The organism is Allobosea sp. AK1 (genome assembly GCF_006714945.1).
Taxonomy (GTDB): Bacteria; Pseudomonadota; Alphaproteobacteria; order Rhizobiales; family Beijerinckiaceae; genus Allobosea; species Allobosea robiniae.
The window spans coordinates 1,888,364-1,943,491 of the sequence record NZ_VFMG01000001.1 but is presented as its reverse complement, the minus strand read 5'-3'; the positions used below and the strand labels follow the sequence as shown (position 1 = coordinate 1,943,491).

Below are 55,128 nucleotides of genomic sequence, written 5' to 3'. Positions count from 1 at the left end.
GGGTAGGTCCCCCCGCCGATTTCGTCGCGCAGTAGATCCGCAAGGACCGCATGTCCGCCGGTGGTCCTGGTGCCCTCAGACATGTCCTGCTTCTTCTCGCACGCAAAATCCCCGCTCGCTCCGTGAAATAGCTTGCTCCGGCGCCGAATCATAGCCCCCGGAGCGAACTGCACACTGTTCTTCGAATGAAATGGCAGGGGCTATGCCCGCCGGCCGCGCAGCCGGCCACGGCAAGGCAGCGCCGATCGAAAGTCGAAGGCATTCCAGGTGCCCGGAGATGCCGGTGCGCTTCCTCTGGCCGCCGTCGGGAAATCGTTGCGGGTTCGCCGCTTTCGGGTTGACGTCCGGAAGCTCCGCACTATCATTCGAATAAAATGATGAATGGCGATGACGCCTGAGAAATCCGGGGAGGAGAATGCGATGGATCGTCGCGAATGCATCATCGGGCTTGCCGCCGTCGGCCTCTCCGCGACGCAGGCCTTCGGGAGCACGTTTCCGACCCGGTCCCCGATCCTGTCCAATGGCTATCCTGCCGGCGGCTCGACGGATGTCGCCTCGCGATTGATCATCGAGGGTATGGCAAAGGAGCTGGACGGATATCGAATGGTCGTCGAAAACCGGCCGGGCGCCAGCGGAACCGTCGCCGCGACATGGCTGACGCGCCAGCAGCCGGACGGCTATAGCCTGCTTCTGTCGGAGTCATCCTCGTTCGCGATCTGGCCGGCGATGCATGAGACCGGCGTCAAATATGATCCGGTCCAGGATTTCGACTGGATTGCGACCGTCTGTACGGCTCCCATGGTCCTGATCGTTTCGCCGAACTTTCCGGCGAAGACAGTGAAAGAGGCCATCGAGCTTCTCCGTACGCCGGCATCCGCGGAGCTGAATTATTCCAGCTCGGGCGTCGGCTCGATCCCTCATATCGGCGCCGAATTGCTGCGAACCCTTGCCGGCCCCGCCAACCAGTCGCGCCATGTACCGTATCGTGGTGGTGCGCCGGCGGTGCTGAGCGTGTCGACCGGCGAGACGGCCTGGGGCGTGGCCTCGCTGGGGTCGGCAACGGGACTTCTGAACGGCGGTGCCCTGAGGGGGCTTGCCGTGACGAGCCCTAACCGGTTTCCGCTGTTCCCGGACATCCCGACTTTCAGGGAGCTCGGGATGCCGGAGATGGAGTTGAACATCTACTACCTGATCCAGGGGCCGGCGCGCCTGCCGCCCGAGGTGCTGGCCAAGCTGAACAAGGCCGGGGCCGCCTCGCTGAACCAGCCGGTCACGCGGGAACGGTTCCTCAAAGCCGGGATGCAGGCGTGGGACGGCCCCAACACTCCCGAAAGCACCCGCGAGATCGTCATGGCGGAAAATGCAAGGTTTCGCTCGATCAGCCAGCGCACCGGCCTGAAGATCGTCACCTGAAGCGCGGCACATGCACTTTGATCGAGCCCTCAACGGAACTTCACGATGACGCTGGCAATCATCCTCAGAAGCCATGGAGGGCCGGACCAGCTGAAGCTGGAGCAGGTCGACCTGCCGAATCCCGGCCCTGGCGAATTGCGGATCAGACAGAGCGCCATAGGCGTCAATTTTCACGACGTGTATGTTCGCTCGGGTCTGTATCGCACGCTCGCGCTACCCGGCATTCCGGGCATTGAGGCCAGCGGCATCGTCGAAAAAACCGGCTCAGGGGTCCGGGATTTTCGTCCAGGCGACAGGATTTGCTATGTCACGGGCAGTTACGGAGCTTATGCCGCGCATCGAAACCTGCCCGAGAACCTTGCGCTCAAGCTGCCTGACACCATCGATGATGAGATCGCTGCCGCGACGATCCTGAAGGGGCTGACTGCCTGCATGTTGCTTCGCAGGGAGTATGCGGTCGGTCCGGGGGATCATATTCTCGTGCATGCTGCTGCCGGGGGCGTTGGCCAGCTGCTTTGCCGCTGGGCCGATCACCTTGGTGCCGTCGTCATCGGAACGGTCGGAGATCCGCGCAAGGAAGCGGTCGCGCGTGCGGCGGGGGCTGCGCATGTGTTCTCGAGCTCCGATCAGGAGCTGGTCGGCAAGGTGATGGACATCACCAAGGGCGAGGGCGTCGCCGTGGCCTACGACTCGGTCGGGCGCGACAGTTTCCAGTCCTCGCTGTCCGCGTTGTCATATTTCGGGAAGCTGGTGAATTTCGGGCAGAGTTCCGGCCCGGTGCCGCCGTTCGAGGTTTCGCAACTCGCCGCGCGCTCGAATTCACTATCCCGGCCGATCATCTTTCATCACCTGCGCAACCCATCCGCGTTGAGGGAGATGGCGGCCGAAGTCTTTGCGCTGATCGGCGAAGGCATTCTCAAGGCGGATATCGGCTTGCGCCTCCCACTGGCGGAAGCCGCCGAGGCGCATGCCAGGCTGGAAGGCCGGCGCACCGTCGGCTCCACCATCCTGTTGCCCTAGGTTCCTCGCACCGTGCCTGGATCCTCATCGAACCGCGTCGTCATCAACGTCGTCACGTCGGATCTCGGAGATTCCGTAAGCCGCGTGCTCGCGGACGTTCAGCGCTTCGGCTGGGCGTTGAACGAGATTGCGGCTTCCGCTTCGTCGGCAGACACTGCCGAGTTCAAGCTGGCTGTGTCGGCCCCTTCGGATATCCAGCTGGCTCATATCGAAGACCGCCTGGCGCGGCATCCAACGGTCGCGGCCGTGCAGGCGCGATGGGCTTCCGGCTGAACAGTCCTGGGCTTTTTTGGACGCTCTCACTCACAAGCCGGGATTTGTGCCTGTTTCATATCGCGTGGCTCAAGGCTGATCTCTCGGGATCGCGTGCATTTCGGCCAAGGGGACGCTCTTGGTCACGACATATGTGTAATAGCGCTCGATCCCGATCGCCGGCTCGAGCAGCCGGTCGATCAGGCGCTGATAGGCGTCGATATCAGGTGTGACCACCCGCATGATGTAGTCGATGCCGCCGCCGGTCGCGTCGCAGGCGACAATGGCTGGTTCCCTCGCCACGGCCTCTTCGAAGCGGCGGAAATCCGCCTGCTGATGGCTCTTCAGGCTGATCTCGACGATCACCGTGGTTCGCGGGGCATCGGGCTTCAGATCGACGATTGCGGAATAGCCCTTGATCACGCCGGCCTCCTCCATCCGGCGCAGCCGCTCCCAGCAGGCAGCCGGCGACAACGCCACCGTTTCGGCGAGCTTGAGCTTGGTCATGCGGCCGTCGCGCTGCAGGGCCGCGACGATCTTGAGATCGATGGGATCGAGCTTCATCTTCTGGGACCGCGGGTGCATAATGTCATGAATGCCTCTTTATAAGAACGAGACAATATCATGTTCCGTCAAGCCGAACGGCCTTCCGGCAACAGGCTTTCTCCCATCGTCGAGAAGGCCGTCGAATGGCGCCCGGTCCTGACGAAGCAGAAGGGCGCGACCAAGCATGCTGCGCTGACCGAGCGCATTATCGCCGATATCGACGCCGGCATCCTGAAGCCGATGGACCGGATGCCGACGCATCGCGACCTCGCCCATGCGCTCGGCATCTCCGTCCAGACCGTCAGCCTCAGCTACAAGGAGGCCGAGCGCCTCGGCTATCTCAGCGGCGAGGTCGGGCGCGGAACCTTCGTCAAGAGCCGCGTCACCGAACAGGCGGGCCGGCTGATGCTCGACCGCAGCCCCACCGAGGTCGTCGACCTCTCGATCGTGCGCGGGGTTTATCTCGATGCCCATGAGGTGGCCTCGCGCCAGGCGCTGTCAGCCTTGGCCGAGGGCGACAGCAGCGCCTTCATGCGGCCGTGCCGGCCGATCGCGGGGCTCGACCACCATCGTGAAGCGGCGCGCCTCTGGCTCGGGCCGCTCGGCGTCGAGACCTCGGTCGAGCGCATCCTGATCACCAATGGCGCCGCCCATGCGCTCTTCCTCGCGCTCGCCTGTGTGGTCCGTGCCGGCGACCTGGTGCTGACCGAGAACCTGACCGATCACGGTGTCATCGGCCTCGCCAACGTCCTCGGCTTCAGCCTCAAGGGCCTGCCGACCGACGAGGAAGGCATCCGCCCCGATGCGTTCGAGGCGGCGTGCCGCGCTGGCGGTGTGCGGGCGCTCGTGCTCATCCCGACGCTCAACAATCCGACCAGCCATGTTGCCGGCCCCGAGCGACGCCGTGCCATCGCCGAAATCGCGCAGCGCCATGGCGTCTTCGTCGTCGAGGACGAGGTCTACAAGCCGCTGATCGCCGAGCCGCTGCCGTCGATCACCGCGATGTTGCCGGATCTCGGCTTCTTCCTCACCAGCTTTACCAAGACGGTGCTGACCGGACTGCGCGTCGGCTACCTGGTCGTGCCGCCTCAATACTCGATCCGTGCCGCCTCGATCCTGCGCGTGACCAGCTGGAGCGGCACTTATCTGCCGGCCGAGATCGCGACGCGCTGGGTCCAGGACGGTACCGCGCAAAGGCTGCTCACCGTCCAGCGCGAGGAAGCGACGGCACGCCAGCGCATCGTCGCGGAGACGCTCGGAAGCCATGTCGCCTCGAGCCATCCGCTCTCGCTCTGCTCCTGGCTCAAGGTTCCCGCGCACTGGACCGAGGACAGCCTGGTGCGCTCGCTCGCCGACCGGCGCATCGCCGTGACGCCGTCCGATCCGTTCGTGGCTGGCGCGGGCCATGGCGGCGGCCTTCGCATCTGCCTGGGCGGGCGGATGAGCCATGAATTGCTGGCGCGGACGCTGACGACGGTGCGCCAGACCTTCGAGCAGCTGCCGCCGGTCTTCGATATCGGCGCTATCGGCTGAGAGCGGCGCCCGAGGGCTCTGTCCATGTCATTGCGGCCTGCGGTGCAGGTTTGGCATAATTGGATCATGACAATATAATAATTGACATGAAATTTTCTCCCTCGCAGCATGACAAGCGAGGGAGACATGCCGGTGACAAAACCGCGTCTTTTCACTGCCGAGGCAGATCGACTGGCAACGCCGCCGGCCGCACTCGCGCTGCCCGAGGTCGAAGCCGCCAAGGCGCGGATCGCTGGCCGGGTCGAGCGCACACCGCTTGTAACTTCGCCTTCCCTCAGTCGTCTCTGCGGCCAGCCCGTCCATCTCAAGCTCGAAACCCGCCAGCCGATCGGCGCCTTCAAGCTGCGCGGTGCGATGAATGCAGTGCTGGCGCTGACCGAAGACCAGCGCCAGCGCGGGCTGGTGACCGCGTCGACCGGCAATCATGGCCGCGCCGTCGCCTATACCGCCCGCGAACTTGGCCTTGCCGCCACGATCTGCATGTCGGCGCTCGTGCCCGCGAACAAGATCGAGGCGATCCGCTCGCTGGGCGCCGAAATCCGTATCGTCGGCCGCTCGCAGGACGATGCGCAGGCCGAGGTCGAGCGGCTGGTCGCCGAGCACGGGCTCACCCAGATCCCGCCCTTCGACCATCCTGACGTCGTCGCCGGGCAGGGCACGATTGGGCTCGAACTGATCGAGGACCTGCCGGAGCTCGCCTGCGTGCTGATCCCGCTCTCGGGCGGCGGGCTGGCGGCTGGCATCGCCGTCGCGGTCAAGGCGTTGCAGCCTTCCGTCAGGATCGTCGGCATCTCGATGGAGCGTGGCGCCGCGATGGCTGCGGCGATTGCGGCCGGCCGGCCCGTCGAGGTCGTCGAAGAGCCAACGCTGGCGGATTCGCTCGGGGGCGGCATCGGCCTGTCCAACCGCGTCACCTTCGCCTTGTGCCGTGACCTCGTCGACGAGGTCGTGCTGCTGAGCGAGGCCGAGATCGCCGCCGGCATCCGCCATGCCGCGCTCGTGGAGGGCGAGATCGTCGAGGGCGCCGGCGCTGTCGGCATCGCCGCTTTGCTCGCCGGCAAGGTCAAACCGCAGGGGCCGACGGCACTCATCGTTTCCGGCCGCAACATTGACGAGGCGGTGCACCGGCGCATCGTCTCCGGAGCCGCCGCATGAGCCGTATGCTCGTCCTCACCGAAGCGGAGCTGCGCCGCATCGTCGGGCTCGATCCGAGCACCGTCGACTGTGTCGAGGCGGCCTTCGCAGCGCTCGCGACCAAGCCGGTCGCGATGCCGCCGATCCTGCGGCTCGACATTCCCGAGCACCGCGGCGAGGTCGATGTAAAGACGGCCTATGTGCCGGGCCTCGACGGCTTCGCGATCAAGGTCAGCCCCGGCTTCTTCGACAATCCCAGGCTCGGCCTGCCCAGCCTCAACGGGCTGATGATTCTGTTCAGCGCCCGCACCGGGTTGGTCGAGGCGCTCCTTCTGGACAATGGCTATCTCACCGATGTCAGGACGGCCGCGGCCGGGGCCGTCGCGGCGCGCCACCTTGCCCGGCCGGATGCCGCGGTCGCTGCGATCTTCGGTGCCGGCATGCAGGCAAGACTCCAGATCGAAGCGCTGGCGCTGGTGCGGCCGATCCGCGAGGCGCGGATTTGGGCCCGCGATGCGCAGAAGGCGAACAAGGCCGCGGCCGAGCTCTCCCGCAAGCTCGGCTTCATGGTCGCTGCCGTGGCCGATCCCCGGGCCGCGGTGCGAGGCGCCGATATCATCGTCACCACGACGCCGGCCGAGCGACCGATCCTGATGGCGGACTGGATCGAGCCCGGCCAGCACATCACGGCAATGGGCTCCGACAGCGAGCACAAGAACGAGATCGACCCCGCCGTTCTCGCCCGCGCCACCTATGTCGCCGACCGACTCGACCAGACCCGGCGGCTCGGCGAGCTTGCCCATGCGATCCGCGCCGGTTCCGCCAGCGCCGATCAGGCTTTCGCCGAACTCGGCGAGGTCATCGCCGGCCAACGCCCCGGCCGGACACGCACCGACGAAATCATCCTGGCGGACCTGACCGGCACCGGCGTGCAGGACACCGCAATCGCCAATCTCGCCGCCGCCCGCGCCCGCACTGCCGGCGCCGGGCAGACCATCGACACCAAAGCCGAAGCGGGAGACGCCGCGTGACCGTGACCCTGAACTTCACCCGCGAGGAATATGCCGAGCGCCTCGCCAAGACCCGCGCTGCGATGGAGCGCGCCGGGGTCGAGCTGCTGATCGTCACCGACCCCTCCAACATGCATTGGCTCACCGGCTATGACGGCTGGTCGTTCTACGTCCATCAATGCGTGCTGGTGCCGCCGACGGGCGAGCCGATCTGGTATGGCCGCAAGCAGGATGCGAACGGCGCCAAGCGCACCGCCTATATCGGCCATGACAGCATCATCGGCTATCCCGACCACTATGTGCAGTCGACCGAGCGTCACCCGATGGATCTGCTCGCGCAGATCATCGCCGAGCGTGGCTGGGGCGGGCTCCGGGTCGCGGTCGAGATGGACAATTACTATTTCTCGGCGGCGGCTTTCGCCTCCCTGCAGAAGCACTTGCCGAACGCGCGCTTCAAGGATGCCGGCGGGCTGGTGAACTGGCAGCGTGCGGTCAAGAGCGCGACCGAACTCGACTACATGCGCAAGGCCGGCCGCATCGTCGAATTGATGCACCAGCGCATCGTCGAGGTCGTCGAACCCGGCATGCGCAAATGTGATCTCGTCGCCGAGATCTACGATGCCGGCATTCGCGGCACGGCCGAATTCGGCGGCGATTATCCCGCGATCGTGCCGCTGTTGCCCTCGGGCGCCGATGCCTCGGCCCCGCATCTGACCTGGGACGACAAGCCGATGCGCCTGGGGGAGGGCACCTTCTTCGAGATCGCCGGCGCCTACAAGCGTTACCACTGCCCGCTCTCGCGCACCGTCTTCCTTGGCAAGCCGACGCAGGCTTTTCTCGACGCCGAGAAAGCGACGCTCGAAGGCATGGAAGCCGGCCTCACCGCGGCAAAGCCCGGCAATACCTGCGAGGACATCGCCAACGCCTTCTTCGCCGTGCTGAAGCGGTACGGGATCATCAAGGACAACCGTACCGGTTATCCGATCGGCCTGTCCTATCCGCCGGATTGGGGCGAGCGCACCATGAGCCTGAGGCCCGGCGACCGGACCGAGCTCAGGCCCGGCATGACCTTTCATTTCATGACCGGCCTCTGGCTCGAGGATATGGGCCTCGAGATCACCGAAAGCATCGCGATCACGGAGCGCGGCGTCGAATGCCTGTCGAACGTGCCGCGCCAGCTCTTCGTCAAGGAGTGATGCGATGCTGACCGCTTCGCCCCGCCCCTCGCCGGTGACGCCGACGATCGACCTCTCGGCGCCGGGTGTGCAGCATGGCCACTTGCGCCTGCCCTATAGCCGCGACGACAGCGCCTGGGGCTCGGTGATGATCCCGATCTGCGTCGTCGCGAACGGGGAGGGGCCGACCGCGCTGCTGACCGGGGCGAACCATGGCGACGAATATGAGGGGCCGGCAGCGCTGTTCGAGCTGGCACGCTCGCTCGATCCAGCCGAGGTCTCGGGCCGGGTGATTATCTTGCCAGCGTTGAACTACCCGGCCTTCCGCGCGGGCACGCGGACCTCGCCGATCGACAAGGGCAATATGAATCGCAGCTTTCCGGGTCGCCCGGATGGCAATGTCACCGAGAAGATCGCGGACTACGTCACGCGCCATCTCGTGCCGCTCGCCGATATCGTCCTCGACTTCCACTCCGGCGGAAAGACGCTCGACTTCCTGCCTTACGCCGCCGCGCACGAGCTGCCGGACAAGGCGCAGGAGGCACGCTGCTTTGCGGCGGTCGCGGCCTTCTCCGCGCCCTACTCGATGAAGATGCTGGAGATCGACGCCGTCGGCATGCTCGACACTACCGTTGAGGAGATGGGCAAGGTCTTCGTCACGACCGAGCTCGGCGGCGCCGGGACGGCGAGCGCGACGAGCATCGGCATCGCCCGGCGCGGCGCGGGCAACCTGCTCAGGCACGCAGGCATCCTTGCCGGAACGCCCGAGACGGCGCCGACCCGCTGGCTCGACATGCCTTCGGCCGATTGCTTCACCTTCGCCGGGGATGATGGGCTGATCGTTTTCGAGCACGACCTCGGCGCGTCGGTGCGCGCCGGCGACGTCATCGCCCGGGTCTACCCCGTCGGGAAGACCGGGCTCGCGCCGGCCGAGTACCGGGCCGCCATGGACGGCGTGCTCGCCGCGCGTCACGTCCCCGGGCTGATCAAGGCCGGCGACTGCCTCTCCGTCCTCGCCGTGCTGAGGGAGGTGCCCTGACCCGTTCGGCCGGGCGACCGGTCCAAGCCAATCCGCCGGCGCGAAGACGCCAGCCAAGCCGAAGCAATCGGCACGCGGAGAAACATCAACCAGAGGAGAATTGCACATGCCGTTTCTGAAGATCGCGGGTCTCTCCGCCATTGCTCTCGCCACCGGCCTCGCCGCCGCCGGCGCCACCACGCTCAAGGACGTCAAGGACCAGGGCTATATCCGCGTCGCGACCGCCAATGAGGTGCCCTATTCCTACATGAAGGATGACGGCACCTCGGCCGGCATCGGTCCGGACGTCGCCAATGCCGTGCTGAAGAAGCTCGGCATCGCCGAGGCCAACTGGTCGGTCACGCCGTTCGGCACGCTGATCCCCGGCCTCAAGGCCAAGCGCTTCGACTTCGTCGCGGCCGAGCAGAATATCTCGCCGGAGCGCTGCAAGCAGGTCTCCTTCACCGAGCCGAACTCGTCCTATGGCGAGGGCCTGCTGGTGAAGAAGGGCAACCCGAAGAAGCTGACGACCTATGCCGACATTGCCAAGGACCCCTCGCTGAAGGTCGCGGTCGTCTCCGGCGCCAACAATATCGACTTCCTACGCGCCGTCGGCGTCAAGGACAGCCAGGTGATCTTCATCACGGCCAATGCCGACGCGCTCGCCACCGTCCAGAGCCGCGCCGACGCCTATGCCGCGACCGAACTCACTGTCGCCTCGCTCGCCAAGGGCCAGGCCAATGTCGAGCAGGTCGCGCCCTTCACCGACCCGGTGGTGAACGGCAAGCCTGTCCGCAATTTCGGCGGCTTCGCCTTCCGGCCTGAGGACAAGGAGCTGCGCGACGCCTTCAACGCCGCGCTGGTCGAGTTCCGCAAGACCGACGACTACAAGAAGATCCTGGGCACCTACGGACTGTCGGAAGCCAGCATCAAGGCGGCGGCGGATCGCAAGGTCGCGGACCTCTGCGCCGGCAAGTGAGGCGTTAGCCGACATCATTCCGCCCGCCCGATGGCGGGCGGAACTCCACGCCTGTTCAACGTTGTCGCGGAGCCTGCCGGATGGAGTGGTTGTCCTATCTGCCTGCATTGTCGCGCGGTGCCCTGATCACCGCCGGGATCACCGTGTCGGCGATCGCGATCGGCGCGGTCGCGGCCTTCGCGGCCGGGATTGCCCGCGTCGAGGGCGGGCGCGTGCTGTCGATGGTCGCGCTCTGCTACACCGAGCTCTTCCGCGGGACGTCGCTGCTCGTCCAGCTGTTCTGGTTCTATTACGCCCTGCCGCTGGTCGGAATCAGCTTCGAGCCGGTCGCCACCGGCATCCTGGTGCTCTCGCTCCATGTCGGTGCCTACGGCTCCGAGATCGTTCGCGGTGCGCTGCAATCGGTCTCCGTCCAGCAGCACGAGGCGGCGCGGGCGCTGAATTTCGGCCGGACCCAGACGCTGATCCACATCACGTTGCCGCAGGCCCTGGTCGAGATGATGCCGGCCTTCGGGAACCTCGCCATCGAGACGCTGAAGCTGTCCTCGCTGGTCTCGCTGATCTCGATCGCCGACCTGACCTTCCGGGCGCAGTCGATCCGCAACCTCACCCTCGACAGTGCCGGCGTCTACAGCCTGACGCTGGTCGGCTATTTCGCGATGTCCTTGGTGCTGATGCTGATCATGCGGCTGATCGAACGGCTCGTCCGGCGCGGCGCGGCCTTCCCGCGCGCGGCGCATTCGTGAGGCAACCGAGATGATGTACGGCTTCGAATGGGATACGACGACGCCGCTGAGTTACGCGTCCTCGATCCTGCCGATCATCCTGATCGGGCTCACCGTGACGCTGCAGGCTGCCGCGGCGGGCTTTGCGATCGCGCTGGTGCTCGGCCTCGTCTTCGCGCTGCTGCGCCGCAGCCGGTACACGGCGGTGTCCTGGACGACGGCCATCGTCGTCGAGTTCCTGCGCGATACCCCGCTGCTGGTGCAGCTCTTCTTCCTGTATTACGTGCTCCCGGAATACGGCATCACGCTGCCGGCCTTCCTCACCGGGGCGCTCGCGCTCGGGCTGCAATATTCTGCCTATACCTCCGAGGTCTATCGCGGCGGCATCGAGGCGGTGCCGCGCGGGCAGTGGGAGGCGGCGACCGCGCTGAACCTCACCCGGCTGCAGACCTATCGCGACATCGTCGTTCCGCAGATCGTGCCGCGCATCCTGCCGGCGATGGGCAATTATCTTGTCGCGATGATCAAGGAGACGCCGGTGCTCTCGATCGTCACCGTGCTCGAGATGATGGGGCTCGCCAACATGATCGGCGAGCGCACCTTCGAGTACCTCGTGCCGCTGACGCTGGTCGGCCTGATCTTCCTCCTCCTCACGCTGATCTGCTCGGCCGGCCTGCACCGGCTGCAGAAGGCGCTGCCGAAAGCAGGGATCCCGCTGCGATGACCGAGACCTCCAAGGTTGCCATCGACCCACAGCCGCCCATCATCGAGTTCGCCGACGTCACAAAGCGTTTCGGCGCGCTGACCGTGCTCGACGATTTCAACTTCAGCGTCGCCCGCGGCGAGAAGGTCACGCTGATCGGCCCGTCGGGCTCGGGCAAGTCGACGGTGCTGCGCATCCTGATGACGCTGGAGCCGTTCCAGGAGGGCCGGCTGACGCTCGCCGGCATGCCCTATCACGAGCCGAATTCCGGCGGACCGTTCAAGGCTTCGGACGGGCATCTGCGCCAGATCCGCAGCCATGTCGGCATGGTCTTCCAGAGCTTCAACCTGTTCCCGCACATGACCGTGCTGCGCAATGTCGTCGAGGCACCGTTGCGCGTGCTCGGCCTGCCGCGCGGCGAGGCCGAATGTCGGGCCGTCGACCTGCTCGCCATGGTCGGGCTCGCCGACAAGAAGGACCATTACCCGGCTCAGCTCTCCGGCGGCCAGCAGCAGCGCGTCGCCATCGCCCGCGCGCTCGCCATGCGCCCGCGCGTGCTGCTCTTCGACGAGCCGACCTCGGCACTCGACCCGCAGCTCGTCGGCGAGGTGCTCTCGGTCATTCGTGGCCTCGCCAGCGAGCACGACCTCACCATGCTGCTCGTCACCCACGAGATGCGCTTCGCCCGCGAGGTCTCCGATCGGGTCTGTTTCTTCGACAAGGGCCGGATCTGCGAGCAAGGCGAGCCGGAACGCATCTTCAGCGCGCCGGAGCAGCCGCGCACCCGGGAATTCCTGGCCTCGGTGCTGGGCTGAGGTCGCGCCGAGGATCTATCGGTACCACCGTCAACTTCCGAGATTGTCTCGGCGCGCGGCCGGCACTTCGAAGACAGCCTCGCCACTCTTCCGCCTAGCCTCGTCATCAATCGAGGGAGGATGGTCATGAACGCAATGACGAGCACGGCAAGGCGAGAGGCTACGCTCGCCAAGCCGGCCGAGCATCCCGGCCTGGCACGCCTGGCCGATCGCCGCTTGCTGCGGCAGCTATCCTATATCGGCGGGCGCTGGACGGCGGCGCGAGACGGCGAGACTTTCCCCGTGACCGATCCCGCGACCGGCGCCCTTGTCGCGCAGGTCGCAGCGCTCGGCGCCGCTGAGGCGACGCAGGCGATCGATGCCGCGCAGGCGGCTTTCCCGGCCTGGAAAGCGCTGCTGCCGCAGGAGCGCGCCGCGCTGCTCCGGCGCTGGCATGGGGCGATGCTGGCGACGGCCGAGGACCTTGCCCTGCTGATGACGCTGGAACAGGGCAAGCCGCTGGCGGAATCGCGCGGCGAGATCGCCTATGCCGCCGATTTCATCGCCTACTACGCCGAGGAAGCGCTGCGGGTGAACGCCGAGGGCGTCACCAGCCATCTGCCGGGCGCGCAGATGTCGCTGTCGCGTGAGCCGGTCGGCGTCGCAGCTCTGCTCACGCCCTGGAACTTCCCCTCCGCCATGCTGACGCGCAAAGCCGCGGCTGCGCTCGCTGCCGGCTGCACCGTGGTCGCCCATCCTTCGTCGCATACGCCGCTCTCGGCGCTGGCGCTGGCCGAGCTCGCCGACCGTGTCGGATTTCCGGCCGGGGTCTTCAACATCGTCACGGGCGAGGCCGCGCCGATCGCCGAGACCTATTGTGCTGACACAAGGGTGCGTGCCGTCAGCTTCACCGGCTCGACCGAGATCGGCCGGATCGTTGCGCGCAATGCGGCTGCGACCGTTAAGCGCGTGGTGATGGAGCTCGGTGGCCATGCTCCGCTGATCGTCTTCGACGACGCCGACCTCGACCGTGCCGTCGCGATCGCCATCGACGCCAAATTCGCGACCTCGGGCCAGGATTGCCTCGCCGCCAACCGGATCTATGTGCAGCGCGGCCTCTATGAGCGCTTCTGCACCGCCTTCACCAAGAAGGTCATGGCGCTGCGGGTTGGCTCCGGCCTGGAGGATGGCATCGAGGTCGGCCCGCTGATGCACGTTGCTGCCAAGCGCAAGGCGGAAGACCAGATCGTGGATGCACTGGTGCACGGTGCAAGGCGATTGACGCCGGAGCGTGCCATGCCCGGCCCGCTATTCCTGACGCCGACCGTGCTCGCCGATGTGCCGGAAGAGGCGCTGATCATGCGCGAGGAAACATTCGCGCCGGTCGCAGCCATCGCTCCCTTCGATGGCGAGGACGAGGTCATCGCCCGCGCCAACGACACCGAGTACGGCCTCGTCGCCTATGTCGTGACCCGCGACGGTGCGCGAGCTGCGCGCCTCGCCAGGGCGCTCGACTACGGCATGGTCGCGGTCAACCGCGTCAAGATCACCGGCGCGCCGATCCCCTTCGGCGGAATGAAGCAGTCCGGCCTCGGCCGCGAAGGCTCGCGCCACGGCCTCGAGGCCTTTACCGACCTCAAATATGTCTGCCTCGATCTGAACTGAGGCGTCGTTTCCCGCTTTCGCGAAGGATTATCGTCATGCTCGACCAACCCGCCCGCACCGACAACGAACTGGACGCCTGGGACCGCGACCACTTCTTTCATCCCTCGACGCATATGGGCCAGCATGCCCGCGGCGAGACGCCGAATCGTATCATCGCCGGCGGCGAAGGCGTCTATATCGTCGATCGTGACGGCAAGCGCAGTCTCGATGCCTTCGCAGGCCTCTACTGCGTCAATGTCGGCTATGGCCGGAAATCCATCACCGACGCGATCGCCGAGCAGGCGGCGAAGCTGCCCTATTACCACGCCTATGTCGGCCATGGCTCGGAACCCTCGATCCGGCTCGCCAAAATGGTGGTCGAGCGCGCGCCCAAGGGCATGAGCCGGGTCTTCTTCGGCCTCTCGGGTTCGGACGCCAACGAGACCAATCTCAAGCTGGTCTGGTACTACAACAACGTGCTGAAGCGGCCGGAGAAGAAGAAGATCATCTCGCGCTGGCGCGGCTATCACGGCTCGGGCGTGATGACCGGCAGCCTCACGGGTCTTGCCGCCTTCCACAACCTCTTCGACCTGCCGAAGGCGCCGGTCCTGCACACCGAAGCGCCGTACTACTACCGTCGCGAGGATCGCAGCATGAGCGAGGAGCAGTTCTCGCAGCATTGCGCCGACAAGCTGGAGGAGCTGATCCAGGCCGAGGGACCTGAGACGATCGCCGCCTTCATCGGCGAGCCGGTGCTCGGCACCGGCGGCATCGTGCCGCCGCCCGTCGGCTACTGGGCGAAGATCCAGGCGGTGCTCAAGAAGCACGACATCCTGCTGATCGCGGACGAGGTCGTCACCGGTTTCGGGCGTCTCGGCAGCATGTTCGGCTCCGACCATTACGGCATCGAGCCCGATCTCATCACCATCGCCAAGGGACTGACCTCGGCCTATGCGCCGCTTTCCGGCGTCATCGTCTCGGAGAAGCTCTGGCGCGTGCTGGAGCAGGGCTCGGACGAATACGGCCCGATCGGCCATGGCTGGACCTATTCCTCACACCCGCTCTGCGCGGCAGCCGGCGTCGCCAATCTCGAGCTGGTCGATGAGCTCGACCTCGTGCGCAATGCCGGCGAGGTCGGTGCCTATTTCAACGCGGCGCTGAAGGAGGCCGTCGGCAGCCATGCCCATGTCGGCGAGGTTCGCGGCGAGGGCCTGCTGGCGGCGGTCGAGTTCGTCCGCGACCGGGATGATCGCGTCTTCTTCGACGCCTCGCAGAAGGTCGGTCCGCGCATCGCTGCCGCCCTGCTGGAACAGGGCGTCATCGCCCGCGCCATGCCGCAGGGCGACATCCTCGGCTTCGCGCCACCGCTATGCCTGACGAAGCAGGAGGCCGATCAGGTTGTCGATGCAACGCAGCGAGCCGTGGAAGCGGTTGTCAAAGCGCTGTAGCGCCACGAGCAAAACCTGGCCTGGATGCCGGAACGGGCCGGTGCCTGGCGATCGGCCATGTCGGGTGGCCGTCTCTCGGAATGATGGTGGCCGAACGATCTCCGATCGTTCGGCCACCAGTATCATGAGGGGAACAGCTACTGGAGCACGATGCCAGAAGCGATGTCTCGCTCAAAGGAGCAGCGCGTGCATCGTCGACGGTATCAAGATCGTCGGCGCGCTGGATTGGACTTGAGACTGCTCCGCCCCCAGCTTTCGATCACGTCGGTAGCGAAAGCTTCGGTCGACCAAGCGCGAAAACATCACCCCGGCGACACGTCGTTATCGACCGCGTCGAGGTCGATGGCGGTGTCGTTCGCGTATTGGTGATGAAGTGTTTCCGGAAGGGACCGCCGCCGGGCTATCGCCCGCGGTCAACGATGTTCACAGATATGTATGGAAATGGCGCGCCATTCAGGATAAAACTGCCAACACTTATGTAGTTGAGATAGCATTGTAATTTAGCCCGCCCGGAACTGCCCGGCGTTGCCTTGGATCATCCGTTTGCGGACTTGGCCCATTCCCGACTCTGGCCAGGTCCGCTTTTGGGCAGACCGGTAAGCTGGGCTGGCGCGACACACGCGGGACCAAGAGCTATCGGTATTGGGCATTGGCCCGCAGTTACAGATAGACACACCTAAACACTGCCTTCAGTTGCGATTTGCCCGTTATCCCCTTCACGAGAGCCCATATGGCCCGGAACGCCGACCGGAATCGCAATCAACAGCGGACGATGGTGATTGTTGGCAAAAGCCTTACGAATTGCGAGCATGCTGCTCCTGCATTCATTTTTTGATATTTCATGGCTTCTGATATCGCTCCCGAAGACAGAGTGATCTAGCTAGGAACGGGACTAGCTGCGCTTCCTGAACGCTTACTTCTGGCCCATGCGCGCGGTGAGGTTTTGTTCATCTGCGGCGCGGGAGTTTCGAAGCCTGCTGGACTTCCCGACTTCCGACATCTCGTCCTCGACGTCTACGGCGAGCTCCGATTTGATCCTCTGGGCTTCGGGCTTCTTCGTGGACGACGACGGAGCTGAATTCGACCCCGTCGAGCGGCTCTTCAAGGCGCGCCTTGCGCGATCTCAGCATGTCGAGACAGATCCGGCCGATGGTGGTGGTCAACCAGCCCCCCAAATTGGCAATCTTTCCCGCTTCCACCTTGGAAAGGCGCAGCCAGGTTTCCTGGACCGCGTCCTATGCATCGCTCAACGAACCGAGTATCCGGCAGGCCACCGCACGCAGATGGGGGCGATTGACCTCGAACTGCTCCAGCGAAATTTTTTTCGCTTCCATCCGTCACATCTCCTCCACCCGTTTCGTCATGGGCATGACGAACGAGACCTCGCGGATGTGACAAAGATCGATTCCGGAGGTGGCGTCGTCGGGTTCAAGGCCGGTGCCAGCGCCGGGGTCAGAAGGAATTGAAGATGTTCAGCAAAGTGATGTTTGCCACCTTGTTTGTGTCAGACCAGGACAAGGCGCTCGACTACTACACCAACAACTTCGGCTTCGAGAAGATGGCCGACAATCCGGGGCCAGAGGGTCGTTTCCTGTTGATGAGCTACAAAGGTCAGGGATGGCCGATCCTGTTGTGGCCTGGTGTGGGAGGCCGCACGGAGTCCGAGACGGATACGACGGGCACGGTCTTTCTGCAATCGGACGACCTCCGGAAGGATTTCGCCGAGCTCAAGGCGCGTGGCGTTGCGTTCGTCGAGCCGGAGCCCGAGGACTATACTTGGGGCGTGCGGGTTACCGCCTTGGATCCCGACGGCAATCGCATTGCTCTCCGGCAGCAAGGAAGCGCACGGCAGCTGAGGAAATAGCGAGCCGCAGAACGGTGCGGCCGGCAAAGATGATCATGCCGGCTGCGCCGAAAAGCTAAACGCATTTGGTTGGTAGCGAGGCTCTCTCCGACCGCGAGGTCGTTTAGCGCCATTTCCGGACATTGAGCCGCCGCCAGGAAGCGGACCTTGGCGGCACTGGCGTAAAACGTCTGCTTGCGACCGAGGCTGCGTGAAAACTCTCCGGATTGTAAACCGCGCCGCGTCTCCCGGAGGCCATTTCGTTTCAGTCATGCCGCCATGGCTGGTTCGCACAGCATGGCGTAGGGGCGTTCCTCTGCCTCGGCCGGCGGGATGTTGCCCATAGGCTCCAGCAGCCGGCGATTGTTGAACCGGTCCACCCAGGTCAGCCTGGCGAACTCGACGGCCTCGAGGCTCCGCCAGCACTCAACCGAGGAACTGGCCGCCGTCGCTCATGCGATGAACACGCGACCTCGCAAAACGCTCGGATGGAAAACACCGAGCGAGCGGCTCGATCAGTTCCTCGCTCAGCAGTATGATGTCCGTGTTACGACGACCGGTTGAATCCGCCTTGCGAACCTAGATTCGAATGGTGCACGAGGCTGCCGCGATGAACGGGGCGTCGCTCGTGCAGGGCCTCGTCCAGAGCACCGAGCACGAAGCTCGCATTGGCCATCCGCGGCACCTTGCGCACGCCATGGACCTGGAAGTTCTCTTCAAAACCCGTTGGCTTTGTATGCGACGCGGTGCGATTGACAACCGGGCAGGGCGGCCTTCAACGCCCGTCGGATCCAGCAGTTCAACCCAAACGACTACGAGATTTGCCCGTCTTTCGCGGCGTCCCGCGCGCAGCCTGTATCAACCGAACGGAAGAGCTGCGTGGATTTGCTCTGGATGAGCGGATGCAGATCGCGGCTCATCTCCTTGAACGCATCGTCGGCGTAGAGCGCCTTGCGGCGTGTGTCGCGCTCCTGCCAATCGGCATAGCCGAAGATCTGAACGACCTGTTCGATGGGGCCGGTCTCGGAGGTGTAGAAGCCGATGCAGGCGCCAAGGTGCTTCGCTTGCAGGGCAAAGCCGATGCGCTCGAACGCCGCGAGATAGGTCGCCATCGTGCCCGAACGGAAGGTGTAGGTCCGCATTTCGACGATCATGATCTGGAAGACTCCATATGGGGAGGCGTGAATTGACAGCAGCCGATGCTGGTCGAGAACGCTATTCGGGGTCGTCGAGCGCGCCGGTTGGCTGAAAGCCGGCCTCCTGCTCCAGGCCGAACCAGACTTCCCAGGACCAGGAGCTCTTCAGGGTCTCGACCTGCGGAAAGATCTCGACCGACATTATGTGAGGGAGCTGCCGCGGCATCTCGTTGCGGACGAAATCGTGCAGTGAGTGCGTCGTCGTGTGCAGGGTCTGCAGGATGATGTCTGCGCCGCCGAACGTGATGGTAACGAAGCGCACCGAAGGGAACTCGGCGAGGCGGCGCGCATACTCGTCGACATGCGCCGGCGGTACCTTCAGCAGAATATGCGCGACGACGTCGAAGCCAAGCGCGATGAAGTTGCCCACCGCCGCGATGTGGATCAGGCCCGAATCGGTCAGCCGGCTGACGCGCTGGCGCACGGTCGCTTCGGAAATGCCGAGATCGCGCCCGATCTCCCGATAGGGTTGGCGCCCATTCTTGGAGAGGGCCGAGATGATGGCCTTGTCGAGCCCGTCGAGCTTGATGCCGTTCAATGCGTTCCCCATAGCTGCCTACGCAATGACCAAATGAATGCCTATCAAAATGACGCGATGCGATAAAAAATGCAATTTGTTTCCTTGACTGCGTATTTTTGCGGGCATAGCAATATCGCATTGCGTATCACGAGATCCGCCAATGCGTCATGTCGCGAGGCGGGCAAAAGGGGAGCGGAGACGATCATGGCATTCAAGACCTTGATGCTTGCGACGAGTCTGGCGGCCGCGACAATCTCGGGCGCCTCCGCTCAAAGCGAAAGAAACGCAAAGGTTTCCTTCTTCATGTTCGCCGGATCCGGCTCCGATGTCGTGCCGAAGGAGGTGATCGCTGATTATCTGAAGGCCAATCCGAAGGTTTCGATCGACATCGTCGAGACGACTAACGCCATTATCTATCCGAAGATGGTGACGGCGCGGCGCACGACGCCAGATCAGCCGCTGGTCCATTGCGGTTTCTTCAACGCTGACACGGTCAACCGCGGCGATGACGACGACATGTGGGAGCCGCTGAACAAGGCGAGCATCCCCAATATGGCGAACACGCTGGAGGCCTATGCCCGCCCCGACGGGCGCGGCGTGCCCTATCAGGCGATGGGCATCGGACTGCTCTACAACAAGCGCGTCCTCAAGGAGCCGCCGACCTCCTGGAACGTGCTCTGGAGTCCGGAATATCGCGGCAAGGTCGTCACTTTCGACAATGACCTGCGGCTGATCGCGCTTGCGGCCAAACTCAACGGCGGCAGCGAGAAGGACCCGAATGCCGGCTTCAAGATCCTGTCGGAGAACGCCAAGAACTTCCGCGCCCTGGTCGACTCGAATGATGCGCTGAAGAACCTCGTCGTCAGCGGCGACGCGCCGGTCGCGCCGTGGTTCTCGTCGGTCGCGGATATCTGGATCAAGGAAGGCGCGCCGGTCGGCTTCGCCGTGCCCAAGGAAGGCGCCATCGCCTTCCCGATCTACATGGCGATCGCCAAGGGCGTCACGCCGGCGCAGCGCGCCGTCTGCGAGGACCTGCTCAACGAATTGCTGAAGCCTGATCGGGCTGGGCGCTACGGCCTCGTCACCTCCTCGATCCCGCTGGTTAAGAACGCCATCCTGTCGAAGGAGCAGGCCGAGAATCCGGTCCTGAACCCGGCCATCGCGACCAACGCCATCCAGATCGACTTCGCCCATGTCGCCTCGGTCGCCGCCGATTGGCGTGATCGCTGGGCGCGCGAGGTCAAGCTCAAGATGCGTTGAGGCCTGTGTGCGCCGTCACCGGCGCGCTTCGATCCTGGGTACCCGCGGGAGTTCCGTCACGTGTCGGATATGGTCGAGATCATCGGTGTCACCAAGCGTTTCGGCGCCAACCGGGCGGTGGACGACATTTCGTTCGGGATCGGGAGCGGCGAGTTCTTCTCGCTGCTCGGTCCGTCGGGCTGCGGAAAGTCGACCACTCTGCGCATGCTGAGCGGCTTCGAACAGCCCGACGCCGGAAGCATCCGGATCGCCGGGCAGGACATGACGAGCGTCCCGCCCTATCAGCGCCCCACGAATATCGTATTCCAGCGCTGGGCCCTGTTCCCGCATATGACGGTCGCGGCCAATGTCGCCTTCGGGCTGGAGGCCGAGCGGCGGCCGGCCGCCGAGATCCGCCAGCGCGTCGGCGAGGTGCTGGAACTCGTCGGCCTGGGGCGTTTCGCCGAACGCAAGCCGGGGCAGCTTTCGGGCGGGCAGATGCAGCGCGTCGCGCTGGCCCGTGCGCTGGTGAAGCGGCCGAAGGTGCTCCTGCTCGACGAGCCGCTCAGCGCGCTTGATCTCAAACTCCGCCACCAGATGCAGATCGAGCTCAAGCGCATCCAGCAGGATGTCGGCACCACCTTCATCTTCGTCACTCATGACCAGGGCGAGGCGCTGGCGATGTCGGATCGCGTCGCGGTGATGAATGGCGGCCGGGTCGAGCAGATCGCCTCGCCGCAGGAACTCTACGACGCGCCCTCCACCAGCTTCGTGGCCAATTTCATCGGCCATTCAAACATGCTGCCGGTCACGGTCGAGCGCGTCGAAGCCGGGCATGCGGTCGCGCGGCTCGAAGGGGCTGCCTTGCGCATCGCGGCAGGACCGACGAAGCCGGGGCCGGCCACGCTGGTGATCCGTTTCGAGCGGGTCCGCATCGAGGCCGCCGCAGCCGTCACGTCACCTCAACCGGGCCCGGCGAAACTGACCGGCACGGTGCGCCAGATGATCTTCGGCGGCTCGACCGTCCAATATGTCGTCGGACTCGACGCCGGATCGCTCGACATCACCGCCGAGCATCCCCACGCCCCGGGCGTCCCGGTCTTCGAGAAGGGGACGGCGGTCGCCCTGAGCTGGAGGGAGAACGATGCCCGCCTCTTCGCTCATTGAAGGCGCGCGCACGCGCTCGCGGGTCAAGTGGCCGGCCTGGGTGCTGCTGTCGCCGATCCTGCTCCTGGTCATCGCCGCCTTCGTCCTGCCGGTCGGCCTCTTCCTGCAATACAGCTTCTACCGTTTTCGCAGCGGGCGGCTCGAGGAGGTCTTCACCCTCGACACCTATTGGCGGTTCCTGACCGACGAACTTTATCTCATCACCATCTACGACACGCTGAAGCTTGCGATCCTGTCGACGCTCCTGTGCGTCGCGATCAGCTACCCCCTCGCCTATGCGATGTGGCGCACCCGCAGCGCGAAGCTGCAGAAGCTCATCGCCCTGATCGTTTTCGCGCCGGTCCTCGTCAGCGTCGTCGTCCGCAGCTATGGCTGGACGGTGCTGCTGGCCGATCAGGGGCCGGTCAACTACCTGCTCATGAAGCTCGGCTTGACGACGGAGCCGATCTCGCTGGTCTACAACATGACGGGCACGGTGATCAGCCTCGCCCATGTCTTCCTGCCTTTCGTCGTCTTTCCGATCCTGGCCTCGATGCTCCGGCTCGACCCGACGCTGCGGGAGGCTGCCGAGGATCTCGGCGCCGGCTGGTGGACGATCTTCCGGCGCATCACGCTGCCGCTGACGCTCCCGGGCGCGATCGCCGGCGCCCAGATCTGCTTCACCCTGGCGCTCGGCTCCTTCGTCACGCCGGCGATCCTCGGCGGAGGCCGGGTGCTCGTCCTGCCGATCCAGATCTACACCGCGACGAGCGACATCAACTGGCCGGTGGCCGCCGTCGGCGGGCTCTGCCTGCTCGTCATGGCCTTCATCGCGGTGGTCCTGTTCGGCCGCCTGTCCAAGTACAGCGAGACGGCGTGATGGCATCCAGCTCCACAGAAGCGCGCACCGCGCCGGCCTGGCGCCATCTTGCGCTGATCCTGTTCACGGTGCTCGCCATCGGCTTCATCGTCGCACCGCTGGCGATCGTCGTGCTGACCTCGTTCTCGGCCCAGAGCTACGCGGTCTTCCCGCCGGAAGGCTATTCGCTGCGCTGGTACGTCAACCTCGCCGGGCAATCGACATTCTACGTCGCAGCCTTGCGCAGCCTGCTGCTCGGCCTGATCGCGACCGCGGCCTCGCTCGTCATCGGGACGATGGCGGCCTATGCGCTCGTCCGCTACCGGCCGCGCGGCCATGCCGTCCTCAAGGCTTTCTTCCTGTCGCCCGTCGTCCTGCCGAAGATGGTGCTCGGCGTGGCGGTCTTCATGCTGGTCATCAAGCTCGGCCTGTCCGGCAGCTATTTCAATCTCATCGCGACGCACACACTGATCTGCGTGCCCTTCGTCATCGCGATCGTCTCGGCCGCGCTCGTCAATTTCGACTGGACGCTGCAGGAGGCGGCGCTCGACCTGGGCTGGCGGCCGCTGCCGACCTTCCTGAAGGTGGTGCTGCCCGAAATCTCGGTGAGCATGTTCATCGCGGGGCTGCTCGTCTTCGTGACCTCCTTCGATCAGGTCGAGACCACGATGTTCCTGATGCGGCCGGGCGAGAGCACGCTGCCGATCGAGATGTTCCTCTATCTCCAGCGCTGGCAGGACCCCACCATCGCGGCCCTGTCCTCGGTGCTGATCGCCTTCGCCACGCTGCTGCTCGTCCTCGCGAGCTTCGTCCTGCGCCGGCGCAAGCTGACCGCTCTTCCCGTTGCCGCGGAGCCTCATCCATGACCGACGATCAACTTCACGCTCTGGCCGCGCGTGTCGAGGGGCCGCGGCTGATGCAGCATCTCGCCGCTTTCGCGCGCTGGGCCAAGCATGCCGGCACGCCCAGCGAACTTGAAAGCCTCGGCTATATCCGCGCCGAGCTCGACAGCTACGGCTACGCGACCGAGCTCATCCTGCACGACGCCTATATCAGCCTGCCCGGAAAAGCCTCGCTCCGGATCGACGGCGAAACCCTGCCGGCAATCACGCAATCCTTCTCGCGTGCCTCCGGCGCGGAGGGGCTTACGGGCCTTGTCATCCCGATCGGCGCGGGAAGCATCGCGGATTTCGCCGCGCGGGATCTGCGCGGCAAGATCGTGCTCGTCGAGGGCATCGCGACCCCGGCGGTGACGCAGCGCGCAAGCCGGGCCGGCGCGATCGGACAGATTCACCTCAGCCCGAGCCTGCACGCGCATGAGATGTGCATTTCGCCGGTCTGGGGCAGCCCGACCGACGAGACGCTGCGCGAGTTACCTGCAACCGTCGTCATCACCCTCGCCAAGGCAGAGGGCGAGCGCCTGAAGCAGGCCCTGGCCAGGCAGCCGGACATCGTCGTCACGCTTCAGGCCGAGGTCGATACCGGCTGGCGGCCGACGCCGATCCTGGTCGCCTCGCTCGACCGCGACGAGGCAGGTCCCGACGACCCGTTCGTGATGTTCTCCGGCCACCACGACACTTGGTACTATGGCGTCATGGACAATGGCGGCGCCAACGCCACCATGATCGAGGCCGCGCGCCTCTGCGCGCAGGAGCGGCACCGCCTCCGGCGCGGGCTCCGGATCTTCTTCTGGTCCGGCCATTCCCAGGGCCGCTATTCGAGCTCGACTTGGTATGCCGATACGCATTGGGACGAGCTGGCTCGGCGCGCGGTCGCGCATGTGAACATCGACTCGACCTGCGCCCGCGGCAACACGGTGCTGACCGATGTCCAGGCCGCGGCGGAACTGGTGCCGCTCGGCCGCAAGGTCATCCGGGCCGAGGACGGCCAGGAGTTGTTCGGGCATCGCATCACCCGCGCCGGCGACCAGTCCTTCTGGGGCATCGGCATTCCCGCGATGTTCTCCAATCTCGGCGAGCAGCCGGCCGATGGAGCCGCGCCTGCGGCCTCCTTCTTGTTCGGCGGCCCCAACAAGCAAGGCGCCGGCACCGGCTGGTGGTGGCACACGCCGGAAGACACGCTCGACAAGATGGACGAGACCATCGCCGTTCGCGATACGCGCGTCTATCTCCATGCCGTGGCTGCGCTGCTGACCGCGAAACTGCTGCCTATCGACTATGCCGCCCACGCCGACCATCTGCTGGCGCTTCTGGACCGGCACGGCGTCGCACTGGGCCAGCGCTTCGATCTTGCGCCCTTGCGCGCACAGGCGACCAGGCTGAGAGCCCTTGCCACCGCCCTTGCCGGGCTCGATGGCGAACGGCTCGGCGATGCGGCCGCAGGGCGGGTCAACGCTGCGATCATGGCGGCGTCGCGGGCTCTGGTGCCGATGGACTACACCAATGGCGACCGCTTCGACCACGACCCGGCGCTGGCCCAGCCGGCCTATCCTTCGCTGGCGGCGCTCGACCGCCTCGCAGCCACCACAGCCGGTTCCGATGCCGAAAGATTCACGCTCGGAGCCGCCAGGCGCGGCGTCAATCGCGTGATGCATGCGCTGCAGAGCGCCAATGCCGCCTTGGCGGCCTGTCTCGCGGAACTGGGCGTGAAAGCGGAGATCTGAACGATGCGCCTACAGGGACACAATGTCTTCGTCACCGGGGCGGCCGGGTTGCTTGGCCGTGCCATCGTCGCCGATCTGCGGCGTGAGGGAGCCGCCGTCGTCGCAGCTGATCTCGATGCGGTGGGCCTTGCCCGGCTTGCCGAGACCGTCGGAACGGGCAGCCCGGCCTTCGCGACCGTGACAGGGGACGTGACCGACGAGGCCGAGGTCGAGCGCATGGTCGCCGAGGCCGAAAGGCTGACGGGCCCGAGCGACGTGCTGGTCAATTGCGCCGGAAAATATCTCAACCGCCCCGTCGTCGAGATGACGGTCGACGAATGGGATCGCGCGATGGCGCTCAACCTGCGCAGCACCATGCTGATGTGCCGGACCTTCGGGCGGCGCTGGATCGCTCAGCATATCCGCGGCGCCGTCGTCAACATCTCGTCGGGCGCCGGCACCTCGGCCCGGGCCGGGAGCGCTCACTACGCAGCCGCAAAGGCTGGGGTGAACATGCTCACCCAGGTTCTCGCCATCGAGTTCGGGCGCGAGGGCATCAGGGTCAACGGCGTCGCGCCGGGCGTCGTCCTGGACAAGGTCGTCACCAAGGAAAGCCCGGAGCAGCACCCCTATATCAATCTGAGCCTGCGCGGCATTCCGCTCGGCCGCACCGGCCGGCCCGAGGACATCGCCCGGGCCGTGAGCTTCCTCGCCAGCGATGCGGCGGAATGGATCAACGGCGTCACCATGGAGGTCAATGGCGGCTCCCATTGCGGACGCACCCATGTGCCTCTCACCTTCGACGCGGATTTCCGGTGATGACAATGCCTGCAGCGTCCGATTCCGTGCTGATCGTCGGCGGTGGCGCCATTGGCGGCACGCTTGCCGCAAGCCTCGCCGGGGCGGGCATCGCCGTCACGGTCTGCGATGCCAACGCCGCCCATGTCGCCGCGATCAATCGCGACGGGTTGGCGGTCGCCGGCATACGGCCTGCCCATGTGCGGGCCGCGGCGCGCGTGCCCGAGCAGCTGGAAGGCCGCTTCAAGCGCGCGTTCCTCGCCGTCAAGGCCAAGGATAACGGGACGGCATCGGCGTTCCTCCGCGCTCACCTCGCCGATGACGGCTGGGTCGCCGTGCTCCAGAACGGGCTCGGCATGGTCGAGGCCGCGCGCGCGATCGGCGGCGACCGGGCGATCGGAGCGGTCATCGCCATCGGCGCGCATTATCGGGCTCCCGGCGATCTCGCCCTGCTCGGCTATGGCGAAACCCATGTCGGGGAATTGGACGGCCCGAACCGCGCGCGGACGCGCGAGGCGGCGGCGCTGCTCGACCATCTGCAACCGGCCGAACTGACCGACAACATCCTCGGCCATGGCTGGGGCAAGCTCGTGCTGGCGGCGATCTACTCGGCCACTGCCCTGGCCGATGCGGATGTCGCGCGCCTCTACGAAGATCCCGCGGCCTGCGCGACACTGGCAGCCGTGGGGCGCGAGGTCGTCGAGACGGCCCTCGCCGAGGGCGTGACGCTCGAACCGGCCGACGGGCTGGCCCCTCTCCGGCTGCGTGACCCGGCAAGCCTGCGCTTCGGCTCCGACGATGTCTGGGCCGGGCAGCGCGCCGCCTGGCAGCGCTATGTGAATACGCGCACCGGCATCTGGCGCGACCTTGCCGAGCTGCATCGCCGGACCGAGGTCTCGGCGATGCTGGGGCCGGTCGTCGACGCAGCCAAACGCCACGGCCTCGCGACGCCGCAGCTCGAAGCGCTGCTCCGGCTCATCGCGGATGCCGAGACCGGGAAGGCCGCTCTCGGCCCCGCGACCTTCGCCAGGCTGATGCAGGCTGAAAACCCCACCGTTCTCTCTCGGCAGAGCGCCTGATGATCTACGAATTGCGCCACTATATCGCCGCCAGCGGAAAAGCCGACGCGCTGGCCCGGCGCTTCGCCGACCACGTCTTCCCCTTGCTGGCCAAGCACGGCCTTCGGCTGGTGGATTATTGGGAAACGGCGGATGCTGACCGCGAGATCTGGTACGTCATGGCCTGGGATGATGAAGACGCGATGGCGGACGGCTGGGCCCGGTTCCGCGCCGATCCTGCATGGGCGGCCGCCAAGGCCGCGACCGAAACCGACGGCCCCCTCTCCGGCACGACGCGGTCGATCGTCCTGAAACGCCCGGACTATTACCGCCCCTGACATGGTTGCCATCTATTCCAACGGTCCTTTCACGACCCGCCCCGAGATCCGCGGCACCTTCGGCTGCGCCGCAGCGACGCATTGGCTGGCGGCCGCCACGGCAATGCGGATTCTGGAACGAGGCGGCAACGCCTTCGACGCCGCAGCCGCCGCGGGCTTTGCCCTGCAAGTCGTCGAGCCACATCTGAACGGCCCGGCCGGCGAAGTGCCGATCCTGCTTTACGATGCGCGCCGGGGCGAGGCCGAAGGTATCTGCGGGCAGGGCGTTTCGCCCGGCGCTGCGACGCCGGAGCGCTTCCGGGAACTGGGGCTGGATATGATCCCCGGCACGGGCCACCTCGCCGCCTGCGTGCCCGGTGCTTTCAGTGCCTGGCTGCTACTGCTGCGCAACCACGGAACGCTGCGGCTTGAGGACATCCTCGAACCGGCGATCGAGCTGGCACGCGACGGGTATCCCCTGACCTTGCGGACGGCGCGGACGATCGAATCCATGCGGGAGCTGTTCGAGACGGAATGGCAGGATTCCGCCGCCGTCTATTTCCCTGGCGGAAACGCCCCGCAAGCGGGAGAGCTCTTCCGAAACTCGGCGCTGGCGGCAACCTATCAACGGATCGTCGGCGAAAGCGCCGGCGGGACCCGCGAGGCCGAGATCGATCGCGCCGAGAAGCTCTGGTACGAGGGCTTCGTCGCCGAGGCGATCGACCGTGCGGGCCGCATGCCGGTGCTGGATTCCTCGGGCAGGCGCCATGCCAGCCTGCTGACCGGCGATGACATGGCGCGCTGGCGCGCCAGCTATGACGCGCCTGTCGGCCGGGACTATCACGGCGTGACCGTCCTCAAATGCGGAGCCTGGACACAGGGGCCGGCCTTCCTGCAATGGCTCGCCTTGCTGGAAGGCTTCCCGATCGGCGAGCTTGATCCGCTGGGCGATGAATTCGTCCACCTCGTCACCGAGACCGGCAAGCTCGCGATGGCCGATCGCGACGCCTGGCTGGGGGACGATGCGGCGCCGCTCGACGCCCTGCTTGTACCGGACTATGTCGCGCAGCGCCGCCGCCTTGTGGGAGCGTCCAGCTCGCCCGAATTCCGTCCGGGTGCACCGGGAGGGCGCGAACCGATAACGCCGCCCTACGGCATGGCACGCTCCAGCCATGCGATCGGCGCGGGAGAACCGACCTTCCAATCCGCGATCGAGGAGCCAGGGCCGGCCCGGCCCGGCTCCGCCGAGGCAGCCCTGGCAGCGCATATCGAGCGGCGCGAGGGCGATACCTGCCATATCTGCGTCACCGACCGCTTCGGCAACATGGTCGCGGCCACGCCGTCGGGCGGCTGGTTCCAGGCCAGCCCCGTCATTCCGGAGCTGGGCTTCGGGCTGTCGACCCGGACGCAGATGTTCTGGCTGGCGCCGGGCCTGCCATCCTCGCTCCTGCCCAGGAAACGCCCGCGCACGACCCTGACGCCGACCCTCGTCCTGCGCGACGGCCGGCCCTTCCTCGGCTTCGGCACGCCGGGCGGCGACCAGCAGGAGCAATGGTCGATGACCTTCCTGCTCCGAGTGCTGCATCACGGCTACGGGCTGCAGCAGGCGATCGACGCCCCGGCCTTCCACAGCAACCACCTGATCGCCTCGTTCTGGCCGCGGGATTTCAAGCCGCGCTCGCTCTCGATCGAAGGCCGCTTCGCGCCGGCGACGATCGACGCCCTTCGGCGGAGAGGGCACGATCTGACGGTGACGGACGACTGGTCACTGGGGCGCCTCTGTGCAGTCGGCCGGGAGCGATCCGGCACGGTCGATATCCTGCGGGCAGCCGCCAATCCGCGCGGCACGCAGGATTTCGCGATCGGGCGCTGATCCGGACCGCGAGGCATCTCCCATTCGCAGTGATCGCAATGCGGGAGTCGGGCCGCTCCTCGGCAGGAGGTCCAGAAAGCGGACGAGCAAACGTCCGAAAGGGGCCACAAACGCCCGCCGCACGGCCGGGTGAAATGCGCCAGTTCCTGATGTTCAACAAGCGCCTCAAAGCGGACCTTCACCCTCGGCCGAGGACCAATAGTAACCTGCACCGGCATAAGTTCCCGTCGAAAATGCTTGCTGGCTTCAGGCCGCCACTCGATTGGCGTTCCACTGTCCGGCCTGGCTCAGGATCATGTCCGGATCATCGAAGCGCTCCCGAAGAGTCTCACGGTACAGCGCCTCTTCTCGCAGGCGCGTGACCGCCCCTTCGCCTCCGATGAGGAGCCGCAGCGCCTGCTGCAGGGCTTCGACCGTCCCCGACCCCTCATCGAACTGCGCCTTCTTGCGCCAGACGAGATCCGCCGGAAGCAGATCGGCGCAGGCCTTCCGCAGCAGCCATTTCTCGGTGGTGGCCCCGGTCGTTTCCTGCGCGTTCGGGTCTGTACGGCGTAGCTTCAATTCCGCCGGTGCAGACTGTGCGAAGGCGATCAGGTCCCGATCGAGGAACGGCGTGCGCGCCTCCAACGACTCCGCCATGGTCATCCGGTCGACGCGCTGAAGATTGATGTTGTGCATGGCCCCCAGGCTACGCGTCAGCTCGTCAGCGAGGGCACGCGGATCGTCCACATAGGCATGGTGATAGGCATAGCCCGCGAAGAGCTCGTCCGCTCCCTCGCCGGTCAGGACCGCCTTGACATGGCGCCGTGCCAGCCGGGCCGCGAACAGCGTGGGCACGGCACTGCGCACGAGATCCGCATCGGCGCTTTCGAGGTGGTAGATGACATGCGGCAGGTTCTCGGCGATGTCCCGCGCCGAGAAGCTGTATTCGTGATGATCGGAGCCGATATGATCGGCGACGCGCCTGGCGGCGCGCAGATCGGATGAGCCGGCAGTGCCCACGGCGAAGGTCTTCAACGGGGCCTGCCCGGCCGCCAGCCTGACCTTCTGTGCGATCGCGGCGATGACCGAGCTGTCGAGCCCACCGGACAGGAAGGAGCCGACCTCGACATCGGCGACCATCCACTTGCGACCGCCTCCTCCAGCGTGAGGCGCAACTCGCCGGCAATCGACCCGATGTCCAATCCCGGCTCGGCCACCGCCGCTCCGGACGGCACGCGGTACCAGTGCCTCAAGCCATTGGCGCTGTCGAACAGCGCGCCGGGCGGAAGCGCGGTGATGTCGTCGAAGCCGAGCCCGTCGAACGCCTTCAGCTCCGAAGCAAAAGCCAGCCCCTTCCCGCGCCGCGCCATATAGAGCGGCTTGATACCCAGCGGGTCGCGCGCCGCGACGATCCGATCCGGCGTCGCGAGCACGAAGGCGAACATGCCGTCGAGGCGGTTGACCCAGCGCTGCGCCCCGCTGCGGAAGAGGTGAAGAATAGTCTCGCTATCACTCGTCGTCTGAAAGATATCCGGGTCCAGAATCGCCCTGAGGTCGTCGTGATTGTAGATCTCCCCATTCGCGACAAGTATCTCTGAATAAACGGCAATAGGTTGAACGCCGTCTTCGGCGCCGATGATCGCCAGCCGGCAATGCCCCATCGCAAGCGGTAGCCCCACTGGCCGGGCGACCTGCGTCGCATCCGGGCCCCGATGGCCGAGGCGCGAGAGCATCGTTTCGATCAGGCTCCCGCCTACGTCATCGACCTTCCAAAGACACACAAAACCACACATGGACCGTCTCGTTCTTCTCTCACTGTTTGGCGAATTGCGCTGGGCGAAGGGCAGCGCCGAAAGGATAGATTTTTAAGATATTATAGAACAAATCCGTCTTTCGACTTTCGATTTTAACAATAAATTTTGATATGAATTCCCAAAATGTCCAATCAAAGTCATGAAGACTTGAGTTCAAGTAATAGCTGTCTGTCAAAATAGACTACATAATTTCCTCATTTTTTGTGGGTAAGGGGTTGTCACGAGCCGATATCCTGCTCTAGGAATCGCCGCGAGGCAATGGACATTTTAAATTACATTATCGACAACTGGGGGCTGATCGCCACCCGGACAGGTGAACATGTTGCCATCGTCGGCGTTGCGGTCGCTCTGGCAATCGCCACCGGCGTGCCGATCGGCGTGGCCATCACCCAGAACCGCCGCGTCGCCGACGCGGTGCTCTATGCCGCGTCGATCATGATCACCATCCCCTCGATCGCCCTGTTCGGGATGATGATTCCGGTGCTCTCGCTGATCGGCCACGGCATCGGCTACCTGCCGGCGGTGATCGCGGTATTGCTGTACTCGCAGCTTCCGATCATCCGGAATACCTATGCGTCGATCAGCAATATTGACCCGGCGCTGCGTGAAGCTGCCCGAGGCATGGGGCTGACCCGGGGACAACGGCTGCGCGAGGTCGAGCTTCCGATCGCTTTGCCCGTGATCATGGCCGGCGTGCGCGTCGCGGTGGTGATGAATATCGGCGTCACGGCGATCGCGACCTATATCGGCGCCGGCGGCCTCGGCGCCTTCATCGCACGCGGCATCAGCCAGACCGACCCGCGCCAGCTCGTCACCGGCGCCCTCGCGGTCAGCATCCTTGCCGTCGTCGCCGATCTCGCCCTGCTCGGGCTGCAGAAGCGACTGACCTCCCCGGGACTCAGGAAACGATGATCCGACTGGACCAAGTCAGCAAGACCTTCCCCGGCACCACGATGCCGGCCGTCGACCGCGTCTCGCTCGAGGTGGCGGAAGGCGAAATCTGCGTGCTGCTCGGCCCGTCCGGCTGCGGCAAGACCACGACGATGAAGATGGTCAACCGCCTCATCCAGCCGAGCTCGGGCGACATCTTCATCGACGGCCGCAACACCTCCGACTACGACGTGACACAGCTGCGGCGCAGCATCGGCTACGTCATCCAGCAGATCGGCCTGTTTCCGAACAAGACGATCGAGGACAATATCTGCATCGTCCCCGACATCCTCGGCTGGGACCGGCGCAAATCGCGCCAGCGCGCGGCCGAGCTGCTCGAGATGGTCGCGCTCGACCCCGGCGTGTTCCTCAAGCGCTACCCGAAGGAGCTGTCCGGCGGCCAGCAGCAGCGCATCGGCGTTCTGCGCGCCATCGCGGCGGACCCGCCCGTCCTGCTGATGGACGAGCCCTTCGGCGCCATCGACCCGATCAACCGCGTCATCATCCAGGACGAGTTCCTGAAGATGCAGGCGCAGATCCGCAAGACGATCCTCTTCGTCAGCCACGACATCGACGAGGCGGTCAAGATGGCCGACAGGGTCGCCATCTTCCGCAATGGCAGGCTCGTCCAGTACGACACACCCGACAACATGCTGGCCCATCCGGCGAGCGAGTTCGTCTCCGATTTCGTCGGCGGGGACCGCACGCTCAAGCGCCTGCAACTGCTCACCGTCCGCGATGCGATGATCGCCGATCCGCCGCGGGTCCGGGCGGCCGACAGCCTGCAGCAGGCCGCGGCCGCGATGGAGGCGCATGGCCACCAGTCGATCGTCCTGGTCGGCCCGCGCGGCAGGGCGCGCGGCTACGTCAATCTGCAGACGGCGCGCAGCGGCAACGGAACGGTCGGGGAGAATTACGAAGCGCTGCCCACGACCATCCGGCCGCATGAAGACCTGCGCACCGCAGTCTCGACCATGTTCCGGCACGACACGCAGTGGCTGGCCTGCGTCGACGACGACGGAATGTTCGTCGGCTACGTCACGCTGCGCGGCATCACGCATCTGCTCTCAGAGACCTATCGGGATGGCTGACGCGCTGGTGCCCGGCATGGTCGCGCAGATGCGCCGGAACGCGGCCTATCTCTGCCTCTTCCTGCTCGGGGCCTGGGCCTGGGGCAGCGGGCTCCTGCCCGGCCTGCTGGAGAGGTGGGAGGACATCGCCTATCTCGGCCAGCAGCATGTGGAGCTGGTCGCCCTCTCGGGCGGCGCGGCGATCCTGTTCGGCGTGCCGCTCGGCATCCTGCTGACCAGGCCGCGCTTCCGCCGGGTCGGCGATGCCGCGGTGCAGATCCTCAACATCGGCGCCACCATCCCGACGCTGGCGGTGCTGGCGCTGGCGATGAGCCTGCTCGGCCTCGGCAACACGCCGGCCGTCTTCGCGCTGTTCATCGCCTCGCTTCTGCCGATCGTCAGCAACACGATGGCGGGCTTGCGCGACGTGCCGCCCGCGCTGCTCGAAGCCGCGCGCGGCATGGGCCTGTCGCCGCGCCACACGTTGCTGCAGGTCGAGCTGCCGAACAGTCTGTTCGTCATCTACACCGGCATCCGCACGGCGCTCGCGATCAATGTCGGCACCGTTCCCCTGGCCTTCCTGATCGGCGGCGGCGGCCTCGGCGAGCTGATCTTCACCGGCATCGCCCTGAACGAGTTCGGAACCATGCTCGCCGGCGCGATTCCGACCGCCCTTCTTGCCGTCCTGATCGATTTCATCGTGGCCCAGCTCCAGTTCTGGACCATCCCCCGCGGCGTCAATCCGTTGCGCTGACCGCCGCCGGGCCTTTCAGCAACGAATGCAAGGAGATTCCCATGAAGCTTCCATCCCGGATTCTTGCCGTGGCCGCGATCGCAGCCGCCTGGGCGATGCCGGTGCAGGCCAAGCCGATCGTCGTCGGAGGCAAGAACTTCACCGAACAGCTTCTGCTCACCGAAATCACGGCGCAGCTTCTCGCGAAGAAGGGCTTCGAGGTCGAGAAGCGCGACGGGCTGGGCTCGCAGGTCCTGCGCGACGCGCAGGTGAACGGCCAGGTCGATGTGTACTGGGAGTACACCGGCACCTCGCTCGTGACCTACAACAAGGTCAATGAGCGGCTGGACGCCAAGGACACCTATGAGCGGGTCAAGGCGCTCGACGCCAAGCTCGGCCTCACCTGGCTCAAGCCCTCGGCCGCGAACAACACCTATGCGCTCGCCGTCCGCCAGGAGAACCCGAAGACGGACGCGATCAAGACGCTGTCGGATCTCGCCACCGTCTTCAACGCCGGCAAGGACAAGCCGGTGATCGCGGTCAATGCCGAGTTCCCGGGCCGCCCGGATGGGCTGCCGGGCCTGCAGTCGACCTACGGCTTCAAGACGAGTCGCGCCAATCTGCGCTCGATGGATTCCGGGCTGACCTACCAGGCCCTCAAGGATGGGCAGGTCGATGTCGCTCTGGTCTTCGCCACCGACGGGCGGATCAAGGGGTTCAAGTTTCGCATCCTGACCGACGACAAGGGCTTCTTCCCCAACTACGCCGCCGTTCCGGTCGTCCGAACCGAGGTGCTCAAGGCCAATCCGAAGCTCCAGGAGACGCTCGAAGCCCTCTCGGCCAAGCTCGACGACGAGGTCCTGCAAGGGCTCAACGCCAAGGTCGATGTCGACAAGGCCTCGATCCCGGACGTCTCGCGTGAGTTTCTGAATACCGCCGGCCTCATCTGAAGAGACAAAAGCGCTTCGCGGCATCAGTAGCGGTGTTCGTGGGGCGCTCCTGTCAGCCTTGCGGCTCGATCGCCGAAGGTTCATGCTGCCGGGGCGAAAATGAGGCCCAGAGCGCCGACCGCATCCAGCAACTAGCGCCAATACCGGACGTTGGATGACCGCCTGGAAGCGGACATTCCGAGAGGCATACCATCGCTAGTCGAGAGGCAGATGATAGCTCATTGTCAGGATGGAGCGCAGTTCGGGCCAATCGGCGTGTGAAATACGTGGAATCTCGCAGGCTGCACGGTGAGGCTCCTTCAGACCTGTCGATGTGGAGATATGAACGACGGGACCCGCAGGCAGTAGCGCCTGTCGGGCCGCGATGCGCAATGCTGCCAGGCCCGCGGCTGAAGCGGGCTCGCTCCATAAGCCGTCGAGCCCAAGGGCTGCCTGTGCATCTGCAATGTCTTGATCGCTGACCGCGATCGCGAGTCCTCGCGACCGACGCAGCGCGGTGATGCCGCGGAAACTGCCGCAGGCAGATCCGATCCCGTGGGCAATGGTCTCCCCTGGTTCGAGTGTGCAGGGTGAACCGCCGCCATAAAGCCGCCCGATCGCTGCAGAGCCCTCCGGCTCGGCAGCGATCAACATGGGCTCATCCTTGGTGAGGCCCAATGCCTTGAGTTCGGCGAAACCTTTGCCGATCCCAAACAGCAGCTCGCCATAGCTGGTCGGAATCGACACTGCGGCGGGTACTCGCCCCGACTCCAGAAAGAGCTCATAAGCGATCGTCTTGTAGCCCTCCGGGCCGAACGGATGGCCGGTATGGGTCGGTGCCGTGTTGCCGATCAGATACCAACCGGGCTGGTGCGACAGGACGTCGAGGAGCGGCCACCGCGCGGCCCGCGGCATAGCGACCACTGCGGCGCCATAAGCGCGCATTTGCCTGGCATGCGCCCCCGAGACACCGTCGTCGCAGAGCACGATGCATTTCAAGCCGGCCCGGGCGGAGTAAGCTGCGGCGGAGGCACCGTGATTACCGGACGATGAGATGATCGTACCCATTGCGCCTGCCGCCGCAGCAGCGCTGACGGTGCACAGGCTCAGGCGATCCTTGTGGCTCCAGGTAGGGTTGGCGCTCTCGTCCTTGATGACAAGCTCCGGTACGCCGGCCCAGGCTGCGGCCTGCGGTGCCTTGACCAGCGGCGTCGCCCCCTCGCCACAGCTCAGCCCGGGCAGAAGAGGTGGCAGCAGCGGCGACCAGCGTTCGAGACCGGAGCCGAAGCGCGGCGCGAACAGATCGCCCGGAAGCCGCTCATAAGCGTAGCCGACCTCGTATGGATAGTGGAATGCCTCACCGGCGAGGCTACCGGCATGGGCGATGAACGGCACGGTTTGCGGATAAAGCGGCTGTCGTTCGCCGTCGAACATCGAAATCAGGCTGGTGGCCAGCGAGGGCGACGTGCCGACCCACGCAGGTAAGACCATCTGGCGTGCTGGGTCGGAACCCGTGACAGGCCGGTGGTCGGCAAAAGCGCTCATGCTCGCCTCAGCGCAGCGGCAAGGCGTAGATTTGGCCGCCGCGGGTCCAGAGGTCGTTCTGGCCGCGATCGAGACCGATGCGGGAGCCCTTGCCGAGATTGCGCTCGAAGATCTCGCCATAGTTGCCGACTGCAGCAATCATCCGCGCGACCCAGCGCTCATCGAGGCCCAGCGCCTTGCCGAGGCCGGGTTCGCTGCCGAGGAGACGCTTGAGTGCGGGCGGCCCGTTGATGGCAAGCTCGGCAGCGTTGGCAGAGGTGACGCCCATCTCCTCGGCCTCCATCAGAGCGAATACGACCCAGCGGACGACATCATAGAATTGCTCGTCGCCCTTGCGGATCGCGAGCGCGGTCGGCTCCTTGGAGAGACGTTCAGGCAGCAGGGCGTAGTCGTCGGGCCGCTCCGCCTTTAGCCGCATCCCGATCAACGGCGTCGAGTCGTTGCTGTAGGCGTCGCAGCGGCCTGAGAAGAAGGCATCTTCAACCGCATCGAGCGTTGCGACCGTCACCGGCGAGAAGGTCATGCCGTGGGTGCGAAAATATTCGGAGAGGTTGAGCTCGGAGGTGCTGCCCTGCTGGATGCAGACAGTTGCGCCGCTGAGCTGCTTGGCGCTGGTGACGCCGAGCTTGCGGGGGACGATGATCGCTTGCCCGTCGTAAAACCAGATCGGCGCGAAGCGCAGGCCAAGCTGGGCCTCGCGAGTCAATGTCACCGTCGCCGTCCGTGAGAGCACGTCGATCTCGCCGCTCTGCAAGGCGGTGAAGCGCGTGACTGTCGTCGTCGGAACGAAATCGACCTTGGTCGCATCGCCCAGGACGGCCGCCGCGACGGCCCGGCAAAGGTCGGCGTAGATGCCGGTCCAATTGCCCTCGCGATCCGGCATGGTGATGCCCGGCGTCCCCTCGGAGGTGCCGCATTTGAGGACGCCACGCTGCCTCAATGCGTCGAGATGCGGCCCAGCCGCCGCCGGCGGAAGCGATGACAGCAGCAAACTGGCCGCCAGTACCGTCGTTTTGAGGAAATCTTGGACCATTCGCCCCTCCATTCTTGTTCGATGAGGCTAGGCAAGCCCGTTCCATGCGTCCAATGTCCGAATGGCTCAATCCAATAACGAAAGCTGATACTTATGCAGCATCGGCAGATCGAGGCCTTTGCCGCAGTGATGACCAGCGGCAGCGCCTCGCGCGCAGCGGAATTGCTGAGCGTCACTCAACCGGCGATCAGCCGCTGCATCGCCGAGCTGGAGCGCGAGCTGGGCTTTGCATTGTTCGACCGGATTCGCAGCCGGATGGTCCCGACGTTCGAGGGTCGGATGTTCTTCCGTGAGGTCGACAGCCACTTCCTGGCAATGGCGAAACTTGAGGCCGCGGCCACCCGCATTCGTGAATTCGGTGCCGGCGAGCTGAAAATCGCGAGCCTGCACTCGCTCGGCGGTAGGCTGGTACCGAAGGCCGTGGCATTGTTCCAGAAGGCTTTCCCACGGATCAATGTGACGCTTCAGGTTCAGTCATCGAGCCAGGTTCGGGATCTCGTTGCGTCCGGGCAGTTCGATCTCGGATTATGCTCGGAGGAGATCGACCTGAACGGCGTCGAGCATCAGCACTTCGCCGATTATCGGATGGTGGCGGTCGTCCCACGCGATCATCCTCTCGCGGAGCGGGCGGTGATCAGACCGGGGGACCTCCACGATCAGCCGTTATTGCGGCTTGATTTCGACGAGCGCCTGTCCCGCGATCTCCAGGCCGCATTCGCCGCCACCCAGGTGAAGCCCCGCGCCGTCGTGGACGTCGAATATTCTGCAACCGTATGCGCTTTGGCCTCGGAAGGGGCAGGGATCGGCTTGGTCAATCCCGCTGCTATTCCGGGGCTTGACCGCTCAGGTTTCAAAGTCTTGCGCTTCGAGCCAACCTTGCATTTCCGCAAGCATCTCGTCTTTCCGCCAGGGCGCCCGCGGCCTCAGCTCGTTCGCGATTTCCTGGGTGTATTGGCGGAGGTGAGGAATCGATTTGCCCTCCAAGTCGACAACAGCTGAGAAGCGCCACTTCCGGACATTGGGTCACCGCCCGAAAGCGGACGTTGGCCCTCTGCTCAGGCAACGTCTGTTAGCGACCTAACTCGGACCTTGAGCTGATCCGCTGTCGGGCTATCCGGCTTGCGTCACGAGCCGCGAGACTGCCTCAACCCCAATCCCATTCTGACTGAGCCAAGCGGGCCCGTAGGGAACGTAGCCAAACGGCGAACCCGTTGGTGACGAAATTATCTCTGATCAGGTCGCGGTCTTGTGGTGAAGCATCGAAGTCAGCGAACCTTGTCGGCCCGGAAAACGACATCTGGATCGAGCACTGAGAGAAGCGCGTCGAAGTCGCCGCCCCGCGCCGCCTCGAGAAAGGCTTCAACCAGTTTCCGCTGCTGGCTCGAACGGTATTTTCAAAGATGGGCGGACCTTGCACGCGGTGGGGCGCGCGACTTGCGAGTTGGCGCGTTGCCTCGACGGAGCGGCCAACGACGGGAGCGATCCCCTCATAGGATAGCGCAGCCTGACCTGCGAAGCCGAAGCTGGATCCGCTGCTGCCGGTTATCGAGGCTATCCTGGATGGGGATCGGGCGTCTCCGGTGAACTTCTGGACGACGTCCGGAGCTTCGACGCGTTTGAGGGCGCCCGAAATAACGGGCTCGCCCTTTGCGGGCTCTGCAGGCTCGATGCGATCTTCAGGCGGTTAGGACCTTGCCTCCCTGCATGACGAGGCGAACGTCGCGCAGAGCGGCGAGATGGCTCAGCGGATCGGCTCCGACAACAAGGACGTCGGCCGCCAGACCGGGAGTGAGACTGCCGGTCTGAGTCTCGATGTCGATGACTTTTGCAGCGTAGCCGGTGGCGGAGACGATGGTTTCCATCGCCGTCATCCCGCCTTCCTGCATCAGCTCCATTTCCAGCGGCAGATCGTCGAAGCGCGTGAAGCGCCAGCCGGCGTCGGTGCCCGCGACGAAGCTCACGCCGGCCTCGCGCAACTGGCGGAACTGGTAGAGGTTCTGGGCTGCAGATTTCTCCCAGCGGACCAGGAAGGCCGCCTCGGTCTCGGTGAGCGACGGTCTTCCGCGCAGTTCGCGAAGCACGGCGCCGCCGACCGCGAGCGTGCCCGTCACGGGGATGCCCGACTTCGCCAGCTTCTCGGCGACGGCCGGCTCATAGACCTGCCGGCCGGTGCGGTCGGAGATGAAGCCGGCATGCTCGAGCTGATCGAAGCCAGCCTCGATCGCCATCTCGATCGAGCGGGCGCAGAGGCAATGCGCGGTCGCCTTCCGATCGAAGTGATGAGCCTCGTCGACCATGGCATTGAGCTCTTCCTGCGAGAAGGCCGGGTTCCAGGATTGCGTGCCGACAGTGCCACCGCCGCTCGCCATCACCTTGATGAAGTCGGCCCCGAGCTTGATCATCTCGCGGACTTTCTTGCGGACGCCGTCGACGCCATCGGCCTCGCCGCCGAGATACCAGACATGGCCGCCGGTGATCGTGATCGCCTGGCCGCAGGCGACGACGCGGGCGCCCTCGCCATGGCCGAGCTGCAGGGCGCGGCGGACGTCGATGGCCGTGCGCCCCTTGGCGCCGAGATCGCGCAGCGTCGTGATACCGGCCTTCAGCGCTTTGACCGTCGCCAGCGCCGAGGTCGCGACCAAGACGCCTTCCGTCTCGCGCACGGCGTCTTCGAGAATGGTGCCATCACCGGGCAGATTGAGATGGACATGCGTGTCGATCAGGCCCGGAAGGATCGTCGCGCCGGGATAGTCGTGGGTCTCGGTGCCCGACAATTCGGCCGGGACAGGGCCGGACAGGACCGCCTCCACCTTGCCGCCGGAGACCACGAGGACCGGATCCTGCACCGGAGCGGCACCAGTTCCGTCGATGAGTTGGGCGGCCTTGATCAGCGTCTTCACGGCATTCGCTCCCGGAGCGTCTTATCTTGATCGGATAGAAAAATGGCGGAGCCGCTCGCGAGCAGCTCCGCCGTCAGGCTCAGTCGGCCAGCGAAGCCGCGCCGAGATATTCGAAGCCGCCGCCCGAATAGGTCACTCCGGTCAGCTTCTTCGAGGTCATCACCAGATCGACGTTCTGGCGGATCGGCAGCATCACCGCCTCGTCCATCAGGAGCTTCTGGAGCTCTTGATAGATCGCGACGCGCTTGGCGGAGTCACCCTCTTCGCGGCCCTGTTTGAAGAGCGCGTCGAGCTTCGGGTTCGAATAGTGGCTCCAGTTGAAGTACTGGCCGGCGGTGAACCAGCCCGAGAGGGCATCCGGATCGACGCCGATGTACTGAAGCGGCGTCAGCGACATGTCGCCGTTGATGTTGGCCGCGAGCCAAGCCGGCGAGGCGAGCAGCTGGACATTGGCCTCCATGCCGACTTTCTGGAGGTAGTTCTGGATGGCCTGAGCCAGCAGCGGATAGGACGTCGAGGTGGAGATGGCGGTCAGCGTCAGGGAAAGGCGCTTGCCGTCTTTCTCCCAGAAACCGTCCTTTTTGGTCCAGCCGCCCTCCTTGAGGGTGGCCTCGGCCTTGGCCGGGTCATAGGGGTACATCGTCTCAAGCGACTTGTCGTAGCCGAACATCGAGGGCTGCAGCGGGGTCAGCGAAGGCTGAATCGCGCCGGCCTCGGCGAGCTGGACGACGCCCTTCTTGTCGATGGCGTACTGGATGGCGCGGCGCACGGCGACGTCGTCGGTCGGGAACTTCTTGGCATTGACGGGGGCGAAGATGCCCAGCCCCGTGATCGGGACCGGGATCGCGGTGAAGCGATCCATCTTCTGCATCGCGTTCCAGTGCACGCCCGGCGTCTGCTGCATCATCTGCGACTGGCCGGCCTGGAACTGGCTCACGCGGGCCTGCGGATTGGTGACGATCTGGAATTTCACCTCCGCGATGTTCGGCGGCCCCTTGTGGCCGACGGAGGGCGGGTTCCAGTTGTAGGCCTCGTTGCGCTTGACCACGAGGCTCTGGTTCGGCTCGTAGCTGACAAAGGAATAGGGGCCGGTGCCGACAGGGTTCAGGCCGAGGTCCTTGCCGTATTTGACGATGGCGGCCGGAGACTGCATGCCGAGATAGGGCACGCCCAGCTGCCGCAGCAGCGGCGCGTAAGGCGTCGCGCACTTGATGTCGACGGTGAACTTGCCAGTGGCGACCGCTTCCTTGCAGGGCCCGAGCAGCGCGATCGAGACCTTGGCGGCGGTGTCTTTGTTGGTGATGTACTTGATGTTTTCGACGACGGATTCAGCATCGAAGGCCGTCCCGTCATGGAACTTCACATCCTCGCGCAGGGTGAAGCTGTAGGTCAGCCCGTCGGCCGAGACCGACCACTTGGTCGCCAGCAACGGCTCGACCTTGAAGTCCGGCGTCAGCCAGACCAGTGTGTCGAAGATGTTGACCAGCAACGGGCCCTGGTTGCGGGCACCGGTAGTGGCCGGGTTGAGCGTGTCGATTGGCTCGGCCCAGCCGACCGTGATCTTGGCGTTCTTGTTGGGTGCCTGTGCCTGCGCGCCCGATATGGCGAGTGTCGAGAGGCCTACCAGCAGCAACCCCGAAATCCCTGTCTTCATCGCCATATCCCCTTTTTTGGGCGGCTTCAGCCGCGATTGAGCGTCGGGTCGAGTTCATCCCGCAGACCATCGCCGACCAGGTTCACGCCGACGACGAAGAGTGAGAGGAAGAGTCCTGGGAACACCGTGATCCACCAGGCGAGCGTGATGTAGTTCTGGCCGTCGTTCAGGATCGCGCCGAGCTCCGGCGTCGGCGGCTGAACGCCGAGGCCGATGAAGCCGAGCGCCGTGACCCAGAGCGCGGCGATGCCGAGCCAGGTCGTGGTCAGCACGATGATGCCTGACATCACATTGGGCAGGATGTAGCGCAGGATGATCCGCGCCTGGGAGGCGCCGGCGCAGCGCGCCGCCTCGACGTAAGGCAACCCGCGAACCTCGACCGTCGCCCCCTCGACGAGCCGTGCGAAGACCGGCACGAGGATCACCGCGATGGCGAGGACGCCGTTGACGAGACCTGGTCCGAGGATCGCCGTCACGGTGAGCGCCAGCAGGATGCCGGGGAAGGCAAGGAGGAGGTCGATGAGGCGCATGATGCCGAAGCCCACCGCCCCGCCAACATAGCCCGCGACGATCCCGACCGTGGTGCCGGCGAGTGCCCCGAGCAGGACCACGGAGAGGCTGGCGATCATCGTGGTGCGCGCGCCGATCAGAACCCGCGCAAGCAGGTCGCGGCCAAATGCATCAGTGCCCATGAGGTGGACCGCGGTGGGCGGCGAGAAGGTCGCCATCGGATCCTGCGCGACTGGATCGACCGTGATGAACAGCGGCAGGACGAAGGCGAGGAACGCCAGCATCGTGCAGATGACGAGACCGAGCGAAAGACTGCGGTGACGAAGCGCGCGCAGCACGGCGCGGCGGCGCGACCAGCGGCGGGTAGCGAGCACGGCCGGATTGGGCTCGACTGCGAAGACGGCGGGAATTTGAGCGCTATCCGTCATCGTGCGATCCGCGGATCGAGCACGGGGTAGAGGATATCGACGATGAAGTTCGACAGCGCGTAGATGAGCGCGATCATCATGATCAGCGCCTGCACCGTCATGTAGTCCTTAGCCAGGATCGCCTGGATCAGGAGGCGTCCGATGCCCGGCCGCGAGAATACAGTCTCGACGATGACCGAGCCGGAGAGGAGTTGGCCGATCTGCAGGCCGATGATGGTGAGGATCGGCAGCAGCGCATTGCGCATGACATGCCAAGCGAACAACCTGACCTCCGGCACACCCTTGGCGCGGGCGGTGGTGACGTGCTGCTGTGCCAGCGCAGTGATGACGCTGGAGCGAATGAAGCGGGCATTGAAGCCCATCGTGCCGAGAGCCAGTGTCACCGCCGGCAACACGAGGCCCTTTAGTCCGGTCCCGCCGACGACATCGAAGATCGGCCATACAACGGCGAACATCAGGATCAGCAGCAGGCCGAGCCAGAAGCTCGGGATCGACATGCAGATCAGCGCGAAGCCCATGCCGGCGGTGTCGGCTGCGCGATTGCGTCTCACAGCCGCGACGATGCCGATCGCCGAACCGAAGATCAGCGAGATCGTCAATGCCGCCAGCGTCAACTGGGCAGTCGCAGGAAAGCTGGAGGCGATCAGCGATGAGACCGTTTGCTGGTTCGCATAGGAATAGCCGAAATCACCGCGGAGCACCTGGCCGATCCAGACGAAGTACTGCTCGTGCAGCGGTCGGGTCAGGCCCAGTTGCTCACGCAGTCTCGAGATCATCTCTTTGTCGCCCGCGCCGGTGCCCAGCATGGCGATGACGGGGTCGCCAGGAATCAGGCGGATGATGAGGAAGGCTACGACAGTGATGCCGAAGGTCAGGGCTATGATCGCGACGAGGCGCTTGAGGACATAGCCGGCCATCGATCAGCCCATCCCGCCCGCTGTGGAGGACGCGGGTGCGGAGAAGGTCGGCCCTGATGCGTCGCTTCCGAACTGTACCATGATACTATAACACTCTCACGTGCGTCAGCGGCCGTCAATAAGTTCCATGTGGGACGAAACTCCTCGGATAGGCAAATGAGTGACTCGCAGCAAACGCGCCGCAGCACGTGTTGGGAAGGCAACGCATGGATTTCACGATCGACAGGTCCTTGCCGATTTCGATCCGGCAGCAGCTCAAGGGCTTGATCGAATATGCGATCGCTTGTGGCGATGCGGCACCGGGTGAGCCGTTACCCTCGGTCAGGGACTTGGCTTCTGCACTCGGCGTGGCACCGATGACCGTGAGCCAAGCTTACTCCGATCTAAAGGGGCTCGGGCTGATAGAGACCCGCGCAGGTTCGGGCACCTTCATTGCCGAAAGCGGCGGCGAGCCGTTGCACGCGCAGGAGGGCTTTGCCGCGCTGCATGGTCAGATCGACGCGTTGATCGATAAGGGTTTGTCGCTCGGGTTGCGCACCTCGGATGTTGCATCGCTGATCCATGCACGACTGGCGTCGCGGGCCCGTCTCGGCCGCCGCAAGAGCATTGCAGTGGTCGGCCTCTTCGGGCCGACAACGGCGCGCTACGCCCGACTGATCGCGGAGCAGATCGGCCCGACAGCAACCGTCGAACCGGCGACGATGAATCAGATTCAGCAGGATTCCGCATCCCGGTCGAGGATCGCTTCGTCCGATCTCGTCGTGACCTTCGTCAACCGAAGACGCGAAGTTGCCAGCCTTTTGCCCGGCGCCCGAGTCGTTGGGATACGCTTTGTTCCTGCCGAGGAGACGCGTCGCGCGCTTGCGGCCATCGAGTCGGGGGCTCGCCTGCTGCTGGTTGCTCGCGTTCCGGAGTTCCTGCCGATCATGAAGTCCGGGGTTACCCGCTTTGCAACCTCTCTCGGGCTTCTGAATTTGACAGCAGGGAGCGCCGCCGACATCGCGTCGCTGGCGGCAGAAGTGGATGCACTCGTTTATGCGTCGGGGACCGAAGACGTCTTAGCAACCATTCCGCAAATGCTGCCGACGATCGAGTATCGCCACATTCCAGACCCCGTTGATGTTCAGCGTCGGATCGCTTCACTTTTGGACCATGAAGGCTAGTTGGCCGGTGTCCGCGGCGCGACTGGCTGGCCCACCTTCGATCGGCTCATGAGTGCGTCCTCAACCGGACAATGCCTACGCCCGTAATCGGGTCAGGATTGGCCGCAAAATCGCCTCGCAAACTGGGTTGCCGGAAAGCGGATGTTCCGCGTGTCCGTTAAGGGCCACCTTCGGTCGCCAGATAGGGTTCTCCGAGTGTCTCACACGGCTCGAACTTCCCTGTTGGTCGCTCCCCGGAAAGTGGACATTCGGCGTGGACCGCTGCGCGGCCATTTCCAACAGCTAACGCGCTGCGGATCGCCCGATGGCGCATTTTGCGATGGAACTGGGCGGACGTTGTGCGTCCGCCCAAGCCCTCATTTGTTCCAGTCTGCCGGGATCGACGGCGGGCGCATTGCTGGCCAGGGGCGTAACGGCCATGAGAAGAGCAGTGCATCCGGGCCGATGCCAAGCGTCAGGCCACGAATATGCGGCCCCAGAATGGTGTCGATCCGTCCGACCTGACTTTCCAGGAACGCAGCGTTCACAACGTCGAGTTCCTGCGCCTTTGGGGATTGCGTGCGCGTCGTGCCTCGTCCTCCATCGTGGAGTTGCCAGGATCCGCGAGCGACGCTCTCCTCTCGGCAATCAACCCAGCGTTTGCCAATCATATCCGTGCAAATCGTATTGGCTGAATCGCCAGCCGACATTCGCAGTACGATCTTCGTACCGATCGAGGAAATCCACGTCTTCGCGATTTCATCGCCATAGATATCGCTAAGCTGGTTGAGGTCTTGGAGGCCAAGGATGACGCAAATACCTCTTGAACGGCCCTTTTCGATGATCTGATGGAAGCCTTCGAGTTTTCCTAATTGAGGAAACTCGTCGAGCATCAACCAGATCCTTCGCTGAGAGTCGTCGCGCAGGATGGGGCCGACCGCCAGGTTCGACGCACATCGGACGAAGGCCCCGATCCAGCTTTCCGAGAGGCTCGGCAGATGAGGCGCACGCTGAAGGGCTATCGCCCGATGCGTTGTCGCATCATCCGCAAGATAGTCGCGGATCGAGAAGCGCTTCGCCGACGGCCGACCCCAGGCTTCCGCCAGCGGCATCAACACGGCCGCGCAGTGCGCCTTCAGCGTTGCCAAAAAGGAGGCGCTTGTCCGATCCAAGCTGCCGTCCTCTGCCACCTGAACGAAAGATTGGGCCAGTGGAAACGACTTCTGAAGCAGTTTGTTGAGGTGCTTTGGTGCTGCGAAGACCGCGCCCGCGAGATCGGCCACGGGACAACGCGAAGGCCGCACTTGAGCGAATCACACAGTCTCGGACTGGTCCGCGCTCACTCGACCCGGCTCTGATTGATGCGTTCAGCCGCGTCATGCGCGACAACATCACCGCCGGAGAGATCCCCTTTCGGAAGGCCTATATCCGCTCGCTGGTCGATCGCATCGAAGTGGACGATCACGTCGTCCGCATCATCGGCGACAAGGCCACCCTCGAACAGGCGGTGGCGCATGGCGCCTTGGCAGGAAATGCGGTTCGCAGTTTTGAACCGAAATGGCGCGCCCGAAAGGATTCGAACCTCTGACCCTCAGATTCGTAGTCTGATGCTCTATCCAGCTGAGCTACGGGCGCGTCTCAGAGCGTCATGACGCGTTGCGTCCGGCCTGATGACGGGGGAGATAGCCGGTCCATTTCGTCTTGGCAACCCTCAAAATCGAGAAGTCATCGAATTGTTGTGATCGGCCTCCGAACGGGTTCGGGTCGACGCACAGGGGCGGTTCTGGCTGGCGATGACGCCAGAGCGGCGCGGTCGGCCAGGAGCCGAGCGGAGGGCTGGAACGTGCCGGCAGGCGGCGCGCAAGCGCCGGCCTGCGGGCGATGGTCTGGGCCGGATCAGCGCGTCGCGCGTCGCGTGGCGCGCACGACGGAGGGACCGGAGACGGCGCCGGCCGCGCCGCCCACGACGGCGCCGACGGGCCCGGCCACGACCGCGCCGGTGCCGGCACCGACAGCTGCGCCGCCGATGCGTTGTTCGACAGTGTTGCCGCAGGCGCCGAGCATCAGGGTCGTGGTGAGGATCGCGGCGAGAAGGGGCAGGCGCATGGCGGTTCTCCGTGTGAGCGAGGATCGAAACGCAATCTTGTCGTCCAGGTTCCAAAGGAGGAAAAGCGGATTTCCTGCTTGCCGGGCTGCGATCACACTTGCGATCCACGGAAAAATCCGTATACAGCCGGCATCGCATCAGTCGCACCATTGCATGGGCGGTGAGGATCGTTACGGTCCGCGTCGCAGACTGAAGGTTTTTGACCGGCCCGTCTCGCAAGGGCAGGCCGATGGAGTTGAGACGATGAAGATCCGTAATTCGCTGAAGTCGCTGCGCGCGCGTCATCGCGACAACCAGCTCGTGCGCCGCAAGGGCCGCGTCTACATCATCAACAAGGTCCAGAAGCGCTTCAAGGCGCGTCAGGGCTGAGACCTGCGCGACTGCGGTCGCGCAACTGTCTCGGTTGGGATTTTAAAAGAGCGGGACGCCGATGGCGTGCCCGCTCTTTGCGTTGCGCGCTCGCCCGGCTGTGATTTGACGAGGCGGCAGTGGCGGCTAGAGTTGCGACCATGATCCGTTTTCGCATCGCGCCTGCCGTCTTCGCGCTGCTGCTGGCCTCCGCCGGCCCGTTCGCGATCGGCGCGACCCAGGCCCAGCCCACGCCACCGTCGCGGCCTGGCACCGTCGCGCCCGACGACAAGGCGGATAATCCGGTGACGCCGACTGCGCCGCAACGCAGCCCGGCGGCGACGCTGGAGCGGCTGTTCCAACGCCTGCACGATGCCGAGACGCAGGAAGAGGCCGAAGGCGTCGCCAGGTTGATCCAGCGGCGCTGGGCGCGCTCCGGTTCCGATACCGCGGATCTGCTGATGACCCGTGCCCAGCAGGCGCTGAAGGACAAGCAGAACGAGCTCGCGATCGAATTGCTCGACCGCGTCATCAGCCTGCAGCCGGACTGGGCCGAGGCCTGGAACCAGCGCGCCAATGCGCTTTATCTCCTCGGCGATTCGATCCGGTCCATGCTCGATATCGGCGAGACGCTGAAGCGCGAGCCGCGCCATTACGGCGCCATGATGGGACTGGGCATGATCCTGCGCCAGCAGGGCGACGACAAGGCCGCGATGGCAGCCTTCCGCAAGGCGCTCGAGATCTACCCGCAGTTCGACGCCGTGAAGAAGGCGGTCGATGCGCTGAAGACCGAGGTCGACGGGCGGGACGCCTGAGCGCCCGTAGCCCTATCCGTCATGCTCGGGCTTGGCCCGAGCATCTCATGCCGGAGGGGTGATCGCGTCTTACGAAGCCTCTCCTGAACGTCATTCTCGGGTCTGCGCTACGCTTCGCCCGAGAATGACGTTCCCGCCTCACGCCTTCTCAACATGTTCCTGCGCGACGAAGGCGATGCGGACCATGTTGGTCGCGCCGGGCGTTCCGAAGGGCACGCCCGCCACCACGATGATCCGGTCGCCGAGCTTGGCGTAATGCTCGCGCACCGCGAACTTGCAGGCGCGGAAGGCCATGTCGTCGGCGTCGCTGGCATCCTTGGTGACGATCGCGTGCACGCCCCAGACCAGCGTCAGCCGGCGCGCCGTGGCGCGGTTGGGGGTGAGCGCGATCACCGTCGAGTTCGGGCGCTCGCGGGCGATGCGGAAGGCGGTCGAGCCCGATGAGGTCCAGGCGCAGATCGCCTTGAGGTTCAGGGTCTCCGCAATCTCGTGAGAGGCCTTGGCGATGGCGTCGGCGCCGGTGGCCTCAGGCTCGTTGCGCTGCGATTCGAGGATCGAGCGGTAGATCGCATCGCCCTCGACCTCCTCGGCGATGCGGTTCATCATCGTCACGGCTTCGATCGGATACTGGCCGGCGGCGCTCTCGGCCGAGAGCATGACCGCATCCGCGCCCTCGAAAACGGCGGTGGCGACGTCGGAGACCTCGGCGCGGGTGGGCACCGGGCTTGTGATCATGCTTTCCAGCATCTGGGTGGCGACCACGACGGGCTTGCCCTTGAGGCGGGCCATGCGGGTCAGGCGCTTCTGCGTGCCCGGAACCTGCTCCAGCGGCATCTCGACGCCGAGATCGCCGCGCGCGACCATGATCGCATCGGAGGCATCGATGATCTCCTCCATGCGCGCGACGGCCTGCGGCTTCTCGATCTTGGCCAGCGCCAGCGCCCGGCCGCGCACGATCTTGCGCAAGTCCGCCATGTCTTCGGGCCGCTGCACGAAGGAGAGCGCGATCCAGTCGACGCCGACCTCGGCCGCGACCTCGGCATCGGCGCGGTCCTTCTCGGTCATGGCCGAGACGGCGATGGTGGTATCGGGCAGGCTGACGCCCTTGCGCGACGACAGCCGCCCGCCGATCAACACCTTGGTCACGGCGGCCTTGTCCGAGGCCTTCTCCACGACGAGGCGCAGCTTGCCGTCGTCGAGGATCAGGTGGTGGCCGGGCTCGAGCGCGCTCAGGATCTCGGGGTGGGGGAGGTGGACGCGCTTGGCATCGCCGGGAGCGGGGTCGGAATCGAGCGTAAATCGCGCCCCCTTCGCCAGCATGACGCCGCCGTCGCCGCCGAACTGGCCGACGCGCAGCTTCGGGCCCTGCAGGTCCGCGAGGATGCCGACCGGACGGCGGAACTTGCCCTCCAGACCGCGCAGCATCGCGACCTTCTCCTGAAGCGTCTCGCGCTGGGTGTGGCTCATGTTGATCCGGAACACGTCGACGCCGGCTTCGAACAGTTTTGCGCACATCTCCTCGGTCGCGGAGGCGGGGCCAAGCGTGGCGATGATCTTGATCCGGCGTTCGCGCTTCATTGCTCTTCCCCTGCGGCCGGCAAGCCCATACGCCCCCGGCCGCACCCTTTCATCCATCATGGAGCGCGGTCTGCCCGTTGCCGGGGCCTCGCTTCCGGTTCTTGTCCGCAGGCCCGGCCAGGCCTCGCGTCGATCGTCACCTTATGCCGAGACCATGGCCCCGCGTAAGCCGGTCAGGGCCGCGGCGTGCCGCTGCCGGTATCGGTGAGCTGGATCGTCCAGCTCTTCTGCTCGCCGGTATCGACCTCGAAGAAGCCGGCGCGGTCATAGCCGCGGGCCAGGCAATCCTCGATGCCCCGGATCGTGAATTCCTTGTTGCGCACGCACATGACCGATTTGCCGGTCCATTCCCCGCCCTTGTCGTAATCGAGGGCGTGGACATAGTAGAAGCGTGCCGCCAGCGTGCCGCGCAGCAGCGTCTCGCAGCCGCGCGGGCTGATGTTCCACCAGCCCTCGGTGATCCAGCCCTGCGCATCGCGATAGCCGATCGCGACGCCGACGCGGCTCGACGTGGTGTTGCACATACGCAGATCGGCCTTCGCCGGCGCCACGCTCCCGAGGAACGCGGCCGCGCAGAAGGCGAGGGGAAGGACCGTTCGAGGAGAGCCCGGCATTCTCACGGTTCGATCAGGATCACGCGGCAATCGTTGATATTGGTCAGTGTCGGTCCCGGCTGCAGCAAATCGCCGAGCGCTTCGAAGAAGCCGGTCGAATCGTTGTCGGCGAGGGATCGGGCGGGATCAAGGCCGATCTCGGCGGCGCGAGCCAAAGTCTGGGGATCGACCAGGGCGCCGGCCGGGTCGGTGGCCTCGCCACCGCCGCCATCGGTGCCGTCGGTGTCGCCGGCGAGCGCGACGATGCCGGGTTCGCCGGCCAATGCGATCGCGAGCGCCAGCGCATATTCCTGGTTCGGGCCGCCGCGGCCGGAGCCGCGCAGGGTCACGGTGAGCTCTCCGCCGGAGAGGATGGCACTGCGCTTGCCCTCCCGCTTCAGGCGCCGGGCGAGCCCGGCATGGGCGGCGGCGACGTCACGCGCCTCACCTTCGAGATCGGCGCCGAGATCGTGCACCGCATAGCCGGCGGCCTCTGCCGCCGCGCGCGCTGCCGCCATTCCATCGGCCGGGCGGGCGATGATGCGGAATTCGGTGTTGGCGAAAGCGGGGTGCCCGGGCTTCGGCGTCTCGTTCTCGGGATCATCGAGCAGGTTGCGGGCGGCCGGCGGCAGGTCGAGCCCGTAGCGGGCGACGATGGCGCGGGCCTCGGCGGTCGTGCTGGGGTCGGCGACGGTCGGGCCGGAGGCGATCGCGGCCGGCTCGTCGCCGGGCACGTCGGAAATGGCGAGGGTGAGGACGCGCGCCGGGGCGGCGGCGAGCGCGAGCCGGCCGCCCTTGATCCGCGACAGCCGCTTGCGGACGATGTTCATCTCGCCGATCGGGGCGCCGGAGCGCAGCAAAGCCTTGTTGACCGACTGCTTCTCGGCGAGCGTTAGCCCGCCGGCCGGGGCGACCCAGTTCGCCGAGCCGCCGCCCGAGAGCAGCACGAGCACGAGGTCGGCTTCCGTGGCGGCGGTGGCGAGCGCGAGCGCGCGTTCGGCGCTGTCGATGCTGCCCTGATCGGGGACAGGGTGGCCGGCTGCGACCATCGGGATATGCCGGGTCGGGGCGGTGTAGCCGTGCCGGGCGACGGCATGGCCGGACAGGCGCTCGCGCGGGAAGTCCTGGTCGAGATAATGCGCTTCGGCCAGTGTCGTCATGCTGCCTGCGGCCTTGCCGGCGGCGAGCAGGATCAGGCGCCCGGTTGCGGGGGCTGAGGGCAGGTGTTGCGGCAGGCAGCCCGAGGGATGGGCGCGGGCGACGGCAGCATCGAAGATCGCGCGTGCGGTCGCGCGCATCGTTTCGATCGTGGTGATGGACTGCGGCACGCCCCGCGACTCCCTGCGTTCTGTGCCGCTTAGCGGCGAGCCTGTTCGCTTCCTTGTAGGTCGAGCGCGTGGCGGCGTCATCAGCCGTCTGGCGATGTAATCATACTTTTTGAACGGACCTCGCTGCCAGCCGAACGGTCGATTGCGGCGATGCGGCATCAGGACTGTTGAGATCGGCTGGGCGAAGGCCAGTTCAGTCTTGACGGGCAGGCCCGATCCGGGCGAACGCTGCCGGCCAATTTCGTACCGAGAAGGTTATCAGATGGACGATCCGGTTGCTGGCGACCAGCTGAAGAGCATCGTCGAGCGCATCGAGCGGCTCGAGGAAGAGAAGAAGACGATCGCCGACGACATCAAGGAGGTCTATGCCGAGGCCAAGGGCACCGGCTACGACGTCAAGGTGCTGCGCAAGGTCGTGGCGCTGCGCAAGCGCGATCTCGACGAGCGCAAGGAAGAGGAAGCGATCCTCGACCTCTACCTGCAGGCCGTTGGCGAAACCGCCTGAGACCGCTTCGCACCTCTACTGCGGTGGTCGACTGACGGCGTTTTCTGCGCTTCCGGTGCTCACGTACTAAGGTACGCTCCGCTTCGGTTCTCGAAAACACCGCCATTCGCCTCACCGCAGCGAGTTGCCAAGCAGTCTCAGAGGCTATCGAACAGGCATGAAAAAGCCCCGCATCGGTCTCCCGATGCGGGGCTTTTCGTTGGAATGAGCGTCGGGCGACGGCGTTGGCTCGGAAGCCCTGCGCCAAGCGTTTCCAGTCTCGGTCAGGCGTGGGTGCGGAAGCGCACTTCATCATCGATGAAGGTCTTTTCCGCGAAGCCGGCCTCATTGGAGCCGAAAGGCATCTGGGCGGTGAGCTTCCAGGATGCCGGGATGTTCCATGCCTTGGCGGCCTCCGCGTCGACGAGCGGATGGTAGTGCTGCAGGCTTGCGCCGATGCCGGCATCGGCAAGCGCGGTCCAGACCGCCAACTGCGCCATGCCGGTCGAATGTTCGGACCAGATCGGGAAGTTGTGCGCGTATAGCGGGAAATTGGTCTGGAGCGTCTGCACCGGCTCCTGATCCTCGTAGAACAGCACCGTCCCGGCACCGCTCGCGAAGCTGTCGATCTTCTTGCTCGTCCCCTCGAAATCGGCGGCCGGCACGATGGCGCGAAGCGCCTCCTTGGCGATGTTCCAGAACTTGTCGCTCTCCTTGCCGAAGAGGATGACGGCGCGGGAGCTCTGCGAATTGAAGCTGGAGGGCGACAGGCGGATCGCCTCTCTGACCAAGCCATCCACCTGAGCTTCGGAAACCGGCAGCTTCTTGCCGAGAGCGTATTGCGTGCGGCGCTTCTTGAGTTTGTCGAGCATGTCTTCCTCGTCCTTGAATGCGTGTCGCCGGCAAGCCAAGGAGGCGGGTCGGCTTTTCGAACCCGGCCCCGTGCGCCTTTCGGCGAAAGCAGGGCTCGATATCTGATGGTGGAGAGGTAGCGGTTCACTTCCCGCATCAGAACCCTCATAATGGGCACCAGACTGTTGCTGACGGAGGAACGCCGATGGCGGAGCTCGACGATATCCGAAGCTTCATCGCCGTGGTCGATGCCGGTGGTTTCGGCCGGGCGGCGCACAGCCTGGGCGTGGCGAAATCGATCGTCAGCCGGCGCGTGAGCCGGCTGGAGGAGGAGCTCGGCACGAGATTGCTCAGCCGCACGACGCGCGGGGTTGCTCCGACCGAGGCCGGACTCGAATTCAAGGCGCGCAGCGAGCGCATCCTGGCCGAGCTCGACGAGGCGCGGGAGGCGGTGGCGCAGCGGGCCGGCGGCGTCGCCGGGCGGTTGCGGCTGGCCATGCCGATGACCTTCGGCAACCGGCATGTCGCGCCGCTGCTGGGCGAGATCGCGCAGCTCTATCCGCGGCTCGAACTCGATGTGCAGGCGAGCGACCGCTATGTCGATCTGATCGGCGAGCGCTTCGATGCCGCGATCCGGATCGGCTCGCTCAAGGATTCCAGCCTGATCGCCCGGAAGATCGCGCCGGTCCACGCGACGGTCGTCGGCAGCCCGACCTATTTCGCGCGGCGCGGCCGTCCGGCGATTCCCGCCGATCTCAATGATCATGACTGCCTGCTCTATAGTGGCATGAACGACCAGGACTGGGTGTTCCGTACCGGGAAACGCTGGATCACGGTGCGCCCCCCCGGGCGCATGCGTTCCGATAGCGGCGACACGCTGCTGTCATGGGCCGTGGCGGGGCTCGGGCTGACCGTGCTGCCGACCTTCATCGCCTCGGATGCGATCCGTTCCGGCGCCGTCGAGCCGATCCTGCTGGATTATCCGATGCCGACGCGCGCGCTCTATGTCGTGCGTCCGCCCGGCGCCTATGTCCCCGGAAAGGTCCGGGTGCTGATCGACCTGCTGGTCGAGCGTTTCGGCGGCACGCCCTATTGGGACCCCTGCCAGATGGAGGCGCATCAGCGGGGCTTGAGGCTGGACGAGCCGCTGAGCGAACAGCTCACACCAGCCGCCGCCCGCGAGCATCAAGCGGCGTGATCCAGCGCATCACGCGAATTCGCGTGGCTTTGTAGCGGGGTTTCGGCACTCTGCCGCCGTACTGAAACGGAGGTCGCGATGCTGCTCGTCGGAATGCTGGATAGCCCCTATGTCCGCCGCGCGGCGATCACGGGGACGTTGCTGGAGGTGCCGTTCGAGCATCGCTCGGTCTCGGTGTTCCGGCACATGGCGGAATTCCGGGCGATCAATCCGCTGATCAAGGCGCCGACGCTGGTGACCGATGACGGCATCGCCATCAGTGAATCCCTGCTGATCATCCAGCATTTCGAGGATGTCGCCGGCCGCTCGCTGCGCCCGATCGAAGGCGTGGCGCGGCGACGCGATCTGGCGCTGACCGGCATCGGGATCGTCGCCGCCGACAAGGCGGTCTCGATCGAATACGAGCGCAAGCGCCCGGAGGCACAGCGCTATGCGCCGTGGCAGGAGCGCATCGTCACCCAGTTGCACGTCGCGCTCGACCTGCTCGACGCGGCGGCCAGGGAGGGCGAGCTGACGGCCGGGCCGGAATTGCTGCCGAGCGATATCGCCGCGGCCATCGCCTGGGGCTTCTGCCGCTTCGTGATCCCGGAATTCGCCCCCGAGGAGCGCTGGCCGGCCCTGGCCGTGCAGGCGCGTGCCTGCGAGGCGCTGGACGTGTTCAAGGCCTGGCCGATCGACCGGGAATAGAATTCAGTTCTGGACGAAATTCGTCGGCAGCGGGCGGACGGCCGGGCCGGTGAAGGTGCCGGGCTTGGCGTCGAGCGGGTCGGCATGGCTGAAGCCCAGCGCCGCCGCCGGGCTCGGGCCGGCGATCGGAGCGCCCGACGGTCCGGCCGCGCGGGCGCGGGCTGTCGCGACATTCACCGGCTTGCCGGGCGCCCTGCCGGTGCGGGAGACCGCGGCGAACAGGGAATTCAAGCCGCCACGGTCCATGTCGGCCGCGTCCTCGGGCTCTTCCGCTTCCGGGACCGGAACGGAGCGCTGAGTCGCGGTCGCGAAGCTGACGCCGCCCTCGCGCGGGCGCACCGGTGGCAGCGAGGCGGTGACGAGGCGCCCCTCGGAGGCCTGGGCGAGGGGTGATTCGGGAGCGCCGGTGCCGCGCAGCGACGCGATGGCTGCATCGGACAGGGCCGTCGGTCGCATCGGCGGCAGCGGGGCGTTGGTGGGCTGGCCGGCCACGACGATCTCGCTCGGGCCGGCGACCTCGCCGGGGCGGCGCGGCGGCAGGGACGCGAGCACCAGTTTCTGGTCGGGCTGCGGGGCGAAGGCGAGCGCGCCGCCGGCCGAAGGCAGGGCGGCAATCTGGACGGGAGCGCCGTCATCGGCGGGCACGGGCAGGCCGCGCGGCCGCGCCAGCGGCAGTGGCGCATCGATCAGTTGCGGCCGGTTCTCC

Annotated in this window: 56 protein-coding genes, 1 tRNA gene and 1 pseudogene (2 of these 58 only partly in view); 36 read left to right on the top strand and 22 right to left on the bottom strand. The window is 65.5% G+C overall.

Annotated elements, in window-relative coordinates; all coding sequences use genetic code 11:
• Positions 1–83 carry the start of a GntR family transcriptional regulator gene (locus FHT98_RS09735; RefSeq protein ID WP_185745121.1) on the bottom strand. It extends 655 nt beyond the left edge of the window, so 83 of the gene's 738 nt are visible here — the first part of the coding sequence; it begins with the start codon at positions 81–83; its stop codon lies off the left edge, out of view.
• Between the two features lie 478 nt (positions 84–561).
• On the opposite strand from FHT98_RS09735, the gene FHT98_RS09730 reads away from it, so the two are divergent.
• From FHT98_RS09730 to FHT98_RS09720, 3 genes are read left to right on the top strand one after another with little or no spacing between them, the layout of a single operon-like run.
• A complete protein-coding gene (locus FHT98_RS09730; protein ID WP_185745120.1) occupies positions 562–1,413 on the top strand; it encodes a Bug family tripartite tricarboxylate transporter substrate binding protein in 852 nt (283 codons plus the stop codon).
• A gap of 45 nt (positions 1,414–1,458) precedes the next feature.
• Entirely contained in the window at positions 1,459–2,433 is a 975-nt protein-coding gene (locus FHT98_RS09725; protein ID WP_142113886.1) for a quinone oxidoreductase family protein, read from the top strand.
• Between the two features lie 12 nt (positions 2,434–2,445).
• Positions 2,446–2,706, top strand: a complete 261-nt coding sequence (locus FHT98_RS09720) for a hypothetical protein (RefSeq protein ID WP_142113885.1) — start codon at positions 2,446–2,448, stop codon at positions 2,704–2,706.
• Between the two features lie 69 nt (positions 2,707–2,775).
• Here the strand turns inward: FHT98_RS09720 and FHT98_RS09715 are convergent, their stop codons facing one another.
• On the bottom strand, positions 2,776–3,249 hold the full coding sequence (locus FHT98_RS09715; RefSeq protein WP_142113884.1) for an Lrp/AsnC family transcriptional regulator: 474 nt from the start codon (positions 3,247–3,249) through the stop codon (positions 2,776–2,778).
• A 60-nt stretch (positions 3,250–3,309) separates the two neighbouring features.
• On the opposite strand from FHT98_RS09715, the gene ehuR reads away from it, so the two are divergent.
• The 11 genes from ehuR (at position 3,310) to FHT98_RS09660 (ending at position 15,394) form a co-directional block, all read left to right on the top strand.
• Positions 3,310–4,764 (top strand): MocR-like ectoine utilization transcription factor EhuR, encoded by a 1,455-nt coding sequence (gene ehuR, locus FHT98_RS09710; RefSeq protein WP_091860403.1) that lies wholly within the window; start codon positions 3,310–3,312, stop codon positions 4,762–4,764.
• A gap of 171 nt (positions 4,765–4,935) precedes the next feature.
• Positions 4,936–5,919, top strand: coding sequence for a hydroxyectoine utilization dehydratase EutB (gene eutB, locus FHT98_RS09705; RefSeq protein ID WP_248309325.1), 984 nt, complete (start codon positions 4,936–4,938; stop codon positions 5,917–5,919).
• Positions 5,916–6,929 (top strand): ectoine utilization protein EutC, encoded by a 1,014-nt coding sequence (gene eutC / locus FHT98_RS09700; RefSeq protein ID WP_142113882.1) that lies wholly within the window; start codon positions 5,916–5,918, stop codon positions 6,927–6,929. Before eutB ends, eutC begins: the two co-directional genes overlap by 4 nt.
• Positions 6,926–8,104, top strand: a complete 1,179-nt coding sequence (doeA, locus tag FHT98_RS09695; protein WP_142113881.1) for an ectoine hydrolase DoeA — start codon at positions 6,926–6,928, stop codon at positions 8,102–8,104. The genes eutC and doeA overlap by 4 nt, the downstream gene beginning before the upstream one ends.
• A gap of 4 nt (positions 8,105–8,108) precedes the next feature.
• The gene (gene doeB, locus FHT98_RS09690) at positions 8,109–9,122 is read left to right on the top strand and encodes a N(2)-acetyl-L-2,4-diaminobutanoate deacetylase DoeB (protein ID WP_142113880.1); all 1,014 of its coding nucleotides are present in this window, start codon (positions 8,109–8,111) and stop codon (positions 9,120–9,122) included.
• A 106-nt stretch (positions 9,123–9,228) separates the two neighbouring features.
• Positions 9,229–10,080, top strand: coding sequence for an ectoine/hydroxyectoine ABC transporter substrate-binding protein EhuB (gene ehuB / locus FHT98_RS09685; protein ID WP_091860388.1), 852 nt, complete (start codon positions 9,229–9,231; stop codon positions 10,078–10,080).
• 80 nt (positions 10,081–10,160) lie between these two features.
• Positions 10,161–10,826, top strand: coding sequence for an ectoine/hydroxyectoine ABC transporter permease subunit EhuC (gene ehuC / locus FHT98_RS09680; protein ID WP_142113879.1), 666 nt, complete (start codon positions 10,161–10,163; stop codon positions 10,824–10,826).
• Between the two features lie 10 nt (positions 10,827–10,836).
• Entirely contained in the window at positions 10,837–11,529 is a 693-nt protein-coding gene (gene ehuD, locus FHT98_RS09675) for an ectoine/hydroxyectoine ABC transporter permease subunit EhuD (RefSeq protein ID WP_142113878.1), read from the top strand.
• Positions 11,526–12,323, top strand: coding sequence for an ectoine/hydroxyectoine ABC transporter ATP-binding protein EhuA (gene ehuA / locus FHT98_RS09670; protein WP_142113877.1), 798 nt, complete (start codon positions 11,526–11,528; stop codon positions 12,321–12,323). Before ehuD ends, ehuA begins: the two co-directional genes overlap by 4 nt.
• A gap of 135 nt (positions 12,324–12,458) precedes the next feature.
• Positions 12,459–13,967: an NAD-dependent succinate-semialdehyde dehydrogenase gene (locus FHT98_RS09665; protein WP_248309324.1), complete on the top strand. Its 1,509-nt coding sequence runs from the start codon at positions 12,459–12,461 to the stop codon at positions 13,965–13,967.
• 35 nt (positions 13,968–14,002) lie between these two features.
• The gene (locus FHT98_RS09660; RefSeq protein ID WP_142113875.1) at positions 14,003–15,394 is read left to right on the top strand and encodes an aspartate aminotransferase family protein; all 1,392 of its coding nucleotides are present in this window, start codon (positions 14,003–14,005) and stop codon (positions 15,392–15,394) included.
• Between the two features lie 947 nt (positions 15,395–16,341).
• On the opposite strand, the gene FHT98_RS26810 is transcribed toward FHT98_RS09660, so the two are convergent.
• Complete coding sequence (locus FHT98_RS26810) at positions 16,342–16,593, bottom strand: hypothetical protein (protein WP_465246904.1); 252 nt, start codon at positions 16,591–16,593, stop codon at positions 16,342–16,344.
• Positions 16,594–16,862: 269 nt separating this feature from the next.
• Between FHT98_RS26810 and FHT98_RS09650 the strand changes: the two genes are divergently transcribed.
• Positions 16,863–17,258 carry a VOC family protein gene (locus FHT98_RS09650; RefSeq protein ID WP_142113874.1) on the top strand — a complete coding sequence of 132 codons (396 nt, stop codon included), beginning with the start codon at positions 16,863–16,865 and terminating at the stop codon, positions 17,256–17,258.
• A 248-nt stretch (positions 17,259–17,506) separates the two neighbouring features.
• Here FHT98_RS09650 and FHT98_RS09645 read toward each other — a convergent pair.
• The 3 genes and pseudogenes from FHT98_RS09645 to FHT98_RS09630 all read right to left on the bottom strand — a co-directional run.
• Positions 17,507–17,659: pseudogene (locus tag FHT98_RS09645) on the bottom strand (IS3 family transposase); the annotation flags it as partial.
• A 390-nt stretch (positions 17,660–18,049) separates the two neighbouring features.
• On the bottom strand, positions 18,050–18,379 hold the full coding sequence (locus FHT98_RS09635; RefSeq protein ID WP_282568666.1) for an NIPSNAP family protein: 330 nt from the start codon (positions 18,377–18,379) through the stop codon (positions 18,050–18,052).
• A gap of 73 nt (positions 18,380–18,452) precedes the next feature.
• The gene (locus FHT98_RS09630; RefSeq protein ID WP_185745118.1) at positions 18,453–18,971 is read right to left on the bottom strand and encodes an Lrp/AsnC family transcriptional regulator; all 519 of its coding nucleotides are present in this window, start codon (positions 18,969–18,971) and stop codon (positions 18,453–18,455) included.
• A 186-nt stretch (positions 18,972–19,157) separates the two neighbouring features.
• Between FHT98_RS09630 and FHT98_RS09625 the strand changes: the two genes are divergently transcribed.
• The 9 genes from FHT98_RS09625 to FHT98_RS09585 all read left to right on the top strand — a co-directional run bounded on the left by FHT98_RS09625 (position 19,158) and on the right by FHT98_RS09585 (position 28,845).
• Positions 19,158–20,213, top strand: a complete 1,056-nt coding sequence (locus tag FHT98_RS09625) for an ABC transporter substrate-binding protein (RefSeq protein ID WP_210244349.1) — start codon at positions 19,158–19,160, stop codon at positions 20,211–20,213.
• Between the two features lie 69 nt (positions 20,214–20,282).
• The gene (locus tag FHT98_RS09620) at positions 20,283–21,359 is read left to right on the top strand and encodes an ABC transporter ATP-binding protein (RefSeq protein ID WP_142115722.1); all 1,077 of its coding nucleotides are present in this window, start codon (positions 20,283–20,285) and stop codon (positions 21,357–21,359) included.
• Positions 21,337–22,218, top strand: a complete 882-nt coding sequence (locus FHT98_RS09615) for an ABC transporter permease (protein ID WP_142113869.1) — start codon at positions 21,337–21,339, stop codon at positions 22,216–22,218. Before FHT98_RS09620 ends, FHT98_RS09615 begins: the two co-directional genes overlap by 23 nt.
• Positions 22,218–23,063 (top strand): ABC transporter permease, encoded by an 846-nt coding sequence (locus FHT98_RS09610; RefSeq protein ID WP_142113868.1) that lies wholly within the window; start codon positions 22,218–22,220, stop codon positions 23,061–23,063. The genes FHT98_RS09615 and FHT98_RS09610 overlap by 1 nt, the downstream gene beginning before the upstream one ends.
• On the top strand, positions 23,060–24,820 hold the full coding sequence (locus tag FHT98_RS09605) for a M28 family peptidase (protein ID WP_142113867.1): 1,761 nt from the start codon (positions 23,060–23,062) through the stop codon (positions 24,818–24,820). The genes FHT98_RS09610 and FHT98_RS09605 overlap by 4 nt, the downstream gene beginning before the upstream one ends.
• A gap of 3 nt (positions 24,821–24,823) precedes the next feature.
• On the top strand, positions 24,824–25,618 hold the full coding sequence (locus FHT98_RS09600; protein ID WP_142113866.1) for an SDR family NAD(P)-dependent oxidoreductase: 795 nt from the start codon (positions 24,824–24,826) through the stop codon (positions 25,616–25,618).
• Positions 25,618–26,676, top strand: a complete 1,059-nt coding sequence (locus tag FHT98_RS09595; RefSeq protein ID WP_185745116.1) for a ketopantoate reductase family protein — start codon at positions 25,618–25,620, stop codon at positions 26,674–26,676. Before FHT98_RS09600 ends, FHT98_RS09595 begins: the two co-directional genes overlap by 1 nt.
• Positions 26,676–26,993 (top strand): NIPSNAP family protein, encoded by a 318-nt coding sequence (locus tag FHT98_RS09590; protein WP_142113864.1) that lies wholly within the window; start codon positions 26,676–26,678, stop codon positions 26,991–26,993. Before FHT98_RS09595 ends, FHT98_RS09590 begins: the two co-directional genes overlap by 1 nt.
• Position 26,994: 1 nt before the next feature.
• The gene (locus FHT98_RS09585) at positions 26,995–28,845 is read left to right on the top strand and encodes a gamma-glutamyltransferase family protein (protein ID WP_142113863.1); all 1,851 of its coding nucleotides are present in this window, start codon (positions 26,995–26,997) and stop codon (positions 28,843–28,845) included.
• A 246-nt stretch (positions 28,846–29,091) separates the two neighbouring features.
• Here the strand turns inward: FHT98_RS09585 and FHT98_RS26435 are convergent, their stop codons facing one another.
• Positions 29,092–29,967 (bottom strand): asparagine synthase-related protein, encoded by an 876-nt coding sequence (locus FHT98_RS26435; RefSeq protein WP_248309188.1) that lies wholly within the window; start codon positions 29,965–29,967, stop codon positions 29,092–29,094.
• The gene (locus FHT98_RS26430; RefSeq protein WP_248309187.1) at positions 29,859–30,560 is read right to left on the bottom strand and encodes a hypothetical protein; all 702 of its coding nucleotides are present in this window, start codon (positions 30,558–30,560) and stop codon (positions 29,859–29,861) included. The genes FHT98_RS26435 and FHT98_RS26430 overlap by 109 nt, the downstream gene beginning before the upstream one ends.
• 339 nt (positions 30,561–30,899) lie before the next feature.
• Between FHT98_RS26430 and FHT98_RS09575 the strand changes: the two genes are divergently transcribed.
• From FHT98_RS09575 to FHT98_RS09560, 4 genes are read left to right on the top strand one after another with little or no spacing between them, the layout of a single operon-like run.
• Positions 30,900–31,553 carry an ABC transporter permease gene (locus FHT98_RS09575; protein ID WP_091857572.1) on the top strand — a complete coding sequence of 218 codons (654 nt, stop codon included), beginning with the start codon at positions 30,900–30,902 and terminating at the stop codon, positions 31,551–31,553.
• Positions 31,550–32,662 (top strand): ABC transporter ATP-binding protein, encoded by a 1,113-nt coding sequence (locus tag FHT98_RS09570; RefSeq protein ID WP_142113862.1) that lies wholly within the window; start codon positions 31,550–31,552, stop codon positions 32,660–32,662. Before FHT98_RS09575 ends, FHT98_RS09570 begins: the two co-directional genes overlap by 4 nt.
• A complete protein-coding gene (locus FHT98_RS09565; RefSeq protein WP_282568647.1) occupies positions 32,655–33,395 on the top strand; it encodes an ABC transporter permease in 741 nt (246 codons plus the stop codon). Before FHT98_RS09570 ends, FHT98_RS09565 begins: the two co-directional genes overlap by 8 nt.
• Positions 33,396–33,436: 41 nt before the next feature.
• Positions 33,437–34,324, top strand: coding sequence for a glycine betaine ABC transporter substrate-binding protein (locus tag FHT98_RS09560; RefSeq protein ID WP_142113861.1), 888 nt, complete (start codon positions 33,437–33,439; stop codon positions 34,322–34,324).
• 195 nt (positions 34,325–34,519) lie between these two features.
• Here FHT98_RS09560 and FHT98_RS09555 read toward each other — a convergent pair whose 3' ends face one another.
• Both FHT98_RS09555 and FHT98_RS09550 read right to left on the bottom strand, forming a co-directional pair.
• Positions 34,520–35,848 carry a threonine synthase gene (locus tag FHT98_RS09555; RefSeq protein WP_170843413.1) on the bottom strand — a complete coding sequence of 443 codons (1,329 nt, stop codon included), beginning with the start codon at positions 35,846–35,848 and terminating at the stop codon, positions 34,520–34,522.
• Positions 35,849–35,855: 7 nt separating this feature from the next.
• Positions 35,856–36,881: an amino acid ABC transporter substrate-binding protein gene (locus tag FHT98_RS09550; protein ID WP_142113860.1), complete on the bottom strand. Its 1,026-nt coding sequence runs from the start codon at positions 36,879–36,881 to the stop codon at positions 35,856–35,858.
• Positions 36,882–36,974: 93 nt separating this feature from the next.
• Here FHT98_RS09550 and FHT98_RS09545 point away from each other — a divergent pair, with 93 nt between their 5' ends.
• The gene (locus FHT98_RS09545; RefSeq protein WP_142113859.1) at positions 36,975–37,880 is read left to right on the top strand and encodes a LysR substrate-binding domain-containing protein; all 906 of its coding nucleotides are present in this window, start codon (positions 36,975–36,977) and stop codon (positions 37,878–37,880) included.
• Between the two features lie 677 nt (positions 37,881–38,557).
• Here FHT98_RS09545 and FHT98_RS09535 read toward each other — a convergent pair.
• The 4 genes from FHT98_RS09535 to FHT98_RS09520 all read right to left on the bottom strand — a co-directional run bounded on the left by FHT98_RS09535 (position 38,558) and on the right by FHT98_RS09520 (position 43,290).
• The gene (locus FHT98_RS09535) at positions 38,558–39,781 is read right to left on the bottom strand and encodes an amidohydrolase family protein (protein WP_061971046.1); all 1,224 of its coding nucleotides are present in this window, start codon (positions 39,779–39,781) and stop codon (positions 38,558–38,560) included.
• A 79-nt stretch (positions 39,782–39,860) separates the two neighbouring features.
• Entirely contained in the window at positions 39,861–41,435 is a 1,575-nt protein-coding gene (locus FHT98_RS09530; protein WP_185745115.1) for an ABC transporter substrate-binding protein, read from the bottom strand.
• Between the two features lie 26 nt (positions 41,436–41,461).
• The gene (locus FHT98_RS09525; protein ID WP_061971043.1) at positions 41,462–42,373 is read right to left on the bottom strand and encodes an ABC transporter permease; all 912 of its coding nucleotides are present in this window, start codon (positions 42,371–42,373) and stop codon (positions 41,462–41,464) included.
• On the bottom strand, positions 42,370–43,290 hold the full coding sequence (locus FHT98_RS09520) for an ABC transporter permease (protein ID WP_061971041.1): 921 nt from the start codon (positions 43,288–43,290) through the stop codon (positions 42,370–42,372). The genes FHT98_RS09525 and FHT98_RS09520 overlap by 4 nt, the downstream gene beginning before the upstream one ends.
• A 206-nt stretch (positions 43,291–43,496) precedes the next feature.
• Between FHT98_RS09520 and FHT98_RS09515 the strand changes: the two genes are divergently transcribed.
• Positions 43,497–44,453, top strand: a complete 957-nt coding sequence (locus tag FHT98_RS09515; RefSeq protein ID WP_113586928.1) for a GntR family transcriptional regulator — start codon at positions 43,497–43,499, stop codon at positions 44,451–44,453.
• Positions 44,454–44,809: 356 nt separating this feature from the next.
• On the opposite strand, the gene FHT98_RS09510 is transcribed toward FHT98_RS09515, so the two are convergent.
• A complete protein-coding gene (locus FHT98_RS09510) occupies positions 44,810–45,715 on the bottom strand; it encodes a type IV secretion system DNA-binding domain-containing protein (RefSeq protein WP_185745114.1) in 906 nt (301 codons plus the stop codon).
• A gap of 95 nt (positions 45,716–45,810) precedes the next feature.
• Between FHT98_RS09510 and FHT98_RS09505 the strand changes: the two genes are divergently transcribed.
• Positions 45,811–46,020, top strand: coding sequence for a hypothetical protein (locus tag FHT98_RS09505; RefSeq protein WP_142113856.1), 210 nt, complete (start codon positions 45,811–45,813; stop codon positions 46,018–46,020).
• Here FHT98_RS09505 and FHT98_RS09500 read toward each other — a convergent pair.
• Positions 45,991–46,067 (bottom strand) — tRNA-Arg (locus FHT98_RS09500). The two genes, FHT98_RS09505 and FHT98_RS09500, sit on opposite strands and share 30 nt — an antisense overlap.
• A gap of 261 nt (positions 46,068–46,328) precedes the next feature.
• On the bottom strand, positions 46,329–46,538 hold the full coding sequence (locus tag FHT98_RS09495) for a hypothetical protein (protein WP_142113855.1): 210 nt from the start codon (positions 46,536–46,538) through the stop codon (positions 46,329–46,331).
• Between the two features lie 244 nt (positions 46,539–46,782).
• Here FHT98_RS09495 and ykgO point away from each other — a divergent pair, with 244 nt between their 5' ends.
• A complete protein-coding gene (gene ykgO, locus FHT98_RS09490) occupies positions 46,783–46,908 on the top strand; it encodes a type B 50S ribosomal protein L36 (protein WP_038363015.1) in 126 nt (41 codons plus the stop codon).
• A 140-nt stretch (positions 46,909–47,048) separates the two neighbouring features.
• Positions 47,049–47,702 carry a tetratricopeptide repeat protein gene (locus tag FHT98_RS09485; protein ID WP_142113854.1) on the top strand — a complete coding sequence of 218 codons (654 nt, stop codon included), beginning with the start codon at positions 47,049–47,051 and terminating at the stop codon, positions 47,700–47,702.
• Between the two features lie 138 nt (positions 47,703–47,840).
• Here the strand turns inward: FHT98_RS09485 and pyk are convergent, their stop codons facing one another.
• From pyk to FHT98_RS09470, 3 genes are all read right to left on the bottom strand, one after another.
• Entirely contained in the window at positions 47,841–49,280 is a 1,440-nt protein-coding gene (gene pyk, locus FHT98_RS09480) for a pyruvate kinase (RefSeq protein WP_061971293.1), read from the bottom strand.
• 173 nt (positions 49,281–49,453) lie between these two features.
• Positions 49,454–49,894 carry a DUF1036 domain-containing protein gene (locus tag FHT98_RS09475; protein ID WP_091860370.1) on the bottom strand — a complete coding sequence of 147 codons (441 nt, stop codon included), beginning with the start codon at positions 49,892–49,894 and terminating at the stop codon, positions 49,454–49,456.
• Between the two features lie 2 nt (positions 49,895–49,896).
• Positions 49,897–51,171 (bottom strand): glycerate kinase type-2 family protein, encoded by a 1,275-nt coding sequence (locus FHT98_RS09470; RefSeq protein WP_142115720.1) that lies wholly within the window; start codon positions 51,169–51,171, stop codon positions 49,897–49,899.
• A 292-nt stretch (positions 51,172–51,463) separates the two neighbouring features.
• Here FHT98_RS09470 and FHT98_RS09465 point away from each other — a divergent pair, with 292 nt between their 5' ends.
• A complete protein-coding gene (locus tag FHT98_RS09465; protein ID WP_061971296.1) occupies positions 51,464–51,706 on the top strand; it encodes a DUF2312 domain-containing protein in 243 nt (80 codons plus the stop codon).
• 263 nt (positions 51,707–51,969) lie between these two features.
• Here the strand turns inward: FHT98_RS09465 and FHT98_RS09460 are convergent, their stop codons facing one another.
• Positions 51,970–52,557: a nitroreductase family protein gene (locus tag FHT98_RS09460; protein ID WP_061971298.1), complete on the bottom strand. Its 588-nt coding sequence runs from the start codon at positions 52,555–52,557 to the stop codon at positions 51,970–51,972.
• A gap of 185 nt (positions 52,558–52,742) precedes the next feature.
• On the opposite strand from FHT98_RS09460, the gene FHT98_RS09455 reads away from it, so the two are divergent.
• Positions 52,743–53,735 carry a LysR family transcriptional regulator gene (locus tag FHT98_RS09455; protein ID WP_142113853.1) on the top strand — a complete coding sequence of 331 codons (993 nt, stop codon included), beginning with the start codon at positions 52,743–52,745 and terminating at the stop codon, positions 53,733–53,735.
• Between the two features lie 78 nt (positions 53,736–53,813).
• Positions 53,814–54,422 (top strand): glutathione S-transferase family protein, encoded by a 609-nt coding sequence (locus FHT98_RS09450; protein WP_142113852.1) that lies wholly within the window; start codon positions 53,814–53,816, stop codon positions 54,420–54,422.
• 3 nt (positions 54,423–54,425) lie between these two features.
• Here the strand turns inward: FHT98_RS09450 and FHT98_RS09445 are convergent, their stop codons facing one another.
• Positions 54,426–55,128, bottom strand: the 3' end of a protein-coding gene (locus FHT98_RS09445; RefSeq protein WP_465246903.1) for a peptidoglycan L,D-endopeptidase MepK. 1,085 nt of this gene lie beyond the right edge of the window; the window shows 703 of its 1,788 coding nt (coding positions 1,086–1,788); the start codon falls outside the window, past its right edge; its stop codon occupies positions 54,426–54,428.

Bases quoted from the DNA above. Each gene is read 5' to 3' on its own strand.
- FHT98_RS09515 (WP_113586928.1), top strand. From the start codon at position 43,497: ATGGATTTCACGATCGACAGGTCCTTGCCGATTTCGATCCGGCAGCAG.
- FHT98_RS09615 (WP_142113869.1), top strand. From the start codon at position 21,337: ATGCCCGCCTCTTCGCTCATTGAAGGCGCGCGCACGCGCTCGCGGGTC.
- FHT98_RS09505 (WP_142113856.1), top strand. From the start codon at position 45,811: ATGCGCGACAACATCACCGCCGGAGAGATCCCCTTTCGGAAGGCCTAT.
- FHT98_RS09565 (WP_282568647.1), top strand. From the start codon at position 32,655: ATGGCTGACGCGCTGGTGCCCGGCATGGTCGCGCAGATGCGCCGGAAC.
- FHT98_RS09715 (WP_142113884.1), bottom strand. From the start codon at position 3,249: ATGAAGCTCGATCCCATCGATCTCAAGATCGTCGCGGCCCTGCAGCGC.
- ehuR (WP_091860403.1), top strand. From the start codon at position 3,310: ATGTTCCGTCAAGCCGAACGGCCTTCCGGCAACAGGCTTTCTCCCATC.
- FHT98_RS09485 (WP_142113854.1), top strand. From the start codon at position 47,049: ATGATCCGTTTTCGCATCGCGCCTGCCGTCTTCGCGCTGCTGCTGGCC.
- FHT98_RS09460 (WP_061971298.1), bottom strand. From the start codon at position 52,557: ATGCTCGACAAACTCAAGAAGCGCCGCACGCAATACGCTCTCGGCAAG.
- ehuD (WP_142113878.1), top strand. From the start codon at position 10,837: ATGATGTACGGCTTCGAATGGGATACGACGACGCCGCTGAGTTACGCG.
- ehuA (WP_142113877.1), top strand. From the start codon at position 11,526: ATGACCGAGACCTCCAAGGTTGCCATCGACCCACAGCCGCCCATCATC.
- FHT98_RS09475 (WP_091860370.1), bottom strand. From the start codon at position 49,894: ATGCCGGGCTCTCCTCGAACGGTCCTTCCCCTCGCCTTCTGCGCGGCC.
- FHT98_RS09600 (WP_142113866.1), top strand. From the start codon at position 24,824: ATGCGCCTACAGGGACACAATGTCTTCGTCACCGGGGCGGCCGGGTTG.
- FHT98_RS09620 (WP_142115722.1), top strand. From the start codon at position 20,283: ATGGTCGAGATCATCGGTGTCACCAAGCGTTTCGGCGCCAACCGGGCG.
- FHT98_RS09525 (WP_061971043.1), bottom strand. From the start codon at position 42,373: ATGACGGATAGCGCTCAAATTCCCGCCGTCTTCGCAGTCGAGCCCAAT.
- FHT98_RS09650 (WP_142113874.1), top strand. From the start codon at position 16,863: ATGTTCAGCAAAGTGATGTTTGCCACCTTGTTTGTGTCAGACCAGGAC.
- FHT98_RS09450 (WP_142113852.1), top strand. From the start codon at position 53,814: ATGCTGCTCGTCGGAATGCTGGATAGCCCCTATGTCCGCCGCGCGGCG.
- FHT98_RS09625 (WP_210244349.1), top strand. From the start codon at position 19,158: ATGGCATTCAAGACCTTGATGCTTGCGACGAGTCTGGCGGCCGCGACA.
- ykgO (WP_038363015.1), top strand. From the start codon at position 46,783: ATGAAGATCCGTAATTCGCTGAAGTCGCTGCGCGCGCGTCATCGCGAC.
- FHT98_RS09530 (WP_185745115.1), bottom strand. From the start codon at position 41,435: ATGAAGACAGGGATTTCGGGGTTGCTGCTGGTAGGCCTCTCGACACTC.
- FHT98_RS09575 (WP_091857572.1), top strand. From the start codon at position 30,900: ATGGACATTTTAAATTACATTATCGACAACTGGGGGCTGATCGCCACC.
- FHT98_RS26430 (WP_248309187.1), bottom strand. From the start codon at position 30,560: ATGCTCTCGCGCCTCGGCCATCGGGGCCCGGATGCGACGCAGGTCGCC.
- FHT98_RS09555 (WP_170843413.1), bottom strand. From the start codon at position 35,848: ATGAGCGCTTTTGCCGACCACCGGCCTGTCACGGGTTCCGACCCAGCA.
- doeB (WP_142113880.1), top strand. From the start codon at position 8,109: ATGCTGACCGCTTCGCCCCGCCCCTCGCCGGTGACGCCGACGATCGAC.
- eutC (WP_142113882.1), top strand. From the start codon at position 5,916: ATGAGCCGTATGCTCGTCCTCACCGAAGCGGAGCTGCGCCGCATCGTC.
- FHT98_RS09570 (WP_142113862.1), top strand. From the start codon at position 31,550: ATGATCCGACTGGACCAAGTCAGCAAGACCTTCCCCGGCACCACGATG.
- FHT98_RS09470 (WP_142115720.1), bottom strand. From the start codon at position 51,171: ATGCGCGCGACCGCACGCGCGATCTTCGATGCTGCCGTCGCCCGCGCC.
- FHT98_RS09635 (WP_282568666.1), bottom strand. From the start codon at position 18,379: ATGCGGACCTACACCTTCCGTTCGGGCACGATGGCGACCTATCTCGCG.
- FHT98_RS09520 (WP_061971041.1), bottom strand. From the start codon at position 43,290: ATGGCCGGCTATGTCCTCAAGCGCCTCGTCGCGATCATAGCCCTGACC.
- FHT98_RS09660 (WP_142113875.1), top strand. From the start codon at position 14,003: ATGCTCGACCAACCCGCCCGCACCGACAACGAACTGGACGCCTGGGAC.
- ehuB (WP_091860388.1), top strand. From the start codon at position 9,229: ATGCCGTTTCTGAAGATCGCGGGTCTCTCCGCCATTGCTCTCGCCACC.
- ehuC (WP_142113879.1), top strand. From the start codon at position 10,161: ATGGAGTGGTTGTCCTATCTGCCTGCATTGTCGCGCGGTGCCCTGATC.
- FHT98_RS09590 (WP_142113864.1), top strand. From the start codon at position 26,676: ATGATCTACGAATTGCGCCACTATATCGCCGCCAGCGGAAAAGCCGAC.
- FHT98_RS09465 (WP_061971296.1), top strand. From the start codon at position 51,464: ATGGACGATCCGGTTGCTGGCGACCAGCTGAAGAGCATCGTCGAGCGC.
- FHT98_RS09495 (WP_142113855.1), bottom strand. From the start codon at position 46,538: ATGCGCCTGCCCCTTCTCGCCGCGATCCTCACCACGACCCTGATGCTC.
- FHT98_RS09550 (WP_142113860.1), bottom strand. From the start codon at position 36,881: ATGGTCCAAGATTTCCTCAAAACGACGGTACTGGCGGCCAGTTTGCTG.
- FHT98_RS09610 (WP_142113868.1), top strand. From the start codon at position 22,218: ATGGCATCCAGCTCCACAGAAGCGCGCACCGCGCCGGCCTGGCGCCAT.
- FHT98_RS09595 (WP_185745116.1), top strand. From the start codon at position 25,618: ATGACAATGCCTGCAGCGTCCGATTCCGTGCTGATCGTCGGCGGTGGC.
- FHT98_RS09605 (WP_142113867.1), top strand. From the start codon at position 23,060: ATGACCGACGATCAACTTCACGCTCTGGCCGCGCGTGTCGAGGGGCCG.
- FHT98_RS09455 (WP_142113853.1), top strand. From the start codon at position 52,743: ATGGCGGAGCTCGACGATATCCGAAGCTTCATCGCCGTGGTCGATGCC.
- FHT98_RS09560 (WP_142113861.1), top strand. From the start codon at position 33,437: ATGAAGCTTCCATCCCGGATTCTTGCCGTGGCCGCGATCGCAGCCGCC.
- FHT98_RS09585 (WP_142113863.1), top strand. From the start codon at position 26,995: ATGGTTGCCATCTATTCCAACGGTCCTTTCACGACCCGCCCCGAGATC.
- FHT98_RS09545 (WP_142113859.1), top strand. From the start codon at position 36,975: ATGCAGCATCGGCAGATCGAGGCCTTTGCCGCAGTGATGACCAGCGGC.
- FHT98_RS26435 (WP_248309188.1), bottom strand. From the start codon at position 29,967: ATGGTCGCCGATGTCGAGGTCGGCTCCTTCCTGTCCGGTGGGCTCGAC.
- FHT98_RS09665 (WP_248309324.1), top strand. From the start codon at position 12,459: ATGACGAGCACGGCAAGGCGAGAGGCTACGCTCGCCAAGCCGGCCGAG.
- FHT98_RS09725 (WP_142113886.1), top strand. From the start codon at position 1,459: ATGACGCTGGCAATCATCCTCAGAAGCCATGGAGGGCCGGACCAGCTG.
- pyk (WP_061971293.1), bottom strand. From the start codon at position 49,280: ATGAAGCGCGAACGCCGGATCAAGATCATCGCCACGCTTGGCCCCGCC.